Genomic DNA, 56517 nt, shown 5'->3' with positions numbered 1-56517 from the left:
TCGACGGCCTCGGTGAGCACCTGGTGCACGGCCGCGGCGTCGTTGCCGTCGACCAGCCGGCCGGGCATGCCGTAGCCGACCGCCTTGTGGGCGAGGGTCGGCGCGGCGGACTGCCGGGTCAGCGGGACGGAGATCGCGTAGCCGTTGTTCTGCACCAGGAACACCACGGGTGCGTGCAGCACGGCCGCGAAGTTCAGGCCCTCGTGGAAGTCGCCCTCGCTGGTGCCGCCGTCGCCGAGCAGCGCCAGGGCGACGGTGTCGTCCCCGGCCAGCCGGGCGGCGTGGGCGAGGCCGACCGCGTGCGGGACCTGGGTGGCCAGCGGGGTGCACAGCGGGGCGGTGCGGGTGGCGCGCGGGTCGTAGCCGGTGTGGGCGCTGCCGCGCAGCAGGGTCAGCGCCTGCAACGGGTCGACGCCGCGGGCGACCACGGCGAGGGTGTCGCGGTAGGAGGGGAACATCCAGTCGTCGGTGCGCAGCGCGAGTGCCGCTGCGACCTGGCAGGCCTCCTGGCCGGTGGACGCCGGGTAGACGGCGAGCCGGCCCTGCTTGGTGAGGGTGGTGGCCTGCTGGTTGTACCGGCGGCCGGCGACCAGCCGGCGGTACAGCTCCCGCAGCAGGCCGGGGTCGGCCTTGTCCGCGGCGGGTGTGCCCAGGACGCGGAACGGTTCGGCGTCCGGCAGCAGCGGGGCGGGGTCGGTGCGGGGCGCGGTGGCGCCGGGCAGCCAGCCGGGCACGACGGCCGGGTCGGACTGGTCCCTGTGGTCCATGACGGTCATGTCGGGGCACCTCCGGGGTGGTGGGGGCTCCCTACCGATTGTTCGGTCGTCTGTTCATCTTGACCATATCCCCGTCAAGACGGTGGACAGTCGGCCGAAAGGGCGGTCTGCTGGGGCCAGCACGTCCAATTGCGAGGGATGGGGGGCCATGTCGGCTGAACAGGTGTCCAGACTCGACCGTGTCGACCGGTCGATCCTGCGGCTGCTGCGGCAGGACGGTCGCGCCTCGATCCGCTCGGTCGCCGAGCGGGTGCACGTGTCCCGGGCGAACGCCTACGCCCGGATCTCCAGGATGGTCGAGGACGGGGTGATCCGCGGCTTCACGGCCCGCATCGACCACGAGAAGGCCGGGCAGGCCGCGACCGCGTACGTCACGCTGCGGATCGTCCAGAACTCCTGGCGCACCGTCCGCGAGCAACTGCTGCAACTGCCCGGCGTCGCGCACATCGCGCTGGTCGGCGGCGACTACGACGTGTTGATGCTGGTCCACACCGCCGACAACCGGGAGCTGCGCGAACTCGTCCTGGGCAGCATCCAGTCGATCCCCCAGGTGCTCAGCACCCGCACCATGCTGGTGTTCGAGGAGACCGACCACATTCCGTCGGACGCCCCGTGAACCGCCGCTAGCGGGCCCGCAGGCCGTCGAACGCCAGCTGGACGACGGCCTCCGGCAGGCCCTCCGCCCCGCCCTGGCCCGGCCGGTACCACTCCACCACCGAGTTGATCATGCCGAACAGCAGCCGGGTGGCCAGCCGGGGCTCCACGTCGGCCCGCAGCTCGCCCGCGCCGACGGCCTCCTGGACGAGTTCGGCGACCCGGTGGTCGAAGTCCCGCCGCCGCTCCAGCGCCCACTGCTCGGTCGCGGTGTTCCCGCGGACCCTCAGCAGCAGCGTCACGTACGGCAGTTCGGCGAGCAGCACCTCGGCGGTGCGCCGCACCACGTGCTCCAGCCGGTCCACCGGCCGGCCCTCGACCGCCTTCGGCTCCTCCAGCGTCGCGAACAGCGCGTCCAGCGCCCGCCCGACGGCCAGCCGCAGCAGCTCCTCCTTGCCGCGCACGTGGTGGTAGATCGAGGACTTGGAGATCCCGGCGGCCCGGGACAGGTCCTCCATCGAGGTGCCGTCGTAACCGCGCTCGTTGAAGACCCGCACCGTGACGGCGAGCAGCGACTCGACCGTGTAGGAGGCGCGCGTGAGGTTTTCGGCCATGGCAACGAGTATCTCCCCGCCGCATCCGTCCCGTCAGCCGGGGTGCCGTTTCCCGGCCGTTCCCGGTGAAACGCGCGGCCCGGGTGTTCCGGCCGCCCGACATCGGCGCAGAAGACCGGAAATTCCCGGCCGAGTCCCACGAATTCGGCAAAGCGCTCGCACCTTTTCCGGCGGGCCACCGGCCGGAAATCCGGTTCCGCCCCCGATTCCGCCTCGTAGCTCCGGTCCGTCGGCCGGCGGACACCGGCCGGCCCGGCAGGCGCGAATTCGTCCGCCCGCCGGACGCCCGATCACGAGGGGGGAATTCCATGGCGAGAACGCTCGCCCGTTTCGCCACCGCCGGCCCGGCGCTCGCCGTCGGCACCGGCCCGGTCGCCGCGCCGAGCGCGTCCGCGACCACCACCGCCGGCGGCCCGGTCCACGACTACCGCAGCGGCCTGCGCCCGGGCGGCCGGCAGGGCAGTTCGACGCCGGGCCCGGAGGTCGTCCAGTGGTGATTCGCGTACACCGGCAACGGCTACTACGAGATCCGCACCGGGAACCGGCAGTGCGCCGGCGCCGCCGACGGCCAGGACGCCGTGCGGTGGACCTGCAACGGCAACGCGGACCGGCAGTGGGGCTGCAACGGCAACGCCGATCAGCTCTGGTACGACCGAGACCAGGAGTGGTTCCGTCGCGGCGGCGCGCCCGCCGCGACGGGCCCCGCCCACCGCCCTCGTGCCCCCTGTGAACAGGCCAGGAGCAGCCTTACACTGTCGGCACCGCCGCGCCCGGCGGCCCGAAATGGCACAGGATGGAGGCGGCCCGTGGGTGTCGTCCGGCAAGGGATGGCGGGTCGTCCACCGACCACCGCCGCGAGCGCGACCACGACCGACGACGAGGTCCCCGTCGAGGCGGACCTTCCGGAACCGGAGGGCGCGGCCGAGCGGGAGCCCGGCTCCGCGGCGGCCGCCGGAATCCGCCGGCTCGCGGAGCGATTCGGCCCGGCGCTCGCCCTGTACGGCGCGGTGAAACTCGCCGGATTCGCCGCATTCATGTGGCTGCTGGAAACGAACGGGCACTATCTGACGAACGACCCGCGTTTCGGCGGCGGCGCCCACCCGTGGGACGTGCTCGGAAGCTGGGACGGCCTCTGGTACCAGCGGGTCGCGCACGAGGGTTACGACCCCCAGCTGATTCCGGAGCAGGGTTTCTTCAGCATCAAGCAGAATTCCGCGGCGTTCTTCCCGCTGTATCCGGGACTGATCCGCCTGGTGTCGAACCTGGGCCTCGGCCTGTACGGCTCCGGCATGCTGGTGTCGATCGTCGCGTCGTTCATCGCCGCGGCGGGCATCTTCGCCGTGGTGTCCAAGCTCTACGGCCGCCGGGCCGGCGTGATCGCGGCCGGCCTGTGGGCGGCGTTCCCGGGCTCGGGCGTGGAGTGGGCGGTCTACTCGGAGTCGGTGTTCGTCGCGCTGGCCGCCTGGGCCTGCTACTTCGTCGTCGACCGGAACTGGCTGAGCGCCGCCGTGGTGACGTTCATGGCGGGCCTGGCCCGGCCGAGTTCGGTGCCGCTGATCGCGGGCGTGGCGCTGGCCGCCGCGATCGCCCTGTGGAAGCGCTCCGACGGCGTGGCGGGGCCGCTCACCGCGATCCTGCTGCCGCCGGTCGGCTGCCTGGGCTACCTGGCCTGGGTCGGCTACCGGATGGGGCACCTGGACGGCTACATCACCTTGCAGCGCGGCGGCTGGCTGCACTTCTTCGACTGGGGCCGCTACACCCTGCGGGCGGCCACCAACGTGCTGCGCGGCGAGTCCGACTACCTGTTCACCTACCCCACCGAGGACCTGATCGCCGTCCTGGTGCTGCTCGCCCTGCCGATCCTGCTGGTGGCGCTGCTGTCCGAGCGCCCGCCGCTGGTGCTGACGGTGTACACGGTGGGCACGCTGGTGATGGTGCTCGGCAGCCAGCAGATGTTCGGCACGCTGTCCCGCTTCGTGCTGCCGATCTTCCCGCTGCTGATCCCGCTCGCGGTGGCGCTGGCCCGGGTCCGGCTGCGGAACCTGGCCACCGTGCTCGGCGTCGCCGCGCTGTCCTCCGGCTGGTACGCCGGCTACGTCATCTTCCAGCTCGGCATCCCGTAACCGGCGCCGCCCTGTCCGCTCGTCCGGCCTGCCCGGGAACGCCCGCCCGGGGCCGTTCCCGGGCAGGCCTGCTTCCGCCTCCGGAGCGCAGCGGCGAGGATGCTCCCACAGCGCGCCGACGGCCGGCTTCCGGGTAACCCTTGCACCGACCGATCGTTCGGTTACGCTGAGCCGTGTCCCGCCTGCCCCCGTGAGGAGCGCACCATGGCCGCTGCGACCCCCCTGCCGGTCGCCGAACTGATCGCCCGCCACCAGGACACCCTCGACCGCGCCGTGGCCGCGGCCGAGTCCCGCGACTACTGGTCGCCGTACCCGGAGTTCCCCAAGGCGTACGGCGAGAACGCCGCCGCCGACGGCAAGGCCGCCTTCGAGGCCCTGCTGGGCCGGGTCTTCGAGCTGCCGGGCCACCCCGACGGCGGCGAGCCGGTGACCGGCGAGGCCTCCCCGTACGGCATCGAACTGGGCATCGGCTACCCGCACGCCGAGCCGGACGCGCTGCTGGCCGCGCTGGAGGCCGCCCGCCCCGGCTGGGCGAAGGCCGGTCCGGCCGCCCGCGCCGCGGTCTGCCTGGAGATCCTGGCCCGGATCAACGCCCGCTCGCACGAGTTCGCGCAGGCGGTGATGCACACCACCGGCCAGGCGTACGGCATGGCCTTCCAGGCCGGCGGCCCGCACGCCCAGGACCGCGGCGTCGAGGCGGTGGCCTACGCGTACGCCGAGCAGACCCGGCTGCCGCGCTCCGCGCAGTGGACCAAGCCGCAGGGCAAGCGCGACCCGCTGGTGCTCACCAAGGAGTTCACCGCGGTGCCGCGCGGCACCGCGCTGCTGATCGGCTGCAACACCTTCCCGACCTGGAACGGCTTCCCGGGCCTGTTCGCCTCGCTGGCCACCGGCAACGGCGTGCTGGTCAAGCCGCACCCGCGGGCGGTGCTGCCGCTGGCGCTGACCGTGCGGATCGCCCGCGAGGTGCTCGCCGAGGCCGGCTTCGACCCGAACCTGGTCTGCCTGGCCGCCGAGCGCGAGGGCTCCTCGATCGCCCAGGTGCTGGCCGTCCGCCCCGAGGTCAAGCTGATCGACTACACCGGTTCCACCGGCTTCGGCGACTGGCTGGAGGACAACGCCCGCCAGGCGCAGGTGTACACCGAGAAGGCCGGCGTCAACACCGTCGTGCTGGACTCCACCGACAACTACCGCGGCATGCTGGACAACCTGGCGTTCTCGCTCAGCCTGTACAGCGGCCAGATGTGCACCACCCCGCAGAACCTGCTGATCCCGCGCACCGGCATCCGCACCGAGGACGGCGAGCGTTCCTACGAGCAGGTGGTCGCCGACCTGGCCGCCGCCGTCGAGGGCCTGCTCGGCGACGACGCCCGGGCCGCCGCCATCCTCGGCGCCGTGGTCAACCCCGGGGTGCTGCAGCGCAGCGCCGCCGCGGCCGGCGGGGAGTTCGGCGAACTCGCCCTGGCCCCGCGGGTGGTGGCCTCGCCGGAGTTCCCCGGCGCGACCATCCGCACGCCCGCCCTGGTGAAGGCCGACGCCGACAAGCCGGACGACCGCTCGCGCTTCCTGACCGAGTGCTTCGGCCCGGTCGCGTTCGCCGTCGCGGTGGAGTCCACCGCCGCCGCCGTCGAACTGCTGCGCCGCACCACCGTCGACCACGGCGCGATGACCGCCGGCGCGTACACCACCGACGCCGAGGTCGAGGCCGCCCTGATCGACGCCTGCCTGGACGCCGGCGTCTCGCTGTCGCTGAACCTCACCGGCGGCGTGTACGTCAACCAGACCGCGGCCTTCTCCGACCTGCACGGCACCGGCGCAAACCCGGCCGCCAACTCGGCGTACTGCGACGCCGCGTTCGTCGCCAACCGGTTCCGCACCGTCGAGATCCGCAAGTAGCCCGGCGGGCACGACAGCGGGCCCGGACGGGTGTCCGGGCCCGCTTCCCTGTCCCGGGGGGGGAGAGGACAGGGAGTCAGGAGGTCCTGCCCCGGCGCGGGTTGAACACCCACACCCGCAGCAGCACGAACCGCACCAGGGTGGCCGCGGCGTTCGCCGCCACCAGCACGGCCAGCTCCAGGCCGCGCCCCGCGCGCGGCGAGGCCGCGTGCAGCGCCGCCACCGCGCCACTGGTCAGCGCCAGCCCGACCAGGAAGGCCAGCCCGCCCTCCAGCTGGTGCCTGAGGGCGTCCCGCCGGCCCGTTATCCCGAAGGTGAAGCGCCGGTTCGCGGCGGTGTTGAACACGGCGGTGACGCCGAGCGCCAGCGCGTTGGCGGCCAGCGCGGGCACCAGCCGGCGCAGCGCCAGGAACAGCAGCAGGTAGGCGGCGGTGCACAGCACCCCGACCACGGCGAAGCTGACGGCCTGCCAGCCCAGCCCGGCCGGCACCCGGGCCTGCCGGACCCGGCTCGGCAGCTCCACCGCGCCCCTGCCCGCCAGCGTGCGCCGGGCCACCCGCAGCATGCCCCTCAGGTCGTCCAGCGCGGTGCGGACGATGTCCACCCGGCTGTCCGGGTCGTCCACCCAGTCCACCGGCACCTCGTGGATCCGCAGCCCCGACGCCTCGGCCAGCAGCAGCAGTTCGGTGTCGAAGAACCAGGCGTTGTCCTCCACCCGGTCCAGCAGCCGCTTGACCACCTCGGTGCGGCCCGCCTTGAACCCGCACTGGGCGTCCGAGAACTTCGCCGCCATGGTGGCCCGCAGCAGGAAGTTGTAGGTGCGCGAGATGAACTCCCGCTTGGGGCCGCGCACCACGGCCGACCCCCGGTGCAGCCGGCTGCCGATCGCCAGGTCGCTGTGCCCGGACAGCAGCGGCGCGACCAGCGGCAGGAACGCCTCCAGGCCGGTGGACAGGTCGACGTCCATGTACGCCACCACGTCGGCCTCGCTGTCGCCCCACACCTGCCGCAGGGCCCGGCCGCGCCCCTTCAGGTCCAGGTGCACCGCCCGCACCTGCGGGATCCGCCCGGCGAGCGCACTGGCGATCTCCCAGGTGCCGTCCACCGAGGCGTTGTCGGCCACCGTGATCAGGTAGTCGTACGGAAAGGTCTCCGACAGGTAGGCGTGCAGCTCCTCGACGCAGCGCTCCAGCGAGTGCTGCTCGTTGTACACCGGGACGACGATCTCCACGAGCCGCGTCCGGACCGCGCCCCCGGCCGGGGACCGGCCGTCGGCCGCCGGGACGGGACTCGTGGTCCCACGCATCGCTGGCTGAGTCATGGAAAGGAGGTTCACAGCCCCGGATGGGGCCGCGATGATGGCAGTCTGAGAGCGCGCTGAGAACCCGAAAGCCGTGGGACTCCGGTCCGTTGACCACCGGCCGACGAGGGATGACGACGGGAGATGACGGCATGTCCGAGACCGAGTTCACCGCCGACGTACTGGTGGTCGGGGCCGGCCCGACCGGCCTGCTGCTGGCCGGCGACCTGGCCGCTGCCGGGCTGCGGGTCACCGTGGTCGACAGGCGCGCCGAGGAGTCCAACCTGACCAGGGCGTTCGCGGTGCACGCCCGCACCCTGGAACTCCTGGACGCCCGCGGCCTCGCCGACGACCTGATCGCCACCGGCCGGACCATGCCCTCCCTGCAGGCCTTCGGCCGGCTCCGGATCGACCTCGCCGCCCTGCCCACCCGCTTCCCCTTCGTGCTGGTCACCCCGCAGTCCAACACCGAGCGGGTGCTGCGCGAACGCGCCGTCAAGGCGGGCGCCGACCTGCGCCGCGGCGCCGAACTGACCGGCCTCCGACAGGACGCCGACGGCGTCACCCTGACCGTCCGCACCGCCGACGGCGAGCAGCGGCTGCGCTCCCGCTACGCGGTCGGCGCGGACGGCGTGCACTCGGCGGTGCGCGACCTGCTCGGCATCCCGTTCCCCGGCGAGTCCGTGGTGCGCTCGGTGATGCTCGCCGACGTCCGGCTGGAGCACCGGCCCGAGCAGCCGCTGACCGCCGGCGCCGGCGAACGCGGCTTCGCCTTCCTGGCCTCGTACGGCGACGGCTGGCACCGGGTGATCGGCTGGGACCGCGACCGCCAGGTGCCCGACTCCGACCCGGTGGTGCTGTCCGAACTCGCCGATCTGGTGCGCGAGGTGATGGGCCGTGACCTCGGCCTGGCCGAGGCCCGCTGGACGTCCCGCTTCCACAGCGACGAACGCCAGGCCACCAGCTACCGCTCCGGCCGGGTGTTCCTGGCCGGCGACGCCGCGCACTGCCACTCCCCGGCCGGCGGCCAGGGCATGAACACCGGCCTGCAGGACGCCGCCAACCTGAGCTGGAAGCTGGTCGCCGCAGTCCGCGGCTGGGGCCCCGACGCCCTGCTGGACACCTACCAGACCGAGCGGCACCCGGTCGGCCGGGCGGTGCTGCGCAGCTCCGGCGCCCTGGTCCGGCTCGCCCTGGGCCGGCACGCCTCCACCCGGGCGCTGCGTTCGGCGATCGGCGCCGCCGCCGGCCACCTGGGCCCGCTGGCCGAGCTGGGCGCCAAGCAGATCTCCGGCATCGGCTACGGCTACCCCGCCGAGAAGGGCGCCCACCCGCTGGCCGGCCGCCGCGTCCCGGACCTGCGCCTCGCGGTGGACGTGCCCGGCGGCCCGTCCCGGCTGCACGAGGCGCTGCGCGCCGGGAAGGCCGTGCTGATCAGCAACGACGAGCTCTCGGTGGCGGACTCCTGGGCGGATCGGGTGGTCACCGCCGCCCCGGCCGACCCGCACGGCAAGCTGCGCGACACCGTGCTGCTGGTCCGCCCCGACGGCTACGCGGCCTGGGCCTGCGCCGACCCGACCAGGGGCGAGCTGCGGGCGGCGCTGAGCCAGTGGCTGGGCCGCCCCTGATATTCACTGAATTCACCGGCGGCAATTCAGTTCATTCACTGAAATGCCGCCGGTTCCACAGTTGACTGTTTTTTAGTAAGCAATTGCTTGGGCATGGGCCAATTCGCGGGCCCGCTCTGAAAGATTTCTGGCGAGCGTTTTCGAAAACCGGGAACGCCCCCAGATTTCCGGAGGAGCCCGTGCGACCCCGCTCGCTCGCCCTTGCCGCAGCCCTGGCTGTCGTTCCCCTCACCGCCGTCTCGTTGGGCGTCGGCACCGCCCAGGCGGCGCCGACCCCCAACGCCAGCGCCCGGGTGGCGCTCCCGCAGACCGTCACGCCGGCGGTGGCCCGCTCCCACAAGCAGGGCGACGTGCCGGCCGACCGCCAGATATCCGTCGCGGTCAGCCTGAAACTGCGCAACACCGCCGAGCTGGACCGCTTCCTTTCCGCGGTCTCCACGCCCGGCACCACGGAATTCGGGCACTACCTGACTCCGGCGCAGTTCAACGAGCGGTTCGGCCCGACCCAGGCCGACGTGGACCAGGTCCGCGCCTTCCTGACCGCGCAGGGCCTGAAGGTCGCCTCGGTGAGCGAGAACCGCCAGGTGGTGAACGCCACCGGCTCCGCCTCGGCGGTCGCCGCCGCGTTCGGCACCCACGAGTCGACGTACAGCGACCCGCAGCAGGGCAACCGGACCTTCTTCGCCAACGACGCCGCCGCCTCGGTGCCGGCCTCGCTGGCCGGCGTGGTCGAGGGCGTCAGCGGCCTCAACGACCACACCGTCCGCACCACCCGGATCGCCAAGCCCGGCGCGGCCACCCCGCAGGCCACCCCGAGCGGCTTCGGCCCGGCCACCTACGACGGCGCCTACCGCCTCAACCAGCTGGGCGCGGACGGCACCGGCTCCACCGTGGCGCTCTGGGAGTTCGACGGCTACAAGTCCACCAACCTGACCACCTACGACAGCCAGTTCGGCCTGTCCGGCCCGGCGGTCAGCACCGTTTCGGTGGACGGCGCCAACTACGACTCGAAGCCCGGCCAGGGCCAGGGCGAGGTCGAGCTGGACTCGGAGATCGTGCGCGGCGTCGCCCCCAAGGCCACCCAGCTGGTCTACGAGGCGCCCAACAGCGACCAGGGCGAGATCGACATGGCCGCCAAGATCGTCTCGGACAACCGGGTCTCGGTCATCTCCATCTCCTGGGGCTCCTGCGAGCCGGACACCACCGCCGCCTCGATGACCGCGGTGAACAACTCCTTCAAGCAGGCCGCCGCCCAGGGCATCTCGATCTTCTCGGCGTCCGGCGACGACGGCTCCCGGGACTGCACCCGCTCCACCTCGGGCTCCACCGTGAAGGCCGTGGACTTCCCCGCCTCCAGCCCGTACAACACCGGCGTCGGCGGCACCAACCTCAAGGTGTCCGGCACCACCTACAGCTCGGAGAGCGCCTGGAGCACCGCCGGCGGCGGCGTCTCCACCCAGTTCGCCAAGCCGACCTGGCAGACCGGCACCAACGTCACCGGCACCATGCGCACCGTGCCCGACGTGTCCTCCAACGCCGACCCGAACTCCGGCTTCGCGATCTACACCCAGGGCACCAGCAGCGCCGGCTGGCAGGTCTACGGCGGCACCTCCGCGGCCGCCCCGCTGTGGTCCGGCTACGCCGCGCTGTACAACCAGAAGGCCAAGGCCTCCGCCAAGCCCAACCTGGGCGAGGCCAACCCGAAGCTGTACGCGGTCGCCAACAGCAGCTCCTACGGCACGTCCTTCCACGACGTGACCAGCGGCTCGAACCAGGACTTCGCCACCAAGACCGGCTACGACCAGGTCACCGGCTGGGGCACCCCGATCGCTGACGGCCTCACCAACGCCCTGCTCGGCACCGGCGGCACCACCCCGCCGCCCACCGGCGGCTGCACCGCCGCCCAGCTGCTCGGCAACCCGGGCTTCGAGACCGGCACCGCCGCCCCGTGGACCACCTCCTCCGGCGTGGTCGACAACTCCACCTCCGAGGCCGCCCACGGCGGTTCCTGGAAGGCCTGGCTGGACGGCTACGGCTCCGCCCACACCGACTCCCTCTCCCAGTCGGTGGCCGTCCCGGCCGGCTGCAAGGCGACGCTGAGCTTCTGGCTGCACGTCGACACCGCCGAGACCGGCACCACCGCGTACGACAAGCTGACCGTCTCGGTCAACGGCACCTCGGTGGCGACGTACTCCAACCTCGACAAGAGCACCGGGTACGTCCAGAAGACCGTCGACCTGTCCGCCTACGCCGGACAGACCGTCACCGTGAAGTTCAACGGCGTGGAGGACTCCTCGCTGCAGACCAGCTTCGTGATCGACGACACCGCGCTGAACGTCTCCTGACCCCAGCTCAGCAGGGTTGCCGGGGGGGCCTTTCACAGGCCTTCCCGGCACCTGTGTGTCAGGAGTGTTTCCTGTTCGATCCGCCTGCGAAATACTTGTCGTGACCACTGTCATATGTCCTGATTGATGACGTAGCCTCTCAACCCTGCATAGGGTTCCCACACACTCGGCGGCGCACCTCCGACGCACCGCGGAGCCGGGGCGAACCCACTTAATCCGCCGGGTGGGGAAGGTGTCGCATGGGCTCACAGCAACCACAGCACGCCGGCCGGCTCCGCCTGGTCGGCCAGCGCGAACACGGCGGCGACCGGCCACCGGCCGGACCGGCCGCACCCGCGGGCCCGCCGACCGTTCGCGGCTCCGCCGCCCCCGCGCAGGCCGCCGCCGTCCCGGCCGCCGCGCCCGCCGTCGCCGCGCCGGGCGGCTTCGCCGAGGTCCTGAACGCCGCCATCGAGCACAGCGGACTCAGCCTCGACCGGATCCGCGCCGCCCTCGCCAAACAGGGCGTCAGGGTCAGCGTCACCACGCTCAGTTACTGGCGCCGCGGCCGCAGCCAGCCCGAGCGGGCCACCTCGCTGCGCGCCGTCCACCTGCTCGAGGAGCTCCTCGGCCTGCGCCACACCGCCCTCACCTCGCTGCTCGGCCCGCCCCGCCCGCGCGGCCGCTGGGTCGCCCAGGGCCCGGCCCCCGACGGCCTGCGGGTCGAACAGGTGTGGCCCGGACAGACCGAGCTCGGCGAGGTCTTCGCGGAACTCGACGCACCGCCCGCCGGCCAGCTGGAGCGGCAGTCCATCCACGACGCCTACTACGTCGACGCCTCCCGCCGCGGCCACCTGCTGCGGATGCGCCAGGTGGTCCGCGCGACCGTCGACGGCGTCACCCGCCACGTCGTGGTCCACAAGGCCGACGAGAGCACGGACGTCTGCCCCGAGATCACCGACGTCCGGCACGCCCGCCTCGGCCGGGTCCGCCGCCGCCCGCACATCGGCCTGCTGGTCGCCGAACTCCTCCTCGACCGGCCGCTCGCCCTCGGCGACTCCACGGTCCTCGAGTACGAGGTGAAGATCCCCGACTCCGGCCCCACCACCGACTACGGGCGGTTCTTCGCCGGCCCCGTGCGGGAATACGTCCTGCAGGTCCACTTCGACCCCGCAGCCGTCCCCGTCCAGTGCGAGCGCTTCGACCGCACTCCCGGCGCCGAGACCGACCGTCACCGCGAACCCCTGTGGATCGGCGCCTCCGCCAGCGCCCACGTCCTCACCGCCGACCAGCAGCCCGGCCAGGTGGGCATCCGCTGGCAGTGGGAGTAGTCCTCCCTGACGCCCCCTCACCCCCGGCACCGCCCACGACCCACCCCCGTCCTCCGGCCGTGCCCGCTCCCGGGCACCACCCCGACCCACCCCCGTCGACGGCCCGGTGCCCTCCCCTCTCCTCGGCAGCGCAGCCGAATCCGGCCCCGGCCCGGCCGACGACCCGTCACCCCCGGCCCGCGGAGCAGCGGTTCGCGCTCGCCCCTCCCGGCCGGGCCCGGTCGACACGCCCGCCGTTCACCCGGTTGCCCCGCCCGACCGCCCATCAGGTGGTCCGCGCCGGTGCCTCCGTGGAAGGTGGGTCCACTCAACGAGGAAAGGCGGTCCCTCCCGTGCTGATGGAGTTCAGCGATGTCGAGCCGGACGAATCCTGCGTCTGCGGCGGGTGCGGTGCGCGCCGCCGGGCACGGCACCTCGCGGTCCGGTCGGGTCACGGCGCCTCGGCGCAGGCCCGTGGCGCGCGGCGGGCGGCGGTGCTGCTCGCCGCCGTCGGCAGTGTGCTGGGCGGCGGCGGGGCGGCGTCGATAGCCACCGCCGCGCCGCGGACCGACAGCAGCCCGCTGGCGGTGGATTCACCGCAGGGCGAGGTCGCGGGCCTGTTCGGCGGGCCGGTGTCGGCCCGCCGTTCACTGGCCGCGCAGCCGGCCACCTCGCGGGCGGAGATCATGCGGCGGGCGCAGGGCTGGGTGGACCAGAAGGTGCCGTACAGCATGGCGAAGTACTGGTCGGACGGTTACCGCCAGGACTGTTCGGGCTTCGTGTCGATGGCGTGGGGCCTGGGCAGCAGCCAGACCACCTGGACGCTGCCGGACTTCGCCGAGCGGATCTCCAAGGACGACCTGCAGCCCGGCGACGTACTGATCTACAACAACGCGAAGGACCCGCAGGGCGGCTCGCACACGGTGCTGTTCGGCGGCTGGGTCGATGCGGCGCACACCAAGTACACGGCACTGGAGCAGACCCGCCCGGCCACCACCGAGCGCAGCACGCCGTACGCGTACTGGAGCAACTCGGGCAAGTACCTGCCGTACCGGTACAAGGGGCTGAGCCAGCCGATGCCCGCGCCGGACGGCGCGGACGCGTTCCCGGGGGCGGACCGGTTCGGGCCGGGGAAGGTGAACGACTACGTGACCCGGCTGGGGAAGCTGCTGGTGGAGCGGGGCGGCGGCCGGTTCTACCAGGAGGGGCCGAGCCCGGACTGGGGCGAGGCGGACCGGAAGGCCACCGAGGCGTTCCAGCTGGCGCAGGGCTGGCGCGGCGCGGAGGCGGACGGCTACCCGGGCAAGGACACCTGGGACTTCCTGGTGCACCACAAGGGCAAGGACATCCCCCCGGCGGCGGGCGTGCCGTCTCCTCCTCCGCCGCCGCCGCAGTCCGCGCCGCCGTTCCCGGGCGCCGACACGTTCGGGCCGGGGAAGGTGAACGACTACGTGACGCAGCTGGGCCGGCAGCTGGTGAAGAAGGGGTACGGCGGCTTCTACCAGGAGGGCCCGAGCGCGGACTGGGGCGAGGCGGACCGCCGCAACGTGGAGGCGTTCCAGCGCGCCCAGGGCTGGACCGGCTCCGAGGCGGACGGCTACCCGGGCCCGCACACCTGGAGACTGCTCTTCTCCTGACCGGTGGTCAGCCCTGCGGGAGCACGCCGACCGCGGCGTGCTCCCGCACCCATGCGTGCATGGCGATCGCGGCGGCCGCACCGGCGTTGATGGAGCGGGTGGAGCCGAACTGGGCGATGGAGCAGACCGCCGTCGAGTGCTCCCAGGCCTCGTCGGTCAGCCCGGGGCCCTCCTGGCCGAACAGCAGCACGCAGCGTTCGGGCAGCGGGTAGGTCTCCAGCGGCACCGCGCCGGGCAGGTTGTCGATGCCGATGATCGGCAGGCCGCGTTCGGCGGCGTACCCGGCCAGCGACGCCACCGACTCGTGGTGGCGCACGTGCTGGTAGCGGTCGGTGACCATGGCGCCGCGCCGGTTCCAGCGGCGCCGGCCGACGATGTGCACCTCTCCGGCGAGGAAGGCGTTGGCGGTGCGCACCACGGAGCCGATGTTGAAGTCGTGCTGCCAGTTCTCGACGGCGACGTGGAATCCGTGCCGCCGGGTGTCCAGGTCGGCGACGATCGCCTCGTGCCGCCAGTAGCGGTACTGGTCGGTGACGTTGCGTCGGTCGCCGGCGGCGAGCAGCTCGGGGTCGAGGCGGGGGTCGTCGGGCCACGGTTCGGGGTGCGGGCCGACGCCGATCTCGCGGTCGTCGGCGAGGTGCCCGTCGTCGTACTGCTCGCCCAGCTGGGGTACCGAGGTGTCGCTCACGCACTCGAGGGTACGGGCTCCTCGCGGGCGGTCTGCGGGCGCGTCCGGACGGCCTTCTCCAGCTCGGTGAGCGCCTGCATGACGAGTCGGGCGCCGGCGCGGGTGACGTCGATCCGGTCGTCGCGGGGGAGTGCGGCCAGCAGGTAGTCCCAGGTGCGGTGGGCGTCCCGGAGCATGGAGAAGTCGACGTCCTGGCCGAGCAGGATCGCGGCGGCGGCGATCGCGGTGGCGTCCCGGAGCTCCTCGCCGAACGCGGCCGCGCCGGGCAGCAGCAGGGAGTCCTCGCCGGGCAGGTGGGCCTCCAGCAGGACGACCGAGCGGTCCAGCATGCCGACCGCGGCGCGGGCCCGGTCGAACTGCTTGCGGCTCAGTTCCGGCACCTTCGCGAAGTGCCGCACCGGCTCCACCTCGGCCCGGTCCAGCGCGGCCAGCATCTCGCTGCGGGACTCCCGGACGTCCAGCAGCGCGGCCCGCACGTCCTGTTCGGCGCGCCCGCCGGCCGGCTCGCCGTACGCGGTGAACACCGCCGCCGCATACCGCCCGGCGGCGGCCAGCCACTCGGCCAGCCGCTCCGGCAGCCGGGCGGTCTGCCAGGTCGGGAACAGCGCGTAGGCGCCGAGCGCGACCGCGCCGCCGAGCAGGGTCATGGCGACCCGGTCGATCGCCAGCCGCACCGGATCGCCGGGCTGCAGGCCCAGCAGGAACACCACGTAGGAGGAGATCGCGGCCGTCAGCAGCGCGTACCCGGTGCTCAGCATCATGTACGAGAGGCCCATCGAGGCCACGGCGAGTGCGGCCAGCACCCAGTCGTTCGGGTCGAAGGCCTGCACGACGGCGGTGGAGAGCAGCACGCCGACGGCGGTGCCGGCGATCCGGGCGACGCCGCGGCTGAAGGTCTGCGCGAAGTCCGGCCGCATCACCATCGCGGAGGCCATCGGCGCCCAGTAGCCGTGCTCGATGCCCAGCAGGCGGGCCGCCAGGTAGGCGGAGGTGACCACGGCGGACATCCGCACCGCGTGGTGGAAGATCGCCGAGTGCTGGTGCAGTTGCCGGCCGACGGTGGCGAGCGCGCCGGGCACCACCTTGACCAGCGGGGGGCGGCGCAGGCCGGTGCCGGGGCGGGCCGGGACGGTGCCCCGGTCCTGCCGGTCAAGCCGGTCGGCGGCCCGGCCGAGCAGGCCGGACAGCCGGCGGGCCGAGCGCCGGGCGCCGCCCCGCAGCAGGTCCTCGCCGGTGCCGGGGCGGGCCAGCGCGAGGCCGGGGGTGTCCCTGGGGAGGCGGACCGCCTCGCCGGTGCGGATCGCCCGGGCCAGCGCGTCCAGCACGTCGGCGGCGGCGGCCAGCACCTCGCGGGCCCGGTCCCGCTCGGGGCCCTCCGCGGCGGCGCCGACCCGCGGGTCGGCGAGCGCGGCCAGCGCGGGGCGGACCTGTTCCGCGATGGTGCGCAGGCCGCGCAGTTCGGGCGGGCGGCGGCGGGCCTGCCGGGGGGTCAGCCGGGCGGCCTGCCGGGCGACGATGAACGGCTCCGGGTCAACGTGCGCGACCGGGTCCTGGCGCAGGTTGCGGGCGTAGTCGCCGAGCCCCGCGTAGATGTCGGCGAGCGCGTCGCGCTGCGCCCGCCAGCTGTCGATCGGCCACAGGGTGACCACCAGCGCCTGGACGCCGCCGCCGACCGAGCAGAGCAGGGCGTGGCCGAGCGCGGCGGACACCGACACCGGCAGCTGCACCACCACCATCATCACGGCCAGCGTGTTGGCGGCGACCACGCCGGCGGTCGGGCTGACCGCCCAGGCCATGCCCGCCCCGAACGCCCACAGCGCGAGCAGCACCGGGAACGCGCCCGGGATGCCGACCGCGACGTAGCCGAGGAAGGTCGACGCGCCGAGTCCGGCGCCCGCCACCAGGGCCAGCGAGGCGCGCGGCCGGAACGAGCGCTGGAAGGTGGCGACGCCGGCGATGAACGCGCCCATCGCGGCGGAGGCGGCGTGCGCGGGCCCGTAGATCGCCATGGTCGGGAAGATCACCAGGGCGGCGGCGACCGCGGCGCGCAGCGAACGGCGGGGGTTGGTGAGCGAGAAGTCCACGGTCAGCCCGGTCTTCGCGGTGTCGCGCAGGGCCGCAAACCAGGACATGTCGGGAGCTTATCGACTTTTCCGCCATCGGCCCGTCAACGCGCGCTGCACCGCCAGCAGCGCCCCGGTGGGCCAGAACACCGCGTCGGCGGCCAGCATCGCCAGCGAGAAGAACGGCAGCCCGAGCAGCACCGCGATCGCCAGGTGCTCGGCGCCCATCAGCACCAGCAGCACGTTCTTCAGCCGCCGGTTCAGCAGCGCGAACGGGAAGCCGACCTGGGCGATCACCGTGCCGTAGGTCAGCAGGAAGGTCACCAGCAGACTTCCGCCGAGCAGCGCCGACAGGCCCGGCCAGGGGGTGAACCAGCCCAGGTGCAGCGGGTAGTGGACGGCGGTGCCGTCCTGCCAGCGCGAGCCCTGCACCTTGTACCAGCCGGCCGCGGCGTACACCAGCACCACCTGGGCGGCGATCACCAGCATCGCGCAGTTGTGCAGCATCGCGGCCAGCGCGTCGGCCAGCGCCCGGGGTTCGCTCCAGGCCGCCCGGTCGGGGGCCGGGCGGCGGGCGCGGCGGCGGGCGTCCAGCGACCAGACCGTGCCGCAGCGGGTGAACACCAGGTAGATCGCCATCAGGTGGAGCAGGTTGTCGCCGCCGTCGCCGACCAGCACGTTGCGGTTCTGCAGCGACAGCACGGTCAGCGCGAACGCGGCCGCGCTCGCCCGGGTGCGCCAGCCGAGCGCGAGGGCCGCCGCCGAGGCCAGCGCCAGCAGGTACACCGCCTCGAACCACCAGCGGCCGCCGCTCCACGACAGCGCGGTGAAAGCGTGGGTGTCGGCGATCAGCCGGTCGTTGAGCTCGGCCGACCAGGGCGAGCGGTCGCCGTACAGCAGCCGCCGGTTCGGCCACTCGCGCAGCAGGTAGGCGCCCCAGGTGCCGGCCGTGCCGATCCGCACCGCCGCCGCCTGGTACGGGGCGAGGGTGGTCAGCAGGCGCGGCAACGCGGCCCGGAGGGCGCCGGGGGTCACTCCAGGCCCCGCCAGTCCTCGTCCTGCACCGGCCACCAGGGCAGCTCGCGGGAGTGCGCCGAGGTGTCGACCCGCTCGTCGCTCCAGGCCGGCGGGGCGACCGTCGCGGTGTCGACCCGGAGCTGCACCTGCAGCACCCGTTCCCCGGCGCGGCCGATCCGCTGCAGGGCGATCCGCTTCAGGTACTCCTCGGCGAGCCGGGCGCGCGAGCCGGCGGCGGTGGGACCGTCGCCGTCGGGGTGGGTGGCCGCGTAGAAGTCCCAGGCGCGGCGCAGCAGGTTCTGGTCGAGGTGGCTCGGCGCCGGGTCGTGCCGGATCGCCGCCAGGTCCTGGGCGCTCAGCGGGCACCAGTCGCGGGTGGTGACCCGGCCGTCGTCGGCGATCGTCTGCACCCGGGCGGAGACGGTGACCTCGCGCTGCAGCGGGTCCGGCGCGAACAGCTGCCAGTTCTGCTCGAACTCCGGGCGGACCACGGCGTCCAGCTGCGCGCGGTACTCCCGGGACACCGAGTTCTCCGGCGCCACGTGCAGGAACAGCGCGGCGAGGAACGCCAGGGTGCAGGCCGCGAGCCCCACCCCGGCGACCGCCAGCACCGCCCGGGCGGGCTTCGACCAGACACGCACGGCGGCCATCCTGCCGCACCGCGCACGCGTTCGAACAGGGGCGGGAGGAGCCGCTGTTACAGGACGAACGGCTCCTGGCCGCCGCTGCTCACCATCGGACGGCCGGCGGCCTCCCAGGCGAACATGCCGCCGTCCACGTTCACCGCGTCCCGGCCGCCCGCGACCAGGTACTGCACCACCTGCGCGGACCGGCCGCCGACCCGGCACAGCACGTACAGCCGGGCGTCGGGCAGCTCGTCGAGGCGGGCCACCACCTGGCCGATCGGGATGTGCAGCGCGCCGTCCACGTGGCCGGCGTCCCACTCGTCCTGCTCGCGGACGTCGAGCAGCACGGCGTCGGCGGGCACCGAGGCGGCGTCGGTGGTGGGCAGCTGAGCGAACATCTGGGGGGTCTCCTGGGGTCGGGACGGATCGTTCGGGCCATTGTCGGGCAGCAGCGCGGCCAGCTTGGCCTGCCGGTCGGCGGCGGTGGCCAGCAGCTGCTCCGCGAGGTCCTCCAGCAGGCGCTCCGGCTCGTCGGGGCGGAGCAGCAGCAGCTCGCCCATCGGGGTGCGCTCCAGCCGGACGCGTTCGGCGGCCAGCGCGGCGATCCGGCCGGTCAGCCACTCCAGCCGCTGGCGCAGCCAGGCCAGCCGGTCGGGGGAGTCGACGGCGGGCGCGGACTCCGGGTCGGCGGACCACTCCTCGGCGAGCCGTTCCAGCCCTTCGGTGTCCGCCAGCGCGTACGCCTCGTTGACCCGGGCGATGAACGCCGAGCGGCGCTGCTGCTCGGCCGGGTCGGTGGACAGGTCGGGGTGGGCGCGGCGGGCCAGTTCGCGGTAGATCCGCTGGGCGTCCTTGTCGGGCCGCACCCGGCGGGCCTCCGGCTCGCCCTCGCGGGGGCCGCGCTGCTCGGGCGGCTCGACCCGCTCCCGGGCCTCGCGGGCCCGCCGCAGGTCCTCCGGGTCGCCGCTGAGCGCGGCCACCGACTCGGCGATCAGCGCGTCCAGCTCGTCCAGTTCGGCGTACAGCGGGCCGAGCAGCTGGTGGTGGGCGAGCGCGAAGTTGTCGATCTCCACCCTCAAGGTGGCCACGTCCACGTCCAGGGTCAGCCAGGCCAGCTCGGCCGCCGCGACCCGCTCCTCCAGCTCCTGCCGCTCCGGATCCGCCCACACCTCGACGCTCGGTACGCTCACCCGGGCAACCCTACCGGGGCCGCCGCGCCGCCCGACCGGGTGACGCCGGAGCACGCCGGGGGCGCGCCGTCAACGACACGCAACTGATACGGACGAATCTGCCCGATTAACTACCTCCCATTGGCATCTCCATGCTTCATTGGAGGACGCACGCAAGGACGCGCGCACCGGCCAGGAGGAGCAGCAAGAACCACAAAGGGGCAGACCGATATCCATGGTGGACCAGCCCATCTCCGCACCCGACCGGGCGGACCCGCCGGGCGGCCGCCCCGCCGGGGTGGTGGCGCTGCTGCGGGTCGCCGCCGTGCTGGTCGACCCGGACGGCCGGATCGCGGTGTGGAACCGCACCGCCGAGGAACTGTTCGGCCACCGCGCCGCCGTCGCCGCCGGCCGCACCGCGCACGGCCTGCTGCCCGCCGTCTGCCCCCGCCACACCGCGGACTCCCCCGCACACCGCTGCGACGCCTTCGACACCCTCGACGACCTCGCCGCGGACGGCCCGTGGGCCGGCGCGATGACGGTCCACGACCGCGAGGACCGGCAGCGCGACATCCTCTGGTGGGCCTACCCGCTCGCCGAACCGGCCGGCCGCTCGCTGCTCGCCCTGGCCGCCGACGCCCGCCCGCTGCGCGCCTCCGGCCCCCGGATCGCCCTCGGCGAACGCCTCGTCCCGTACGCCGCCGCGCCCGCCGGGGGCCGCCCCGGACAGGTCACCGCCGCCTTCGCACCGCCCGCCGGGCAGGCCGCCGACGCGCTGGCCGCCCTGCTGCCCACCTGCTCCGCGGAGCGCCGCGGCCGACTGCTGTCCGCGCTGGCCGCCGCCGGCCCGCCCGCCCTGCGGGTGGACGACGCCACGCTGCTGCCGGTGCTGCCCTACCAGTCCTCGCCGGGCGGGCCGTCCGGCACCGCCCGGGTCGCCGCCGGGATCGGCCGCCGCTACCCCACCCCGCAGCAGCGGGCCGCCCAGCAGCGCGAGCGCACCGCCCGCCGCCCCGCGGAGCCGCAGCGCGGCGCGGGTGCCCGCGGCCCGCTCGGGGTACGGATACAGGCTGCCGGACCCGCAGCCGGCGCCACCGTCCCCGCCCCACGCGAAGCCGCCGCCCACGGCCCGACCCCGGGAGGCCCCGCCATCGACCCCGCCGCCCCGCCCGAACCGGCCCCGTCCCCCGCCGCCGTCCTGCCCGGCCCCGCCAGGGCCGCCGGCGGCGTCGAGGTGGTCCGCGGCCTGCCCGACGACGGCGACCTCGCCCTGCTGGCCTCGGTCGGCAGCCAGGTCGGCACCACCCTCGACCTCGACACCACCGCCCACGAACTGTGCCGGGTGCTGGTCCCCCGGGTCGCCGACTTCGCCTGCGTGGACCTGCTCGACGGCCTGCTCTCGGACGGCGAACTGCCCGCCGACCCGCCGGACGACCGCACTGTCCTGCGCCGCGTCGCCCGTACCTTCAACGCCTCCTCGCCGCGCTGGAGCCACGTCCTGGACGAGGGCTCGCTGCTGGCCATGCCGCGCTCCACCCCGCCCGGCCTGGCCCTGCAGGAGAACCAGCCGGTGCTGGTGCCGCTGATCTCCGCGGACGTCGCGGTCGACTACGCGGCCTCGCTGGGCGGCCCCGAGCTGGAGCCCGCCGTGGTGGGCCGCTCCATGCTGGTGCTGCCGCTGTCCGCGCGCGGCGCGGTGCTCGGCATCCTCAAGCTGCTGCGGCTGTCCGACCGGGCGCCGTTCACCCGCGCCGACGCCGACACCCTCAAGGAGATCGCCGCCCGCGCCGCGCTCTCCCTGGACAACGCCCGGCTGCACCGCGCCGAGTCCAAGGTCGCCACCACCCTGCAGCGCTCGATGATCCCGTCCCGCCCGCCGAAGATCCCCGGCGTGCAGATCGCCCACCGCTACATGCCGGGCGACCGGAAGGCCGAGGTCGGCGGCGACTGGTTCGACGCCATCCAGCTGCCCGGCAGCCGGGTCGCCCTGGTGGTCGGCGACGTGATGGGCCACGGCCTGCACTCGGCCGCCGCGATGGGCCGCTTCCGCACCGCCATGCAGACCCTCGCCGCCCTCGACCTGCCACCCGGCCAGCTGCTGCGACACCTGGACAACCTGGCCCACAAGCTCGGCGACGACCACCTCGCCACCTGCCTGTACGCCGTCTACGACCCGATCAACCGCACCTGCGAACTCGCCTCCGCCGGCCACGTCCCGCCGGTCCTGGTCCACCCCGACGGCCGCGGCGAGCTCCTCGACCTGCCCTCGGGCGCGCCGATCGGCGTCGGCGGGGTGCCGTTCGTCGCCAAGCGGATCGAGGTCTCGGACGGCTCGATGCTGGTGATGTGCACCGACGGCCTGGTCGAGGTCCGCGGCGGCGACATAGGAGAGGGCCTGGCCGCCCTGTGCGGCAACCTGATCGACCCCAAGCAGACCCCGGACGAGGCCTGCGACACCGTGCTGAACACCCTGCACTCCGACGACCGGCAGGACGACATCGCGCTGCTGGTGGCCCGCTTCGACGGCGTCCCGCCGACCGAGGTCGCCACCTGGCAGCTGGGCGTCACCGAGCTGGAGGTCGGCCGGGCCCGCCGCCTGGTGCGCGACCAGCTCGCCGCCTGGCAGCTGACCGCACTGTCCGAGACGGTCGAGCTGCTGGTCTCCGAACTGGTCACCAACGCCGTCCGGGTGGCCCGCTCCGAGGTGCAGCTGCAGCTGATCCGGGTCGACAAACTGCTGGTCGAGGTCAGCGACGACAACCACAACCTGCCGTCCCTGGAGCCCGCCGACTCGCTGTCCGAACAGGGCCGCGGCCTCAACCTGGTCAGCAAGCTCGCCGAGAAGTGGGGCACCGCCCGCAAGGCGGTCGGCAAGGTCGTCTACTTCGAGATGCCGCTGCCGAGGGAGCGGGCCTAGGCCCCGGCAGGACCCGGCGGGGAGGGCTCAGACCCCGACCGCCCGGGTCCGGCCCTGGGCGGCCACCGAGGCGGCCGCGCCGACCCCGGACAGCACCCGCGGCCAGTAGTCGCCGAACACCTCGATCCACACGGCGATCAGCACGGCCGTGCTGATCGCCACCAGGTGCTCCAGGCCCGCCAGGTTCGGCAGCACCGCCGCCTCCACCACCATCGCGCCGATCACGGCGCCGCCCGTCCACCAGGCCCGGCAGCGGAACGCCACCACCACGGCCAGCGCCACCACAGCCGCGGACGGGCCGGTGTCGCGCACGTGCGCCACCCAGCGCGGGAAGCCCAGCAGGTGGTGCGGGCCCAGCGCGACGGCGATCCGGGCGAACAGCGTGCCCGCCAGGGTGCAGACGTACGCGACGACCAGGGTCAGCCGCCGGCCCAGCACGATCTCCGCCACGCCGAACACCAGGAACACCTGGGCCAGCGCCCCCCACACCGGCAGGTCCAGGGCCGGCACGTACAGCGACAGCGGGGTGCGCAGCAGCGACACGTCCAGCGGCAGTGCCGCCTTGACCACCCCGATGTCGGCGACCAACCGGTCCCCGCCCGGCAGGTGCTGGACGATCGAGAACAGCAGCACCAGCGCGGTCGCCGCCGTCGCCAGCGGAACCGCGGCGAATTTCCGGCGCAGCACCCGTTCCTTCACGGTGCCGAACAGCGCCCCCCACTCGGCGGTCGCGGCCCGGCGGATTACCGCCCCGGGCCCCGACCGCACGCCCCCCGCGTGGGTGATCCGTTTCACGACCCGGTGCTCCCGTCCCGACGACGTTCGGACCTTTCCGACGTCCGTCCTGTTCTTCCGTGCCTCTTCTTCGACACTACGCATCGGATTGCCCGGAGGCATCAGCTTCCAAGACGGGTCGTGTCATACCGGGGTCTGATCTCCGGGCCCGCTCCGCCCCCCGGCGGAGGGACCACCGTCCCGGGCCCACGGGGCCGGGAAGTCGCGCTCAGCCCTGATGCCGCCGACGGAACAGCGCGGGCATGCTCGGCACCGTGATGAAACCCTCCGCGCGGGCCGAGGCGATGCCGATCCGGGGAATTTCGCTGCTCTTCTCGAAGAGCAGATAACGCGGCTCCCAGATCGGCCGGTATTTCGCATTCGCCCGGTACAGCGACTCGATCTGCCACCAGCGCGAGAAGAATCCGAGCACCGAACGCCACAGCCGCAGCACCGGGCCGGCACCCAGCTTCGATCCGCGCTCGAAAACCGAGCGGAACATCGCGAAGTTCAACGACACCCGTTCCAGCTCGACCTCCTTCGCGCGCTGCAGGAGTTCGATCACCATGAACTCCATCAGCCCGTTCTCGCTGTCCCGGTCGCGCCGCATCAGGTCCAGCGACAGGCCGTGCGCGCCCCATGGCACGAAGCTCAGCAGCGCCCGCAGCTCGCCGTCCCCGTCGAAGCACTCCAGCATCACGCAGCGCCCGTCGCCCGGGTCGCCGAGCCGGCCCAGCGCCATCGAGAAGCCGCGCTCGGTCGCGCCGTCCCGCCAGTGGTCGGCCTTCGCCACCAGCTCGGCCATCTCGCACTCGGGGATGTCCTCGTGGCGGCGGATCCGCACCGTGTACCCGGCCCGCTTGACCCGGTTGTAGGCCTGCCGGACCACCCGCATCGCCCGGCCGTCCAGCGAGAACTCGTCCAGCTCGACGATCGCCTCGTCGCCCAGCTCCAGCGCGTCCAGCCCGTGCCGGGCGTAGATCACGCCGGCCTCCTCGGAGGCGCCCATCACGGCCGGCACCCAGGCGTGCTCGCGGGCCTCGGCCAGCCACGCGTCGATCGCGCCCGGCCAGGCCTCCGGGTCGCCGATCGGGTCGCCGGACGCCAGCGTGACACCGCCGACCACCCGGTAGGCGACCGCCGCCTTCCCGCTCGGCGAGAAGACCACCGCCTTGTCCCGGCGCAGCGCGAAGTAGCCCAGCGAGTCCCGCTCGCCCTGCCGGTCCAGCAGCTCGCGCAGCTTCCGCTCGTCCTCGTCGGTCTGCAGCTCCTCGCCGCGCGGCGAGCGGAACGTGACGTAGACGACGACCAGGAACAGCACCGCGCTCATCGCGTTGATCGCCGCGTTCACCCAGGTCGGCACGGCGACCACGTCGGCCACCTTCGCCGACGGGGTCAGCGTGATCATCCGGTGCACGGAGTAGCTGAACCGGGTGCCGAAGCCCGCCCCGGCGACGGTGTTGGTCAGCTGCACCAGCACCGAGCCGATCAGGCCGCCCAGCACCAGGCCGCCGAACGCCGCGGCCACCGCGGTCTTCGGGTTGGAGCGGTCGCCCTTGGAGGTGAACTCGCGGCGCGAGACCAGCAGCGCGACCAGGAACAGGCCGGTCAGCACCACGGAGAAGTAGTTCCACGGGTGGGAGGCGAAGTGCTGGCCCCAGACCAGCAGCGCCAGGTAGCCGACGAAGGTCAGCCCGCCCAGCCCGGTGTTGAAGATCCACGCCGCCCGCTTGCGGCGGCGCATCGCCACCGCAAGGAACAGTGCCAGCGCCACCGAGGTCAGGCCGACCGTCACCAGGTAGGGGGTGAAGAACTCCCCCTCGTTGTGGCGCTCCACCTGGTTCCGGAACGGCACCGACAGCACCGCCACCAGGTTCAGCAGCGCGACCAGCCGCAGGTACCAGACCGTTGACGCGGCGGCCCGCTTGCGCCAGCGCTCCTGCGGGCCGGAGCCCTCTCCCCGGGCGGGGGACACGGCCGAGGCAGCCGTCTTCACTGTGGACACAGCAACCATTCCAGACGATCGAACATCGGGGCGCATCCGCGCGCGGTGTGCGCACTCCACCCCGGATTTCCATGGTTGCCCAGGGAAGATGAGAATTGCGTGAATCCGGTAGCGGATTCCCACCCCCGCCGATCGGCGGGGGTGACGGGCCGCTCCTGGGACCGAACCCGACCCCACGAGGGAGAGACATGCCGCCGACCCGGGTCCTGATCGTGGACGACGAGGTGCTGGTCCGCTCCGGGCTCGGCCTGATCGTCGGCTCGGCGCCCGACCTGGAGGTGGTCGGCGGCTGCTCCGGCGGCCAGGCCGAACAGCAGGCCCGGGCCCTCGACCCGGACGTCGTGCTGCTCGACGTCCGGATGCCCGACCTGGACGGCATCAGCGTGCTTCGCCGGCTGCGCGCCCTGCCCGACCCGCCGGCCGTCGCCATGCTCACCACCTTCGACACCGACGAGTACATCGGCACCGCGCTGCGGGCCGGCGCCGCCGGGTTCCTGCTGAAGGACACCGCCCCCGAGCAGCTCGTGCACGCCGTCCGGGTGCTCGCCGCCGGCGGCAGCGTGCTCTCCCCGACGGTCGCCCGCACCGTGATCTCCGGCTACGTGGACGGCGGCGGCCCCGACCTCACCGCCACCGCCCTCACCCACCGGCTCACCGGCCGCGAACTCGACGTGCTGGCCCTGCTCGGCGAGGGCCTCTCCAACGCCGAGATAGCGGACCGCCTGTTCCTCGGCACCGGCACCGTCAAGGACCACATCAGCGCCATCCTGGGCAAGCTCGGCGCCGCCAACCGGGTCCAGGCCGCCGTCATCGCGCACCGCGCCGGACTGGTCCGCGACCGGCGGGACGAGGGGTGACCGCCGCCCGCCACCGCTGGGCCTGGCTGCGCTCCCCGCGCACCACCCTGCTGCTCCCGGTGGCGGCCGCCGCCCTCGACTCCGCGCTGGTCGCCAAGGGCTCCGAGCCCTGGCAGCTCGCGCTGTCCGCCCTGTCCGTGCTCGCCCTGCTCGGCCGCCGCCGCCACCCGCTGACGGTGGCGCTGCTCACCCTGCCCGGGGCGTTCTTCAACGAGATCTGGCTGGCCCCGCTCACCGCCGTGTACTCGGTCGCCGCCGCCTACCCGAAACCGCGGATCCCGGTCACCTGCGCGGTCTGCTTCGCCCTGGTCGAGTTCTTCCACTGGCCGCTCGCCCCCGACCTGTTCGCCCTCAGCCGGGACAACGCGCTGTACGCCATCCAGTCCGCGATGCTCGGCGCCGGACCGGCCGCGCTCGGCATGCTCGCCCGCACCCGCCGGGAGCTCGGCGAACGCGTCACCGAACTCACCGAGGGCCGCCAGCGCGAGAGCCGGCTGCTCGCCGAGAAGGTGCTGGCCGCCGAGCGCGCCCGGCTGGCCCGCGAGATGCACGACGTGGTCTCCCACCAGGTCAGCCTGATCTCCGTCCAGGCCGGGGCGATCCAGGTCGCCAGCACCGACCCGGCCTCCCGGGACGGTGCCCGCACCATCCGCGAACTCTCCGTCCGCACCCTGGACGAACTGCGGCAGATGGTCGGCGTGCTGCGCGCCGCCGGCGTCGGCGCCGGCACCCCGCTCGCCCCGCAGCCCACCCTCGCCGACCTGCCCCGGCTGATCGACGGCAGCGGCCTGCCGGTCACCCGCCGGCTCGACCCCGGCCGCCGCACCTGGCCGGAGGCGGTCGAACGGGCCGCCTACCGGACCGTGCAGGAAGGCCTCACCAACATCAGCAAGCACGCCCCCGGCGCCGAGGTCACCGTCCGGGTCGCCGCCCGCGGCGGGAAGCTCCACGTCGAGGTCCGCAACGGCCCGCCGACCGGCCGCCCCGCCACCCCGCTGCCCGGCGGCGGCCACGGCCTGATCGGCCTGCGCGAACGCGCCGCCCTGCTCGGCGGCACCTTCACCGCCGGGCCCACCCCGGACGGCGGGTTCAGCGTGCACGCCGTCCTGCCCGCCTGAGAAACGCCGGAAGGCGAACCGGCCGGGAACACAGGGGCGGCACCACAAGGGCGGGAACAACAAAAAGCCCCGCAGATCCTGAGATCTGCGGGGCTTCGCTGTGCGCGAGGGGGGAGTTGAACCCCCACGCCCTTTCGGGCACTGGAACCTGAATCCAGCGCGTCTGCCTATTCCGCCACCCGCGCATGGGTGTTGTCTTCGGGAGCTTGTCGCTCTTTCGACTCTCCGAGAAGCTTAGCGCATCTCTTCGGGCCTTCCGTTCGGCTCCCTTGCGGGCGCCCCTTCCGACATGGAAAACATTAGCACGGCCGGAACCCCACCTGCGAATCCATTCCCCACGGCCCCCGGCACGGGTCCGGCCGGGCCGCAACCCGGGGCCGGTGCGAACGGGTGAGCGGACCGCCCAGTGGGTACCCTCCGGGCGCGACCTGGCCGGGGAACCGTACGGAAGGGCCGGGCGTGGATACGATCAGTACGGAAGTACCGCTTTCCAGCCGACGAGCCGGCCCGACCGACGCCCTGAGAGGGGGTGCCCCGTGGGAGTCCTGAAGAAGTTCGAGCAGCGACTCGAAGGTCTCGTGAACGGCACCTTCGCGAAGGTGTTCAAGTCCGAGGTCCAACCGGTGGAGATCGCCGGCGCCCTGCAGCGCGAGTGCGACAACAACGCCACCATCTGGAACCGGGACCGCACGGTCGTCCCGAACGACTTCATCGTCGAGCTCAGCCCGCACGACCACGAGCGACTCAGCCCCTACGCCACCCAGCTCGGCAACGAGCTGGCCGGCATGGTCCGCGAGTACGCCGAGGCCCAGCGGTACACCTTCATGGGGCCGCTGCAGGTCGCCCTGGAGAAGGCCGACGACCTCGACACGGGGCTGTACCGGGTGCGCAGCCGCACCCTGGCCGCCGAGGAGCCGCCGCGGCCGCCCGCGCCGCCCGCCGCCCCGCCCGGGTACGGCCGCCCGCCGACCCCGCCCGCCCCCGGCGCGCCCTGGCACCAGGCCCCCGCGGCCCCGTACGGCGCCCCGCCGCCGCCCGCCGCCCCGCCCGCGATGCCGCCCGCTCCCCCGGCCGCCGGCAACAACGTGCGGCCGTTCCCCGGCGCGGGCCACGGCGGTGCCGGCACCCGGCGCTGGATCGAGGTGAACGGCGCCCGGCACCAGATCAGCCAGAACGCGGTCGTCCTGGGCCGGTCCACCGAGGCCGACATCCGGATCGACGACCCCGGAGTCTCCCGCAAGCACGCCGAGATCCGCCCCGGGACGCCCGCCATGGTCATGGACCTCGGCTCCACCAACGGCATCGTGGTGGACGGGCAGCACACCCAGCGCGCTACGCTCCGCGACGGCTCCCGGATCGTCCTGGGGTCGACCACCATCGTCTACCGACAGGTCGAAGGGTAGAAGCGGGCCGGTATGTCTGATCTGACCCTCACGGTCATGCGGCTGGGCTTCCTCGCCGTGCTCTGGCTGTTCGTCATCGTCGCCGTGCAGGTGATCCGCAGCGACCTGTTCACCACCAAGGGCGCCGCGCGCTCCTCCGGGCAGCGCGGCGCGTCCGCCGCGCCGGCCGCGTCCGGGGCGGGCCGGCCGCCGCAGGGGCAGCCCGGCGGCGCCCAGCAGCAGGCCCGGCAGCGCCGCGGGCAGCCCACCCACCTGGTGGTCACCCAGGGCTCGCTGGCCGGCACCACCGTGGCGCTGCACGGTCAGACCGTCACGCTGGGCCGGGCGCACGACTCCACGATCGTCCTGGACGACGACTACGCGTCCTCCCGTCACGCCAGGATCTACCCCGATCAGGCTGGGCAGTGGACCGTCGAGGATCTAGGCTCCACCAACGGCACCTATCTGGACCGACAGCGGCTCACCACGCCGACGCCGCTCCAGATCGGCGTGCCGATCCGAATCGGCAGGACCGTCATCGAACTGCGGAAGTAGTCAGCGCATGAGGACCAGCTCCACCCGAAGGAGGGCCCGGACAGCATGAGTCTCGTGCTGCGCTTCGCCGCCGGCTCGCACAAGGGCCTGATCCGCGAGGGGAACGAGGACTCCGGCTACGCCGGGCCCCGCCTGCTCGCGGTGGCCGACGGCATGGGCGGGGCGGCGGCCGGTGAGGTCGCCTCCTCCGAGGTGCTCGGGTCGATCGTCCGCCTCGACGAGGAACAGCCCGGCGCCGACCTGCTGACGCTGCTCAACGACGCGGTGCAGACCGCCAACGACCGGCTCCGGCACATGGTCGAGCAGGACCCGCAGCTCGAAGGCATGGGCTGCACCCTCACCGCGCTGCTGTGGGACGGCCACCGGATGGGCCAGGTGCACATCGGCGACTCCCGCGCCTACCTGCTGCGGGACGGCCGGCTCGACCAGATCACCCAGGACCACACCTGGGTGCAGCGGCTGGTCGACGAGGGCCGGATCACCGCCGAGGAGGCCGAGACCCACCCGCAGCGCTCGCTGCTGATGCGCGCCCTGGACGGCCGCGGCCAGGTCGAGCCCGACCTGTCGATCCGCGAGGTCCGGGCCGGCGACCGCTACCTGATCTGCTCCGACGGCCTGTCCGGCCCGGTCAGCCACCAGACCCTGGAGGAGACGCTCGGCAGCTACTACGCGCCGCAGCAGACCGTCCAGGAGCTGATCCAGCTGGCGCTGCGCGGCGGCGGCCCGGACAACATCACCTGCATCGTCGCGGACGTGATCGACGTCGGTGCCACCGACACCCTGAGCGGCCAGGTCACGCAGGCCCCGGAGGTGGTCGGCGCGGTCGCCGACACCCAGCCGCACCCGATGCACGACCCGCACCTGCTGGACACCCCCGCCGGCCGGGCGGCCGGCCTCGGCCGCGCCCCGCAGCCCCCGCAGGGCGCCTTCGGGCCCGCCGAGGGCTACCAGGGCGGCTACGAGCAGCAGCCCGGCTACGGCGCCCCCGCCGGCGACTTCGGCCCCGCCGAGGGCTACCAGGACGGCTACGACCCGTCGGGCGGCTACGGCGACCCGGCCGCCTTCCCGCCCGGTGAGGGCGGCGAGTACGGCGGCCCCGCCGACCCGTACGAGGGCGAGGCCCCGCCGAGCCGGCGCAAGAAGAAGCGCGGCCTGAAGCTCACCCTGATCGGGGTGCTGGTGCTCGCGGTGCTCGGTGCCGGCGGCTGGTTCGCCTGGCAGTGGAACCAGAACCAGTACTACGTGGGCACCGACAACGGCCACATCGCCGTCTACCGGGGCCTCGACCAGAACCTGGCCGGGCTGAAGCTCAGCTCCGTCTACCAGCAGTTCGGCGACGTCGAACTGAAGTACCTGCCCGCGTTCCAGCGCGACCAGGTCGCCAAGAACATCCAGGCGAGCAGCCTGGACGACGCCCGGAAGCAGGTCGACGCGCTGCGCGCGCAGGCGGCCGTCTGCAAGAAGGTCGCCGATTCCAAGGCCGCCCCGGCCACCGGGGACGCCGCGCCGTCCGCCCCGCCGCTGACCGAGCAGGAGCAGCAGCTCGCCGTGTCCTGCTCGGGGCAGTAGGCCGGGGGCGATCCCGGGGGTTCCACAGGCATGAGCACATTCGACGTGACCAGCGGCAGCACGCCCACCACCGGGCGGCGCCGCGCCGTCGGCCGGTCCGCGGCGGGCGACGCCCCGAACCGGCGCAACACCGAACTCCTGATGCTGGCCTTCGCGCTGCTGATCCCGATCCTGGCGTACGCCAACGTCGGCCTGGCGATGGACGGCAGCCTGCCCTCCGGCATGCTCTCGTACGGCCTGGGCCTGGGCGTGCTGGCGCTCGGCGCGCACCTGGCGGTGCGGCGGTTCGCGCCCTACGCGGACCCGCTGCTGCTGCCGCTGGCGACGCTGCTGAACGGGCTCGGCGTGGTGATGATCTGGCGGCTCGACAAGGCCGGCAAGCTGCTGCGCAACAACTTCCCGGCGGCGAGCAACCAGCTGATGTGGTCCGGGCTGGGCATCGCGATGTTCATCGGCGTGGTGATCCTGCTGAAGGACCACCGGATCCTGCAGCGCTACACGTACATCTCGATGGTGGTGGCGCTGGTCCTGCTGGCCGCGCCCGCCTTCTTCCCGTCCCGGGCCGAGGACTTCGGCGCGAAGATCTGGATCCGCTTCGGCTCGTTCTCGATCCAGCCCGGAGAGTTCGCCAAGATCATCCTGACGGTGTTCTTCGCCGGCTTCCTGATGGTCAAGAAGGACGCCCTGGCGCTGGCCAGCCGCAAGTTCATGGGCCTGTACCTGCCGCGCGGGCGCGACCTGGGCCCGATCGTGGTGGTCTGGCTGCTGTCGATCCTGATCCTGGTGTTCGAGACCGACCTGGGCACCTCGTTCCTGTTCTTCGGCCTGTTCGTGGTGATGCTGTACGTCGCCACCGAGCGGACCAGCTGGATCGTCTTCGGTCTGGCGATGTCGCTCGGCGGTGCGGCCGTGGTGGCCTCCACCGAGCCACACGTCAAGGTCCGCATCAACGCCTGGCTGGACCCGATGGCGGCGTTCGCGCCGAAGCCGCCGCCGCAGTCCTCCGAGCAGATCGGGCAGACTCTGATGTCGCTCGGCTCGGGCGGCACGATCGGCACCGGGCTCGGGCAGGGCCGCAGCTGGCTGATCCAGTTCGCGGCGAAGAGCGACTTCATCCTCGGCTCGTTCGGCGAGGAGCTGGGCCTGACCGGTCTGATGGCGCTGTTCATGATCTACGGCCTGGTGGTGCAGCGCGGCCTGCGCACCGCCCTGTCGGCCCGCGACCCGTTCGGCAAGCTGCTGGCGGTCGGCCTGAGCTCGGCGTTCGCGCTGCAGGTGTTCGTGGTCGCCGGCGGCGTCACCGGCCTGATTCCGCTGACCGGCATGACCATGCCGTTCCTGGCGCAGGGCGGATCGTCGGTGGTGGCGAACTGGGCGCTGATCGCCATCCTGTTGAAGATCAGCGACACCGCCCGCCGGCCGGCCGCCGAACCGGCCGCCGCCATCCCGGAACCGGCCGGGCCGGAGCGGTTCGGACCCGGCACCGGCGCACCGGACCAGAGCAGGGGAGCGTCCTCGTGAACAAGCCGATCCGCCGGGTGTCGATCTTCTGCCTGGTCCTGATCCTCGCCCTGATGCTGCGGGTGAACTGGGTGCAGGGCGTGCAGGCCTCCGACTGGGCCAACAACCCGCACAACGACCGCGCAAAGTACGACCGGTACGCCTACCCGCGCGGCAACATCATCGTCGGCGGCCAGGCCGTCACCAAGTCCGACTTCGTCAACGGCCTGCGCTACAAGTACAAGCGCTCCTGGGTGGACGGCCCGATGTACGCGCCGGTCACCGGGTACTCCTCGCAGACCTACGACGCCAGCCAGCTGGAGAAGCTGGAGGACGGCATCCTCTCCGGCACCGACTCCCGGCTGTTCTTCCGCAACACCCTGGACATGCTGACCGGCAAGCCCAAGCAGGGCGGCGACGTGGTCACCACCATCGACCCCAAGGTGCAGAAGGCCGGCTTCGAGGGCCTCGGGAACAAGAAGGGCGCCGCGGTCGCCATCGACCCGAAGACCGGGGCGATCCTGGGCCTGGTCTCCACCCCGTCCTACGACCCGGGCACCTTCGCGGGCGGCACCGACGAGGACGCCAAGGCCTGGACGGCGCTCAACAACGACCCGAACAAGCCGATGCTGAACCGGGCGTTGCGCGAGACCTACCCGCCCGGCTCGACCTTCAAGCTGGTCACCGCGGCGACCGCGTTCGAGACCGGCAAGTACCAGAAGCCGACGGACACCACCGACACCCCGGACCAGTACATCCTGCCCGGCACCAGCACCCCGCTGCGCAACGCCAGCCCCACCGAGGACTGCGGGGACGCCACCGTCCAGCACGCGATGGACCTGTCCTGCAACACGGTGTTCGGCAAGATGGGCGCCGAGCTGGGCGGCGACAAGCTGCGCGCCCAGGCCGAGAAGTTCGGCTTCAACAACGACCAGGTGGACATCCCGGTCCGGGCCACCGCCAGCTACTTCCCGAAGGACTCCAAGCCCGACGGCACCGCGATGGACGCCATCGGCCAGCACGACACCCGGGCCACCCCGCTGCAGATGGCCATGGTGGCGGCGGCGATCGCGAACAACGGCTCGCTGATGCAGCCGTACCTGGTCGCCCAGGAGGGCTCGGCCGGGAACGTGATCTCCACCCACACCGAGCACCAGATGTCGCAGGCGGTCTCGCCGGCCACCGCGCAGAAGCTCCAGCAGCTGATGGAGTCGGTGGTGCAGAACGGCACCGGCAGCAAGGCGAAGATCCCCGGCGCGACGGTCGGCGGCAAGACCGGCACCGCCCAGCACGGCCAGGACAACGCGGGCCTGCCGTTCGCCTGGTTCGTCTCCTACGCCAAGGGCCAGGACGGCAAGCAGGTCGCCGTCGCGGTGGTGGTCGAGGACGGCGACAGCGAGCGGAACGAGATCTCCGGCGGCTCGCTGGCCGCGCCGATCGCCAAGGCGATGATGCAGGCGGCGCTCGGCAAGTAGATCGGTCGTATCCGTCACATTCCGGCCATCGATCCTCGATCGGTGGCCGGAATTGTCACAATGGGACGGTCCGGGTCGATACCGGTCTGGTCTCAGCTGGCAGGCTGCCACAGGCGGGTCAGGTTCGCCCGGTAGCGTATCCGCCAGCAGCGGGTGTACCCGCAGCCAGTCCGCGGCCGTCACCGCGGACGCCGGCACCGTGAAACCACTGCGGCGGCGGCCGCGTCACAACAGAGCGTGCGGGGACACTACGTCACATCCTCACCGACCGGTGGGGGAGAGGGTCGGAGATATGGAAGAGCCTCGTCGCCTAGGCGGCAGGTACGAGCTCGGCGGCGTCCTCGGACGCGGTGGCATGGCCGAGGTGTACCTCGCCCACGACACCCGGCTCGGCCGCCAGGTCGCCGTGAAGACCCTCCGCACCGACATGGCCCGCGACCCCTCGTTCCAGGCCCGGTTCCGCCGCGAGGCGCAGTCCGCGGCCTCGCTGAACCACCCCGCCATCGTCGCGGTCTACGACACCGGCGAGGACTACATCGACGGGATCTCCATCCCGTACATCGTGATGGAGTACGTCGAGGGCTCCACGCTGCGCGAACTGCTGCACACCGGGCGGCGGCTGCTGCCCGAGCGGGCGCTGGAGATGACCATCGGCATCCTGCAGGCGCTGGAGTACTCGCACCGCGCCGGCATCGTGCACCGTGACATCAAGCCCGCCAACGTCATGCTGACCCGGCAGGGCAACGTCAAGGTGATGGACTTCGGCATCGCCCGCGCGATGGGCGACGCCGGCATGACGATGACCCAGACCTCCGCGGTCATCGGCACCGCCCAGTACCTCTCCCCCGAGCAGGCCAAGGGCGAGACCGTCGACGCCCGCTCCGACCTGTACTCGACCGGCTGCCTGCTGTACGAGCTGCTCACCGTCCGCCCGCCGTTCGTCGGCGACTCCCCCGTGGCGGTGGCCTACCAGCACGTGCGCGAGGAGCCCGCCCCGCCGTCCGCGTACGACCCCGAGGTCCGCCCGGAGATCGACGCGATCGTGCTGAAGGCGCTCGCCAAGGAGCGCGACTACCGCTACCAGTCCGCCGACGAGATGCGCGACGACATCGAGCGCTTCCTCGACGGCCTGCCGGTCGCCGCCGCCCAGCAGGCCGCCTACGGCATGGGCGCGGCCGGCTACGGCTACGACCAGGGCAACGGGCAGTACGACCCGTACGGCCAGACCAACGTGCTGCCCCAGCAGGGCGGCCCGACCACCGTGCTGCCGCCGGTCGGCAACCAGCAGCCCGCGCCGTACGGCGGGTACCAGGACGGCGGCTACGGCAACGGCAACGGCGGCGGCTACGACGACGGCTACGAGGGCCGCGGCAGCCGGCGGCGCGAGGAGCAGCCGAAGAAGAGCAACACCTCCTGGATCGTCCTGGCCGTCGCGGCGGTGCTGGTCCTGGTCGGCGCGTTCTTCGTGGTGCAGGCGATGGTGAAGACCGGCGGAGGCGCCTCCAAGACCAGCGTCCCGAACCTGGTCGGCAAGTCGCTCCCCGACGCGCAGGCGGCGGCGAAGTCGCAGAACCCGAAGCTCACGGTGGCCGCGGGCGACCCGATCGCCTGCCCCGACACCAAGATCCAGAAGGACCAGGTCTGCACCCAGGAGCAGGCCGCGGGCACCGAGGTCGCCGTCGACACCAAGATCATCGTGCACCTGTCCTCCGGCCCGGCCCAGGTCGACGTCCCCGACGTCACCAACCAGACCAAGGACGCCGCCACCGCGGCCCTCTCCGCCAAGGGCTTCCAGGTCACCGTCAACTACAGCAACGACGACAAGGTCGACCAGGACAAGGTCATCTCGCAGTCGGTGTCCGGCAAGGCCGCGACCGGAACCCTGATCACCCTGGTGGTCTCCTCCGGCTCGCAGAAGGTCACCGTGCCGAACCTGGTCGGCCAGTCCCAGGACAACGCCTCCCAGCAGCTCGCCGAGCTCAACCTGACGGCGAACGTGGTCACCAAGACCGTCACCGACCAGACCAAGGTCGGCCAGGTCATCGACCAGTCGGTGCCGAAGAACAGCCAGGTCAAGAAGGGCACGCAGGTCACCCTGACGGTGGGCAAGCTGGCCGACAAGGTCACCATGCCGCCGCTGCAGAACCTGAAGGTCGGCGATGCCATCGCCAAGCTCAACGAGCTCGGCCTGCGCTACCAGCTGGCCGGCCCGCAGGACTCCAACGCCGTGGTGGTCAGCTCCAACGTGCCGGCCGGCACCCAGCTGAACCCGAACGACATGGTGATCCTGGTCGTCAAGTCCGCGGACAAGCCGTCCCTGCCCTGACCGGCAGCGCACCGCACGAAGGGCCGCACCGTCCGGGACGGTGCGGCCCTTCGGCGTTGACGGCCCGTCAGCGCAGCTCGGGCGGCGGCGTGCGGCGGGCGTCCACCGGATCCACCCGGACCAGCTTCGCCCACACCGCCATCCGGTAGCGCGAGGTGTACACCGGCGTGCAGGTGGTCAGCGTCAGGTACCGGCCCGGGCCGGTGAACGGCGAGCCCTCCGGGACGGGCGCCACCACGCCCACGTTGTACTTGGAGGTCTGCGGCAGCGTCCCGGCGACCTGGTACACGTACCAGTCGTCCCGGGTCTCCACCACCACCGCGTCGCCGTCGACCAGCCGGTCCAGGTCGTGGAACTTCGCGCCGTGCCCGTCCCGGTGCGCCGCCAGCGCGAAGTTGCCCTCCGGGTCCCACGGCATCGCCGAACGGTACGGCTCCTCGTACACCCCGGCCACGCCCTCGTTGAGCACCTCGGCGGTGGTGCCCATCCGGATCAGCGTCTGGTCGTCCTTGCCGAACGCCGGCACGTGCAGGAACCCGATGCCGTCACCCGCCGCGTACTCCACGGCAGGTGACGCCTCGTCACCGGGACCGGGCGACAGCGGGGCGCTCCAGGTCTGCCGCAGCCGGTCCCCCTGCCGGTCCGCGTGCCGCTGGGCGACCACGTCCGTCCACCACAGCGAGTACCCGACGAACAGGGCCAGCACCAGGCCGAGGGTGATCAGCAGCTCCCCCGCCAGCCCCAGGGCCGAAGCCACCCGTCCGCGCCGCTGCCCGCTCCGAATGGCTGTGCCCATGGTGCCGTGCCTCGCTGCTCAGTGTTGCCCGGTCAGCGCCTCCGGCTGCCCCTGGCTCCTCGGCCGTTCCTCGACCATCTTGCCAAACACGATCAGCCTTCCCCGGGCACTGAACTCCGGCGTGCATGTCGTCATCGTCAGATAGCGCCCCGGCGCGGTGAACGGCGAGCCCTTGGGCACCGGCTGGATCACCGCCACGTTGCTCGGCGGCGTCTCCGGAATGCCGCCCGCCACCTCGTACGTGTAGTACGCCGTGGCCGTCTCCACCACGATCCGGTCGCCCGGCGCCAGCTGGCCGATCTTCCGGAACGGCTGGCCGTGCGTGGTCCGGTGCGCCGCGACCGCGAAGTTGCCGGCCTGGTCGGACGGCATCGCGGTGCCCGCGTAGTGGCCGACCAGGCCCTTGTCCAGCACCTGCTGCTTGTTGGTGCCCTCGGCGATCGGGTACGTCAGGTCCAGCTTCGGAATGTGGATGATCGCGAAGCCCTTGCCGGGCTCGAACGCGGTCTGCGGCGGCGGCGTGGCACCGCCGGGCTGCGGGGCGGCCGGCTGCGCCCACTGCTGCTCCAGCTTCTTGCCCGCGGCGTCGGCGGCGTTGTCCGCCACCACGTTGGTCCACCACAGCTGGTAGGAGACGAACAGCAGCATCACCACGCCGAGGGTGATGAACACCTCGCCCACCACCCGGGCCAGCACCACCCGCTTGCGCTCCTTGGGCCGCGGCGGGCGCGGGCCCGCGGCCCGCCCGGCGGCCCGGCGCCGTCCGGTGCCCGCGCGCAGGCCCACCGGCCCCTGGGCGCGCCGGCGCCCGGCCCGGCCGTCCGCCCCCGGTATCGCCCCGCGGTCCGGCCCGTCGGCGGGCAGGCGCAGCTGCAGGGTCTGCTCCGGGGCGGGCTCGTACACGCCCCAGCCGTCCGGCTCGTCCTGGTCCTCGGGAACGCCCCGCTCCGGGCGCACGGCGGTCATCCGTCAGCTCCGGCCGATGACCGGCGCGAGTCCCGAGGAGCGGCCCACCGCCTCCGGGAAGCCGCACTCGGCCAGCCAGTTGGCGAGCATCCGGTGCCCGCCCTCGGTGAGCACCGACTCCGGGTGGAACTGCACGCCCTCGACCAGCAGTTCACGGTGCCGCAGGCCCATGATCACGCCGCTCTCGGTGCGCGAGGTGACCACCAGCTCGGCGGGCACGGTGTCCGGCTCGACCGCCAGCGAGTGGTAGCGGGTGGCGGTGAGCGGCGAGGGCAGGCCCTCGAACACCCCGCCGTCCTCGTGCACCACCGACGAGGTCTTGCCGTGCAGCAGCTCCGGTGCCCGGCCGACCACCGCGCCGTAGGCCACGGCGATCGACTGCAGGCCCAGGCACACCCCGAACAGCGGCAGCCCGACCTCCGCGCAGCGGTGCACCATCTCGACGCACACCCCGGCCTCCTCGGGCGTCCCGGGCCCGGGGGACAGCAGCACCCCGTCGTAGCCCTCCTCGCCGTCCCTGGGCCGGGCGTGAGCCACCGTCAGCTCGTCGTTGCGGACCACCTCGCAGACCGCACCCAGCTGGTACAGGTACTGCACGATGTTGAAGACGAAGCTGTCGTAGTTGTCGACCACGAGGATCCGGGGCGGGTGGCCGGCGGAGGTCATCGCTACTCCTGGGGGTGTGCGGGCGTCGAGGGGCGGACGGGACGGGGACGGGGCCCGGTTCAGCCACCGGCGCCCTGGTCCACCGTCACGTTCCCGAAGGGGAGCAGCGGCTCGGCCCACGGGAACACGTACTGGAACAGGACGTAGACCACCCCGAGGACGAGCAGCAGCGCGATCAGCGCACGCACCGGCGCGGGGCCCGGAAGATGCCGCCAGATCCAGCCGTACATGGTGCTCCTCGATGGTCGGGTCGGCACAAGCGTAGACGCCAGTCCGTCCCGCCCAGGCCGGTATCCGCCCAACAGGACCGGCGCGGCGGCCTACTGGGCCGAGGCGGCCCGCAGGTCGATCGATCCGGCGTACCCTGGCAGGCTCAACTCGCCGCTCTCCTGGACCTTCCAGCCCAGCCCGTAGGCGGCCACGTAGCCCAGGTAGTTGCGGATCGTCGGGTCGGCGTCGATCGCGGCGTGCAGCGCCTCGGTCTTCCCGACCGCGCGGATCACGTACGGCGGCGAGTAGACCCGGCCCTGCAGCAGCAGCGTGTTGCCGACGCAGCGCACCGCGCTGGTGGAGATCAGCCGCTGGTCCATCACCTGGATGCCCTCGGCGCCGCCGCGCCACAGGGCGTTCACCACGGCCTGGATGTCCTGCTGGTGGATCACCAGGTCGTTCACGCCGGGCTCGGGGACGCCGGGGATCCGGGCGGTGGCGTTCGGCGGGGCGTCGTCGAGCGTGACGGTCAGCCCGGGCCCGCGCAGCGCGTCCAGCCCGGCGTCCTGCTGCAGCGCGGCCAGCCTGGCGGTGTCGTCCGGGCTCTGCCCCTGCTCCCGGGCCAGCCGGTCGGCGCGCTCCTGGTCGGCCGCGACCTGCTCCTGGAGCTGCTGGTTCTGGGTGGAGCGCTGCTGGATGACGTCGCTGAGCTTGAGCAGCGAGTTGTCGGTGCGCAGGTCGGTGCCGTGCGCGGTCTCCGCGCTGACGTAGAAGAGCAGCCCGGCGAGTGCGAAGACGGTGCAGGTCAGGGCATGTCCGACAATTCGACCTCGGCGCGGGCGCGCGGTCGGGCTCGGCGAAGAAATCGTGGAATCAGGCACCGTACCCTTATCTCCCTCAGACCCGGCGAGCCACTACGCTAACGGACGCCGGTGGCATGTGCGGAGCTCCGGTCGTACCGACCGGTCCCGTGTGCCACCCCGCCCCCACTGACCACCTGCGCGGTCACAGCGCATCGACAGGAGAGCCCCTCGTGCCGAAGTCTCGACTCCGCAAGAAGGCCGACTACACGCCGCCGCCGTCCTCCGCGACCGCCGTGAAGATCAGTTCCGGCCGGAGCTGGGTGGCACCGCTGATGCTGGTGCTGTTCCTGATCGGCCTGGCCTGGATCGTGAGCTACTACGTGACCAGCGGCACCTGGCCGATCCGCAGCTGGGGCAACTGGAACATCCTGGCCGGCTTCGGCTTCATCGCGGCGGGATTCGGCGTCTCCACGCAGTGGAAGTGAGGCCGGCGCCGCCCTCCGGGCGGCGTCCGGTCCGACCGCTCACCACACCGCTCCGGCCCTCGGCAGGGGCGGTCGTCGGTGTGTCCGGACGGCGGTCGACCACGGAGCGTCCGAACGTTTATCCACAGGGTTGTCCACACTGGGGAAAACTCCGCCAGCCCTGTGGATAACTCGCAACGCAGCAGGATAACGCGCGTAGAAACGGGAAATCCAATCGGCCGTCCCGCTCCAGCGTCCACCGCCTGTGGACAGAGCGCGCCGATGCCCGTCAGCCCGGCAGCCGTGCCATCCCGGCCAGCACCAGGCCCAGGCTCGCCGCCAGCACCGCGACCGTCGTCAACCCCTGCACCAGGTTCCGGTGCGCCCGTGGGGCGTACATCATGCCCGCGCCGATGACGACGCCGGCCGCCAGCCCGCCGAGGTGGGCCCGCCAGTCGATCCCGCTCAGCGAGAACGTGATCACCAGGTTCACCACCAGCAGCACGATCACCGGCTGCAGCGGCACCCGGTTCACCCGGAACAGCACGCCGGTCGCACCCAGCAGCCCGAAGATCGCACCGGACGCACCGACCGTGAACAGCTGGTCCGGCCCGGCCGTCAGCAGGAACGACAGCGCGTTGCCCGCGATGCCCGCCGCCAGGTACAGCGCCAGGAACCGCACCCGGCCCAGCACCCGCTCCAACTGGGGGCCGAGCACCCAGAGCGAGAACATGTTGGTCGCGATGTGCAGCAGGCCGCCGTGCACGAACATCGCGGTCACCAGCCGGTACCACTCCTCCGGCCCGGCGGCCATCCCGTACCGCAGGCCCGGCAGCGGCGCCCAGCTGACCAGGCCGAGCTTGACCTGCCACTCCTTGGAGACGTACTCGGTCAGCAGGAAGACCAGCAGGTTCAGGCCGATCAGCACCTTGGTGACCAGGGCCCCGTCCCCGAGCGCCAGCACCCCGCCGAACGTCGTCCGCGGCCGGGGCCGCTCGGCGGCCGCGCCGTGCACGCACTCCGGGCACTGGAAGCCCACCGAGGCGGGCACCATGCACTCCGGGCAGACCGGCCGGCCGCACCGGGCGCAGGACACTCCGGTCTCCCGCTCGGGGTGCCGGTAACACCGGGGCAGCCCGGCACCGTGGCCGTCCACAGGCGTCGGCCGCACGGGCTCGTCCGGAAGCATCGGCGCAGTTCCTCCTCAACGAAACGGTCCCGGCGCCGCCGCCGCGTCGAACGGGGCACCGCCGGGACCGTCCAGGCTACTGCGCGCCGGGGCGCGCGGGGCCGCCCCGCGGGGCGGCAAGGGCCCGAATCAGCCGCGCGAGACGACGACCGACTCGATCACCACGTCCTCGACCGGGCGGTCGTAGGGCTTGGTGGTGGCGGTGGTGGCGATCGCGTCGACGACCTGCCGGCTGGCCGCGTCCACGACCTCGCCGAAGATGCTGTGCTTGCGGTTCAGCCAGCTGGTCGGGGCCACCGTGATGAAGAACTGCGAGCCGTTGGTGCCCGGGCCGGCGTTGGCCATGGCCAGCAGGTACGGGCGGTCGAACGACAGGTCCGGGTGGAACTCGTCGCCGAACTTGTAGCCCGGGCCGCCGGTGCCGTTGCCCAGCGGGTCGCCGCCCTGGATCATGAAGCCGTCGATGACCCGGTGGAACACGGTGCCGTCGTACAGCGGCTTGGCAGCCAGCTCGCCGGTCTCCGGGTTCTTCCACTCGCGGGTGCCCTCGGCCAGCTCGACGAAGTTGGCCACGGTCTTCGGGGCGTGGTTCGGGAAGAGCTTGACCACGATGTCACCGCGGTTGGTCTTCAGAGTGGCGGTGAGTTCCTCGGCCACGGGAGTACCTTCCTGTCTTTCAGCTGACTATCCGAGGAATCATCCCACGGGTGCCGCAGACGGCTCAGCCGAAGGTGCTCGGCAGATAAGCAGCATGCATGATCTCCTATCAGGTGGAAAGGTGCATACCCGGACAACGCCGGACACCCGCCGAGAAGGAGAAGCCCGTGAGCCGTACGGACACCGCGCGCGAGACCGCCGGACGGGCGAGGGACGCCGTCGCGCCCTACGCCGCGTCCGCCAAGGAGGCCGCCCTGCACTACGCCGAGGAGGCCCGGCAGGTGCTCGGCCCCCGGCTGGAGGCGCTCGGCCCGAAGGCCGCGGCCGCCGGGGCACAGGCCCGCAGCGGGGCCGGCCAGGCCGCCCACGCCGCCCGGGTGCAGTACGCCAAGCACCTGGCCCCGCACTTGGAGCACGCCTTCTCCAGCCTTCCCCCGGACACCCAGAAGGGCGCCCTGAAGGCGTTCCACCGGGCCCAGGAGGCCGCCCTCGCCGCCAAGCTGTCGGCCGGTCAGGCCGCCTGCCAGGCCCGGGCGACCGTCGCGCCCAAGGTCGCCGAGACCTTCCAAGCCGCCAAGGAGAGCGTCACCCCGCTCGCCCACGAGGCACAGACCCGCGGCGCCGCCGCGATCACCGCACTGCAGGGCAACGTCACCGCCGCCGAGATCAGCGGCCTGGCCGCCAAGAACGCCAAGAAGAAGCGCTGCAACAGCCGGGCGACCGGCCTCGCCGTCGCGGGCGCGATCGCCATCGGCGCCGGCGTCGCAGCCTGGCAGTGGTACCGCAAGCAGAACAACCCCGAGTGGCTGACCGAGCCCCCGGAGCCCGCCTCCGCCCCCCTCACCCCGGGCATCGCGCCCGAACCGGGCACCGCCGCCGGCGCACCCGTCGGCGGGGCGGTCGTGAACGGCTCCGTCCCGCACGACGACCTGGAGGACGCGGAGGCCGGCCCCGTCGCGAAGCCCACCCCGCCGCCGACCGAGCCCGCCGACGACGACCGGCCCAAGCCGCACGACCCGCGCAAGCCGCACTGAACCCGCACCGCGGTCCGGGCAGGACCGCAGGCACACGGAAACGGCCCCCGACCTGTACCCCAGGTCGGGGGCCGTTCAACGACTGTGGAGCCTAGGGGAGTCGAACCCCTGACATCTGCCATGCAAAGACAGCGCTCTACCAACTGAGCTAAGGCCCCGAGCAACGGGCACTAGCCTACCCGCTCCCGGGCAACGCCCAGCGCGGGTTTCGGACCGGCCCCGGCGCGCGCTCCGCGGGCCGGTCCGAGGAAGACTCGTGCGTCGACTCAGCGGCCGGCCGGGACCGGGTCGGTGGCCTCGGTCCACAGGTCCTGCTCGGCGCGGTCCGCCTGGACCTGACGGTAGACAAAGAAGCCGCCGAGGGCGACCAGGGCGACCAGGAGGAGCTTCTTCACCGCGGGACCTCGTCCTTCTTGCTTGCTTGGATGTAGGGGCACGAACCAGCGGTCAGGCTGAAGACCGCCCTGGGGCCGATGATACACACCGGTAACCGGTTCAGAAGCGGCCCCCGCCATCGCCAACCGGCCGATCTGCAAGCGCCTTTGACGCTCCCCCACCAGTACGGTCATCGGACTGCGGGCCCGCTCCCCACCCTCACCGACGCCCCCGGGTGCGCCGCCGGTTCCGAACCGGTGGCGCACCCTTCGCCCCCTTTGCCCGTCCGGACGACTACTTGTGCCGCCGCCTGCGCAGGTGCGCGACGTCCCGCCGGATCGCCCGGACGTCCTCGCCCAGCGAGTCCAGCCGCGCGCCGTGGGCGTCCAGCCGGGACTCCTGCCGGGAGATCCGCTCGCCGATCGCGGTGATCACCTTTCCCTGCGCGTCCAGCCGCCGGTCCACCGAGCCGAGCGCGTGGGCCAGCTCGGCGACCGCGCCCGGCAGGTCCTCCGCGGTGAAGCCGTGCCCCGGCGCCTCCTCCGACCCCTCGGCCACCGGCGGCGGGGACGGCGGGCAGGGCTCGAACGGCTCCAGCCCGTCGATCCGGCACCGCCAGGCCGCGACGGCCGGATCCCGCCGCTCCGCCTCGTGCTCGTCCCACCGCAGCTCGCTCCAGCGCTTCCACGGCCGGGCCCGGAACGCGTGCACGACCGGCGGCCCGGCCACCGGGCGGGCCGCCGTCCCGACCAGGTCGAGCAGTCGGCTGCGGACCCGGCGGGCGACCTCGCTGTCCCGCAGCAGCATCGCGACGTTCAGCACGGCGCGCCGCGAGTACAGGGCCACGCCGTTGCCGCCGCCCTGGGGGCGCCGGGCGCCGTCGCCGGCGGGTGCCTCGATGCCGCTGACCTGCCAGAGTGACATCATGTAACTCTGGTGCGCCGGGTTATCCACAGGCTTGAGCACCGTGTACCCGTTGCTCTCCAACTCCTGGCGGTGGCGGCGGACCATCTGCCGGAGGACGTTCTCACCGACCCCGAAGTAGTCGGCGACCATCCGCGTGGTGACGTGCAGTCCGTCGGGCAGCAGGACGAGGGCCTTGACCTCGTCGAGGACTTCGGTGCGCCCGCACAGGCCGCTTCGGAGCGTCCTGGATTCGAGCAGCGCGGCTTCCATGGACATGGGGATGCCTCACAGGGTGGAAGAAGACGTGACGTGGGAACCGCCCAGTCGCCCGGGGCGGGCGGGGCCGGTCGTCCGCCGGCCGGAGCAGAGGTCGCGCTACGTCCCACGTCACCCAATGACCGGGTCTGTCGCCCGGCTATCCCCGACTTCACATCAGTTTCGAGTCAGCTCACCCTGTGTTGCCTCTGCGCACCGGGTTCAACGAGCCGGGGCGGGCGGGGTCACGGCCGATCGCGGGGGAGAACGTCGAAGGCCCCGATCACCAGGTGATCGGGGCCTTCGCGCCGGTGGGCCTAACAGGACTTGAACCTGTGGCCTCTTCCTTATCAGGAATAGTGCTTTCCGCAGGTCAGCAGCGCCCAGCGTTCCCGCAGGTCAACAGTTTCTACACCTGTCCGACACTGCCCGACACTGGCCAACACCGCGATCCCGAGCCGTGATTCCGGACGAATTCCGGACTAGGCAACTACCCGCAGCCTGCGGGAATGCGGCTCGCGGCGGGCCCGGGCTTCCTTCCAGTCGGCCATCGCCACGAGCACCTGGCCCGCCGCGTCGGAGGCCGCGTGGGTGTAGAGCCACGTCACCTCGCCGCCCCGCTCGTGGCCCAGCAGCTCCTGGGTGACCGCCTCCGGCACGCCACGGTCGTGCCACCTGGATGCGACGGTGTGGCGCTGGTCGTGGAAGTCCGGCCAGTAGTCCGTTCGACTCTTCTCGACCTCGACCAGGCGGCCCGTCTGCGGGTTCAGCACCTCCTCTTTCCAGGTGCGCACCGTCTGGCGCCCAACGCCGCTATCCATGATCGCCTTGATCCACAGGCGTCGGAACGCGCTCCGCCGAAGCGGCGCCCGACCGGCCTCGCCCTTCCGGTTGCGCCGGTTCCGGCCGTGGAAGACGAGCTCCTCCGGGTGGAGACCGTCCTTCGGGTCGGTCCGCGCGGTGCTCGGCTGCTCCTCGGCCAGATGCTGGCGCAGCACCCGCACCGCCAGCGGCGTCAACGGAACGGTGCGCAGGCCCGCATCGCTCTTGGGGTACGCCTTGCGGCGCAGGTGCCCGCGGGTCTCCGTGAGGACTTCCCGCACCTTGATGCGGGCCCCGGCCAAGTCGACCCAGCAGGCGCGCAGGCCGGCCAGCTCACCCCACCGCAGCCCGGTCTCCTGGGCGACGATCTGAAGTGTGTGGTGGTAAGAGGGGAGACAGGCCCGGACGCGCCAGAGCTGGGCGTACGTCGGCGGCCGGCGGTCGTCCGGGTGCTTGCCCTTCGCCTTGGGCAGCTTCACCCCGTCGCAGGGGTTCGAGAGAATTCGCCGATCCAGGACGGCCGCGGTCATCATGCGGTCCATCACCTGGAACACCTTGCTGATGCTCGATGGGACCAGCGGCCCCTCCAGCCCGGACACCCAGGTCTGGATCTGGAGCCATGATGGTGCGAGCAGCGGCTGGGCGCCCCACCGGGGCCCGATGTAGTTGGTGTAGGCCCAGACGTCTCGGGCTTTGGTGTTCTCCTCGGCGTTCTTCATCGTCTCCTGGAAGAGCTCCCACCAGGCGCTGATCTTGATCTCGCCGCGCCGCGGGTCCAGCCACTTGCGTTCGCGGATCTCGGTGCGTGCCTTCTCCAGGAAGGCGATCGCCTCGTCCTCGTTCTCGAAGTTCCTCGCATACTCACGCTCGCCGGGCGGGTAGACGCGAGCCTGCCAGGCGCCGGTGCAGTCCCGGCGCCGCCGGCGCTTGGGTTCGGGGAACTCGGTGATGCAGCGGGGGCAGCCGCACTGCATCGACGGCATCTGCCTCGGGTTGTTGGTGGCCTTACGCCCCACGGAGGATCACCTGCCGGTGGTCGTCGCGACGCCCGGCGTGCGGGACGGCACGGTACTCGGGCGGCAGGGGGATGGTGTCCCCGCAGAAGCAGAACAGTGCACCTTCGTCGGCGGCCGGCGCGTCGAGGTCGCTCAGGAGGGCGCCGATTTCGGCCACTGCGGTGCGGGGGTTGGCGTCACGCCGAACGAGGATCGAGACGCTCGGCGGGTCGTACAGGACGGGCTGGACCGCCAGGTCGACGTGGCGGATACGGATGCACATGGGCCACCCCCAGAATTCGGCACAACGGCATGGGCGTACGCGTGTGCCGCAGCTGGAGGAGGTTCCGCGGCTCGGGCCGTCGGCGGATGGAGGGGTGCCGGTGGCTCGACCTCGACCGTACCCCGTGTCGTGGCATATGCACCCGGGGTTAGTAGAAAAAGTGAAGAGGATCGTCCGGTTGGCGACTTGTCGACTTCGGATGCCAGTTCAGGAAGCGCGGGCCGTCCGGGCGAGGAGCTCGGCCTGTTCGATCAGAATGCGCTGCTGGGTGGTCGGCAGGCTGCGGTAGAGCCGCAGCAGCTTCTTCTCGCGCTCGGCGTCCAGGTCGCCAGGTGCCCGCCGACCAGCCGATTCGAATACCTCGGCCACCGTGACCCCGGGAAGTGCTCCGGCGATCGCACGGAGCCGGTCCGGGTCGATGCGTCCGTCCGTCCCGCGGGTTCGGTTGACCCAGGCGTTGATCGTCGGGAGGGGGATGCCGGTCTCGCGAGCGAGCCAGGTCTGGTTCAGGCCGGCCTCGGCGAGGGCTCGTCGGATCAGGCTGGACAGGTCCTCACCTGCGCCAACGGCTCCCGCTTCTGCATCCATATGTAGAAGCATCGCGCAAGCCGTGTTGCATGTGCAATACGAACTGCCCAGCGTGGCCTGGATGCACCAGACCTTTAGGGAGCCTTTAGGGAGGCATCCGGGGGACGGTCGGCACTGCACGGCACTGCACGGCACTATTGACGAGGCTCTACATCTACATGTAGAACAGAGACATGAACGAAGCGCCCCACCGGGGGCGCCGGAACCAGCCACACGAGGACGCCATGCGACGACGGAACTGCGGAGCCGAGCTCCGGCGGGCCATGCAAGAGGCCGGCCTCAAGATCCCGAGCCTCACTCTCGCCACCAGGCGGGTCGACCCCACCGGGGCTGGCCTCTCCCAGGCGATGGTGGGATTCATCGTGGGCTCCGGGAAGACTGCGCGGGAGGAGTGCAGCGAACGAGCCGCTCGCCTGCTCGCCGACGCCCTGGGAACGCCCATCACCGACCTCTTCATCCCCGAATTGTCCGTGGTCGCCGACTCTACATCTACACCGAGAGGCGAGATGCAGACCACGCCGAACGCCGGGCCCGAACCGCTCATGACCGAGCGGGAGCTGCTGGCCTACCTGCGCAAGAGCGGGTCCTGGCTCGACGTCGAGATCCGCGAAGGGCGGATCACGCCGATCTACGCGGGCCGTAGCCGCCGGTTCGACCGGCAGCAGGTCCTGGCCGAGCTCCAGGCCGCCTACGCCGCGGCCTGACCGGCCCTCAGAAATGGGTCGGGCCCCCGCCCGGAGATCACCGGTTGCGCCCGGTGCCGTTGCGAGAGCCCAGCGGCCCGCCGATCACACCACCACTCCGAAGAGAAGGAGGCAGGCCGCATGTCGCAGCCTACCGAACTCCAGCTCCAGAGCAGCACGTTCAGCGTGCTGGCCAACCTCGCCGCCCGCGCGGAAACCGCCGGCGTCCCGGGCCCCGCGCCGCAGTGGCGAATCAACGGCGACATGGTCACCGGCTGGATCATCACCGCCGACGGCACCGCGTTCACCGCCCTCGACTTGTGGTTCCGCAGGATCATCGGCGCCGGGCGGTTCGAGACCCGCACGGAGCAGTACCCCGACGGCCCCCGCCGCATCTGGGCGATCGGCACCGTCATCGACGGCATCTCCATCCACCTCGCCGCATCCGTGCCGGCTTCCGCCGCGCCGCGCCAGCAGGCGGTGGCCGCGTGACCGGGCCCATCGCCACCATCGCCGCGCTCCACACCCTGCTCACCGACCACCCCGAGCTGGCGGCGACGCCGCTCCACTGGGACATCCACCCCAACGGCGAGCTCACGGCGAGCGCCCCGCACGGTGCCGCTGGCGGGCACGCCGCCGTCCGGGCGCTGGCCACGGCCCTCGGCTTCGAGACCGTCACGTACGACATCCGCCGCCCCGGCACCCCGAACGCCACCCGCCACGTCGGAGTCGCGTACGACGCGACGTTCGCAGGTGCGGTGCTGCGGGCCTGGGCCTACGAACCGGTCGCTCCCCTGCCGATGCGCGAGGTCCACACCGACGCCGAGCAGCAGCTGTGCGCGTCCTGGATCGACGAGCACGGCGACCCCGCCGACTGGTCGCAGAAGACCCGCCTCACCTACGCCAACACGCTCGCCAACCTGCGCGCCGGGGGTGCCCTCTGATCGCCGTCATCGCCGCCGCCGCCCTGGCCGTCATGGCCGGCCTGCTCGCCCTGCCGGGCCTCCAGCGCCGCATCGCCGCGCGGCGCCTCCACACCCAGGTCCGCACCAACACCCCGATCCACCTGCCCCGCCAGCGCAACGAGGAGAGCTGATGCGCATCGTGACCCGCCGCCAGCAGGAGGCCGCCGACCGTCGTGTCCGGCTGCTCCAGGACCAGCTCGCCGAGGCCCGTGCCGACGTCCTCGTGCAGGCCGGCGCGACCGCCCTGGTCGCCGACCGCGCCGAGACCGCCCAGGCCGGACTCAAGAGCAGCTGCGTCGAACTCGCCGCCAGCGGCCGCGAGATGGCCGAGCAGATCAACCGCCTCCAGGGGCAGGTCCGGATGCTCCAGCGCGACCGCGACGGCCTGCGCCGCCAGCTCGACCACGCCCTCGGCTACAGCCCCGCCCAGCTGGCGCGTATCGACGCCGGCAACACCACGAAGGAAGTCGCATGAGTTTCACCTTCGCCCCCGCCACGCGGGAGAAGGCCATGGCCCGGATCGCACTCGAAGGACCGTCCGGGTCCGGCAAGACGTTCACCGCGCTGACCCTCGCCACGGCCCTGGCCGACCGCGTCGCGCTGGTCGACACGGAGCGTGGTTCCGCGTCGAAGTACGCGGTCGGCACCTCGGGGGGCGGCTTCGCCTTCGACACCGTCCAGCTGAGCAAGTACGACCCGCGGGACCTGCCCGGCATCCTCGCCGCCGCCGCGCGGGGCGGGTACGGCGCCGTCGTCGTGGACTCCCTGTCGCACTTCTGGATGGGCACCGGCGGCATGCTCGAGATGGTCGACTCCCTGGGCAAGCGGTCCGGGGCCGGCGGCTCCTTCGGCGGCTGGAAGGAGGCCCGCCCGGTGGAGCGCGCCATGATCGAGGCGCTGCTGGCCTACCCCGGGCACGTCATCGTCACGATGCGCACGAAGTCCGAGTGGGTCATCGAGGAGGACGAGCGCGGCAAGAAGCAGGTCCGGAAGATCGGCACCAAGGCCGAGCAGCGAGAGGGCCTGGAGTACGAGTTCGACCTCGTCGGCGACCTCGACCAGGAGAACACCCTCGTGGTCACGAAGTCGCGGTGCCCGGAGCTGGCCGGAGCGGTCATCCGCCGCCCGGGCCCGGACATGGCCGCCACGATGCTGGCGTGGCTGCAGGACGGCACCGCGGTGCCGGACGTGTCGGACTTGCTCGACCAGGCCGCCGACGAGTCGCTGACCTACGAGGGTGCGTTGGCCCTGCACGCCTCCGCCGAACAGCACCGGCTCCTCGGCGCGGCGATCCTCCACCCGGTGACGGCCCAGCCGACCACCTTCAGCGCCTACCTCACCGAGCGCGGCAAGGCCCTGCGTGCCGCCCAGCCGCCCGCCGCCCCTGACGGCCCGACCGCCGCCTGACCCGCCTCGTGGGGGCCGCGCTGCCTGCCCGACGCGGCCCCGCCCCTCCCCGAACGGAGACCTCCGTGGTCGACCCCACCCCCGAGCAGCTCGCCGTCGTCGACGCGCACCAGCGCGGCCAGCACCTGGTCGTCCAGGCCGGCGCGGGCTGCGGCAAGTCCTCAACCCTGCGCCTGCTCGGCGCCGCCGACCGCCGCCGCATGCTGTACGTCGCCTACAACAAGGCGATCGCCACCGACGCCGCCGCGTCGTTCCCGCGGACGGTGAGTTGCTCCACCGCGCATTCCCTCGCCTTCCGCGCGGTCGGCACCCAGTACGCGCACCGCCTGCGCGGCCCCCGCCAGACCGCCTTCGACGCCGCCCGCATCCTCGACGTCCCCCGCCTGCTGGACATCTCCGGGCCCGCGGCGATCGTCAACGACCTCGGCGACCAGACCGCCATGCCCACCCCGAAGATCATGCGGATCGCGTTGGAGACCGTCACCCGCTGGTGCTACAGCGCCGACTTCGAGATCGCGGCCCGGCACCTGCCCCGCCGTCCCGGCCTCCAGAAGCCGGAAACCCTCGCCCAGCTCGGCGCCCTGGTCCTGCCCGTCGCCCGAGCAGCGTGGCGCGACCTGCTCCGCACCAACGGCCTGCTGAAGTTCCAGCACGACCACTACCTGAAGATGTGGCAGCTCGGTCGGCCGCGCCTCCGGGCCGACGTCGTCCTCCTCGATGAGGCCCAGGACACCAACGACGTCGTCGCCGACGTCCTGCTCCACCAGGACCACGCGCAGCGGATCGCCGTCGGCGACTCCGCGCAGCAGATCTACGAGTGGCGGGGCGCGAACGACGCCCTCGCCCAGTTCGAACAGCGCCTCGGTGCCGAGCAGCTCACGCTCAGCCGGTCGTTCCGGTTCGGTCCGGCGATCGCCGAGGCCGCCAACGCCTGGCTCTACATCGTCGGCGCGCCGATCCGGCTCACCGGCCACGACCCGATCCCGTCCCGCGTCGGCCGCGTCAAGGACCCGCAGGCCGTGCTGTGCCGCACCAACGCCGGCGCGATGACCGTCGTCATGGACTACCTCGCCGCCGGGCGGCGCGTCGCCCTGGTCGGCGGCGGCGACGAGATGCAGCGCCTCGCCCGCGCCGCCGAGCAGCTGCTCGCCGGCCAGCCCACCGACCACCCCGAGCTCTCCGCGTTCTCCACCTGGCAGCAGGTCCGCGAGTACGCCGAGGACGAGGCCGACGGCGCGGACCTGCGGGTCCTGGTGAAGCTCATCGACGAGCACGGCCCGCGCGCCATCCAGGCCGCGACCGCGAGCCTCACCGGCGAGGACCAGGCCGACATCACCGTGTCGACCGCGCACCGCTCCAAGGGCCGCGAGTGGGACCGCGTGCTGATCCACGACGACTTCCGGCCGCCGTCCCCCGACCCCGTCACCAAGCTGGTCACCGTGCGCCGCGAGGAGGCCCGCCTCGCGTACGTCGCCGTGACCCGCGCCCGGCTCGACCTCGACGCCACCGCGTTGGAGTGGGTGTGCGACGTCCGGGCGGTGGCCGCGTGATGGCCGGCCTCTGCGGCTCCGGCACCGTGCCGTGCGGCGCCCCGGCCCGCCTCTACCCGTGCGGCTGGCGCTGCCCCGCCCACACCCCGGCCGCCGTCGCCGGCGTGCCGGAGGCCCCGCCCGGGCCCGGCTACACCCCGCAGGCCCTGCCCACTCCGGCCTCCGCCTCGGCGCTGGTCGACGCCCGGGCCATCGCGTTCGGCAAGCGCCGCTCCAGCCCCGCCGTCTACCGCCTCGCGCAGGCCGCCACCGGCCGCAGGCCGCACCCCGCCGAGCCCGGAGCCGCCGCGTGACCGTCGCCGCCCTCCGCGCCCTCATCGACGCCGAGACGCCCGCCGTCGTCCGGCCGCCAGCCCCCCGCATCCGCCCCCGCACCCAGCACCCCGAGGAGGTCCGGCCCGTGAACACCCAGCAGGCCGTCGCCGTCTCCATGTACCGGGACGGCGAGACCGTCGCCGCCATCATCGACGCCACCGGCCTGGACCAGGACGAGATCGCCGACGCGGTCCGCAACGCCGGCCACGAGTACTTCGCCGAGCCGCAGAACGACGGCCCCACCGACGCGGTCGCGACCACCGCACAGGGCCTCATCGCCTGGGGCATGCAGCACCCGTCGCCGCGGATGCAGCGCCTCGCCGACCAGGCCCGCACCGCGCTCGCCGACCTCCAGCAGGCCCGCCGCCGCGAGGCCGTCGTCACCGCGGCCGAGGAGCGGGTGCGCGCCGCCGAACAGGCCCTGGCCGCCGCCCGGGACGCCCTGCGCGCCGCCAAGGGAGCCCCGGCCCCGGCCGGGCGCCCGGACCGCGCCGAGGCCGCCGCGATCCGGATCTGGGCCCGCGACCACGGCCACACCGTCGGCGCCGCCGGCATGATCCCGCGCGCCGTCGTCGACGCCTACCGCGACGCGCAGGCCGCGTAGAGCCGCTGGCGGCCCCCGGATGTCTCCCCGGCCAGGGGCCGCCAGCACCAGCCACCAACCGCACCGACCCGAAGGACCACCAAGTGGGCATCCGCCTGATCGTCGAGGTCATGGACCACGCGCCCTCGACGCTGACGCACCGTGAGGCATGGGTCCTCGCCGTGCTGGCGGAAGACGCCAACGACGGGACGCGCATCTGCTGGCCCGGCATCGAGGACGACCCCGAGACCGTTCGCCGGATGCGGATCCCCTCCCGCTCCAGCCGGTACGACGTCCTGCGGGCTCTCAAGGCGAAGGGCGCACTGGAGGCCGTCGAGACAGGCCGTCGGGGCCGCCGCGCCGTCTACCGCATTCCCACGTTCGCGGTGCTCGCCCAGGCCGGACAGGGTCCGGATCCTCAGGACGCTACCGACCCGCAGGGTCCGGATTTCCCGGACGCTAACAGCCCGTCAGGGTCCGGATTCTCAGGACGCTATGAGGCTCCACAGGGTCCGGATTCTCAGGATGCTAACCCTAGTTTGGGTCCGGATTTGACCCCCATAGCGTCCGGGAAACCCGGACCCCTACCCCTCACCCCCCTCAAGAGAGAGAACTCTCCCGCCCCGCGCGCCACACCCGCCCCTGCGGCCGACCTGTTCGAGGCCTTCTGGACGGCGTACCCGCGCAAGGTCGGCAAGGGCGCCGCCCGGAAAGCCTGGGCCGCCGCGCTGAAGCGCGGGGCCGACCCCGCGGCCATCGCCGCAGCCGTCCCCCGCCACGCCGCCTTCTGGGTCGCCGTCGGCACCGAGCCGCGCTTCGTGCCCCACCCCACCACCTGGCTCAACGGCGAGCGCTACGACGACGAACTCGCCCCGCCCACCCCGCAGCAGCCCCAACACCAGAGCTACGCAGACCGAGGGATCTACTGATGACCACCGCCTACGAGCCGCCCGAGGACGAGTTCCTCCGCGCCGAACCGCACGACCTGGAGGCCGAGCAGGCCTTCGTCGGCCAGGTCGCACTCGCCCGCGACCCCCGCCGCATCCTCCGCGACACCGCCATCGCCCCCGCCGACTTCTACCGGCCCGGCCACGCCACCATCCTCACCGCGATGGCCGCCCTCCTCGACGCCGGCCAGCCCATCGACCCCATCACCATCACCAACCGCCTCCAGGCCGACAGCAACCTCACCCGTATCGGCGGCCCCTCCTACCTCCACACCTGCATCCAGGCCGGCGCCGTCGCCGCCAGCGTCGACTGGCTCGCCGACCACCTCCGCGCGCTCTCCCTCCGCCGCCAGCTCATCCGCGCCGGCCGCGAGATCGCCCAGGCAGCCTTCGACCCGGCCGGAGGCGACGACGCCGCCGCGAACCTCGCCGAACAGGCCGTCGCCCGACTCCGCGACGTCCGCGACGCCGGTCGCGCCGCAGAAGACACCCCCGTGCTCGACATGCACGACTTCCTCGCCATCGACCACGGCGACTACGACTGGGTCCTGCCCGGCCTGCTGGAGCGCACCGACCGCATCGTCTGGACCGCGGGCGAGGGCGGCGGCAAGAGCGTCCTCCAGCGGCAGCTCGCCGTCACCGCCGCCGCCGGAGTGATGCCGTTCAACGGCTCCATCAACCAGACCGGCGCCGCCCGAGTCCTCGTCCTCGACTGCGAGAACTCCGCACGCCAGTCCGCCCGCCACTACCGGGCCCTGATGAACACCGCCGAGCGCCAGCGGACCCCCGTCAAGCGCGACCAACTCCACATCGACCTGCGGCCCGAAGGCGTCGACCTCACCCGGGCGGACGGCCGCGCCTGGCTGATGCGCAGGGTGGAGGCGGTGATGCCTGACCTCCTCATCGTCGGCCCGATCTACCGGCTCCACGCCGGCGACCCGAACTCCGAGGAGCTCGCCCGCAAGGTCACCGTCGTCCTCGACGAAGCCCGCGCCACCGCCGGCTGCGCGCTCTCCCTCGAAGCGCACTCCCCCCAGGGCAACGGCCTCGGCCCCCGCGCCCTCCGCCCCGTCGGCTCCAGCCTCTGGCTCCGCTGGCCCGAATTCGGACTCGGCCTCCGCCCCGTCGAGGACGAGCGGACGGCCCAGGACGACCGCGGTCGCCGCATCATCCCCTGGCGCGGCGCCCGCGACGAACGGGACTGGCCCGCCTTCATCTGTCAGGGCCACGAAGGCGGATGGCCCTGGCGCGCCTACACCCCCATCGACACCAACATCACCGGCTACTCGCCCACCGGTGCCCTGTCCTGACCACTGACCACCCATCACCCCACCACCAAGGAGAACTGCCCCATGGCCGGAGACACCGTCATCACCCTCGTCGGCAACCTCGTCGACGACCCCGAGCTCCGCTTCACCCCCTCCGGAGCCGCAGTCGCCAACTTCCGCATCGCCTCGACCCCGCGCACCTTCGACCGCCAGACCAACGAGTGGAAGGACGGCACCACCCTGTTCCTCCGCTGCAACGCCTGGCGCCAGGCCGCGGAGAACATCGCCGAGACCCTCCAGCGCGGCATGCGCGTCATCATCCAGGGCCGCCTCGTCCAGCGCTCCTACGAGACCAAGGAAGGCGAGAAGCGAACCGCCTTCGAAGTCGAGGTCGACGAGATCGGCCCGTCCCTCCGCTCCGCGACCGCCCGCGTCACCAAGACCCAGCGCGACGCCGCTCCGGCCGGACGCCCGCAGGGCCCCGCCGGCGACCCGTGGTCCAGCACCACCGCCCCGGCCCCCACCGAACCGCCGTTCTGACCCAGCCCGGCGGCCGGGGGCTTCGCGTCCCCGGCCGCTTGACGGCCCGCCACCCATCTGACCCGACCACGGAGACCCACATGCCGAAGCGCACCCCACGCGAGCAGATCGAGCGCGCGTTCCACGTCAGCTTCAAGCTTCCCGAGCAGGCCACGGCGCTGCTCGACGCCTACCGCGACCAGGTCCGCGAGGAGCTCGCCGCCGCCGAGAAGCGGGCCGAGCAGTGGGAGCAGGCCCGCGACGCCGAAGTCCTGGCCACCACCCGGGTGTTCGACGAGTACTACCGGCGCTGGCAGTCCACGGTCGTCGAAGCCCGGCGGCAGGCCCGCCGCGCCGACGAACTGGAGCAGCGGGCAGTGGACTCCGCCTGGAACACGATGCGCCTCGGCGAGGAGATCACCCGGCTCCGCGCCGCACTGCGAGAAGCCCGGGACACCCTCACCGCCAGCGCGCCGCCACCCCGCTGTTCCACATGGCCGCCAAGTAGCCCGCCCGCCGGCCGTCCCCGGACGGCCGGCCCCAACCCGAGGAACACCGTGCTCATCAACCTCACCCCCCACCCGATCCGGATCTACCGCCCCGAACGCGCCGACGGATCCGACGACATCGACGACGGCCTCCTCTGCGTCATCCCGCCCGAGAAGCAGCCCGCCCGCATCGCCACCGTCGAACTCGGCACCGAGTACACCGACCTGGTCCCCACCTCGATGGTCGAGTACGGCCACACCCACAACCTGCCGCCGAAGCGGGAAGGGGTCTATCCGATCGTGTCCCTGCCGGTCGCCCTCTCCCGCGTCCCGTACGGGCGCAACGACCTGCGCGTCCCGTACCTGGAGGTCCGCAACTCCACCGGCACCGTCATCGGCTGCCGGATGCTCGCCCAGCCCGTCTGATCCCGCCCCGTGGGCCCCCCCCCGCGCCGCGGCCCCCCCCCCCCCCCCAAACATCACCCCCATAACCCCCCCCCCCACGCCCACCGCCGGCAAACCCCCCCCCCCCCCCCCCCC

The 56517-nt window shown here is 72.9% G+C and carries 53 protein-coding genes and 2 tRNA genes (1 of these 55 running past the window's edge); 31 read left to right on the top strand and 24 right to left on the bottom strand.

The features are described from left to right. Positions 1-776 carry the 5' portion of a pyruvate dehydrogenase (acetyl-transferring) E1 component subunit alpha gene (gene pdhA, locus ACFV1L_RS18770; protein WP_380367152.1) on the bottom strand. Its footprint begins 376 nt before the window's first position, so only the first 776 of its 1152 coding nucleotides appear in the window; the start codon lies at positions 774-776; its stop codon lies beyond the left edge, outside the window. A 148-nt stretch (positions 777-924) separates the two neighbouring features. Between pdhA and ACFV1L_RS18765 the strand changes: the two genes are divergently transcribed. Further along, on the top strand, positions 925-1392 hold the full coding sequence (locus tag ACFV1L_RS18765) for an Lrp/AsnC family transcriptional regulator (protein WP_380367150.1): 468 nt from the start codon (positions 925-927) through the stop codon (positions 1390-1392). 7 nt (positions 1393-1399) lie between these two features. Here the strand turns inward: ACFV1L_RS18765 and ACFV1L_RS18760 are convergent, their stop codons facing one another. Continuing rightward, positions 1400-1984: a TetR/AcrR family transcriptional regulator gene (locus tag ACFV1L_RS18760; protein ID WP_380367148.1), complete on the bottom strand. Its 585-nt coding sequence runs from the start codon at positions 1982-1984 to the stop codon at positions 1400-1402. A gap of 308 nt (positions 1985-2292) precedes the next feature. On the opposite strand from ACFV1L_RS18760, the gene ACFV1L_RS18755 reads away from it, so the two are divergent. From ACFV1L_RS18755 to paaN, 3 genes are all read left to right on the top strand, one after another. Further along, a complete protein-coding gene (locus ACFV1L_RS18755) occupies positions 2293-2481 on the top strand; it encodes a hypothetical protein (RefSeq protein ID WP_380367146.1) in 189 nt (62 codons plus the stop codon). A 330-nt stretch (positions 2482-2811) separates the two neighbouring features. Then, positions 2812-4107, top strand: a complete 1296-nt coding sequence (locus tag ACFV1L_RS18750) for a hypothetical protein (RefSeq protein ID WP_380367145.1) — start codon at positions 2812-2814, stop codon at positions 4105-4107. Positions 4108-4311: 204 nt separating this feature from the next. Continuing rightward, on the top strand, positions 4312-6003 hold the full coding sequence (paaN, locus tag ACFV1L_RS18745) for a phenylacetic acid degradation protein PaaN (protein ID WP_380367143.1): 1692 nt from the start codon (positions 4312-4314) through the stop codon (positions 6001-6003). 76 nt (positions 6004-6079) lie between these two features. Here the strand turns inward: paaN and ACFV1L_RS18740 are convergent, their stop codons facing one another. Continuing rightward, a complete protein-coding gene (locus tag ACFV1L_RS18740; RefSeq protein ID WP_380367141.1) occupies positions 6080-7234 on the bottom strand; it encodes a glycosyltransferase in 1155 nt (384 codons plus the stop codon). A 221-nt stretch (positions 7235-7455) separates the two neighbouring features. On the opposite strand from ACFV1L_RS18740, the gene ACFV1L_RS18735 reads away from it, so the two are divergent. From ACFV1L_RS18735 to ACFV1L_RS18720, 4 genes are all read left to right on the top strand, one after another. Then, complete coding sequence (locus ACFV1L_RS18735; RefSeq protein ID WP_380367139.1) at positions 7456-8931, top strand: FAD-dependent monooxygenase; 1476 nt, start codon at positions 7456-7458, stop codon at positions 8929-8931. A 179-nt stretch (positions 8932-9110) separates the two neighbouring features. Next, positions 9111-11276 (top strand): protease pro-enzyme activation domain-containing protein, encoded by a 2166-nt coding sequence (locus ACFV1L_RS18730; RefSeq protein WP_380367138.1) that lies wholly within the window; start codon positions 9111-9113, stop codon positions 11274-11276. A gap of 239 nt (positions 11277-11515) precedes the next feature. Then, positions 11516-12586 (top strand): XRE family transcriptional regulator, encoded by a 1071-nt coding sequence (locus ACFV1L_RS18725; protein WP_380367136.1) that lies wholly within the window; start codon positions 11516-11518, stop codon positions 12584-12586. 338 nt (positions 12587-12924) lie between these two features. Further along, positions 12925-14202 (top strand): peptidoglycan-binding protein, encoded by a 1278-nt coding sequence (locus ACFV1L_RS18720; protein ID WP_380367134.1) that lies wholly within the window; start codon positions 12925-12927, stop codon positions 14200-14202. A gap of 7 nt (positions 14203-14209) precedes the next feature. Here the strand turns inward: ACFV1L_RS18720 and ACFV1L_RS18715 are convergent, their stop codons facing one another. From ACFV1L_RS18715 to ACFV1L_RS18695, 5 genes are read right to left on the bottom strand one after another with little or no spacing between them, the layout of a single operon-like run. Then, positions 14210-14890: a TrmH family RNA methyltransferase gene (locus tag ACFV1L_RS18715; protein ID WP_380367133.1), complete on the bottom strand. Its 681-nt coding sequence runs from the start codon at positions 14888-14890 to the stop codon at positions 14210-14212. Further along, on the bottom strand, positions 14887-17022 hold the full coding sequence (locus tag ACFV1L_RS18710; protein ID WP_380367131.1) for an FUSC family protein: 2136 nt from the start codon (positions 17020-17022) through the stop codon (positions 14887-14889). Before ACFV1L_RS18710 ends, ACFV1L_RS18715 begins: the two co-directional genes overlap by 4 nt. A gap of 9 nt (positions 17023-17031) precedes the next feature. Then, positions 17032-17988, bottom strand: a complete 957-nt coding sequence (locus ACFV1L_RS18705; protein WP_380367129.1) for an HTTM domain-containing protein — start codon at positions 17986-17988, stop codon at positions 17032-17034. Continuing rightward, on the bottom strand, positions 17985-18611 hold the full coding sequence (locus tag ACFV1L_RS18700) for a DUF5819 family protein (protein ID WP_380367127.1): 627 nt from the start codon (positions 18609-18611) through the stop codon (positions 17985-17987). The genes ACFV1L_RS18705 and ACFV1L_RS18700 overlap by 4 nt, the downstream gene beginning before the upstream one ends. Before the next feature lie 56 nt (positions 18612-18667). Next, entirely contained in the window at positions 18668-19786 is a 1119-nt protein-coding gene (locus tag ACFV1L_RS18695; protein ID WP_380367126.1) for a rhodanese-like domain-containing protein, read from the bottom strand. A gap of 214 nt (positions 19787-20000) precedes the next feature. On the opposite strand from ACFV1L_RS18695, the gene ACFV1L_RS18690 reads away from it, so the two are divergent. Beyond that, positions 20001-22682, top strand: a complete 2682-nt coding sequence (locus ACFV1L_RS18690) for a SpoIIE family protein phosphatase (protein WP_380367124.1) — start codon at positions 20001-20003, stop codon at positions 22680-22682. A 27-nt stretch (positions 22683-22709) separates the two neighbouring features. Here ACFV1L_RS18690 and ACFV1L_RS18685 read toward each other — a convergent pair whose 3' ends face one another. Together ACFV1L_RS18685 and ACFV1L_RS18680 are read right to left on the bottom strand one after the other, a co-directional pair. Beyond that, the gene (locus ACFV1L_RS18685) at positions 22710-23477 is read right to left on the bottom strand and encodes a hypothetical protein (protein ID WP_380367123.1); all 768 of its coding nucleotides are present in this window, start codon (positions 23475-23477) and stop codon (positions 22710-22712) included. 208 nt (positions 23478-23685) lie between these two features. After that, a complete protein-coding gene (locus ACFV1L_RS18680) occupies positions 23686-25431 on the bottom strand; it encodes a phosphatidylglycerol lysyltransferase domain-containing protein (protein WP_380367156.1) in 1746 nt (581 codons plus the stop codon). Between the two features lie 218 nt (positions 25432-25649). On the opposite strand from ACFV1L_RS18680, the gene ACFV1L_RS18675 reads away from it, so the two are divergent. Together ACFV1L_RS18675 and ACFV1L_RS18670 are read left to right on the top strand one after the other, a co-directional pair. Next, the gene (locus tag ACFV1L_RS18675) at positions 25650-26318 is read left to right on the top strand and encodes a response regulator (protein ID WP_380367121.1); all 669 of its coding nucleotides are present in this window, start codon (positions 25650-25652) and stop codon (positions 26316-26318) included. Then, positions 26315-27436 carry a sensor histidine kinase gene (locus tag ACFV1L_RS18670; RefSeq protein WP_380367119.1) on the top strand — a complete coding sequence of 374 codons (1122 nt, stop codon included), beginning with the start codon at positions 26315-26317 and terminating at the stop codon, positions 27434-27436. Before ACFV1L_RS18675 ends, ACFV1L_RS18670 begins: the two co-directional genes overlap by 4 nt. 101 nt (positions 27437-27537) lie before the next feature. On the opposite strand, the gene ACFV1L_RS18665 is transcribed toward ACFV1L_RS18670, so the two are convergent. Then, a tRNA-Leu gene (locus ACFV1L_RS18665) sits at positions 27538-27621 on the bottom strand. 351 nt (positions 27622-27972) lie between these two features. Here ACFV1L_RS18665 and ACFV1L_RS18660 point away from each other — a divergent pair. The 6 genes from ACFV1L_RS18660 to pknB all read left to right on the top strand — a co-directional run bounded on the left by ACFV1L_RS18660 (position 27973) and on the right by pknB (position 36243). Continuing rightward, positions 27973-28839, top strand: coding sequence for an FhaA domain-containing protein (locus ACFV1L_RS18660; protein ID WP_380367117.1), 867 nt, complete (start codon positions 27973-27975; stop codon positions 28837-28839). Between the two features lie 12 nt (positions 28840-28851). Continuing rightward, positions 28852-29373, top strand: a complete 522-nt coding sequence (locus tag ACFV1L_RS18655; RefSeq protein WP_380367115.1) for an FHA domain-containing protein — start codon at positions 28852-28854, stop codon at positions 29371-29373. A gap of 45 nt (positions 29374-29418) precedes the next feature. After that, on the top strand, positions 29419-30942 hold the full coding sequence (locus ACFV1L_RS18650) for a PP2C family protein-serine/threonine phosphatase (protein ID WP_380367114.1): 1524 nt from the start codon (positions 29419-29421) through the stop codon (positions 30940-30942). Between the two features lie 30 nt (positions 30943-30972). After that, positions 30973-32463: an FtsW/RodA/SpoVE family cell cycle protein gene (locus ACFV1L_RS18645; RefSeq protein WP_380367112.1), complete on the top strand. Its 1491-nt coding sequence runs from the start codon at positions 30973-30975 to the stop codon at positions 32461-32463. Beyond that, on the top strand, positions 32460-33917 hold the full coding sequence (locus tag ACFV1L_RS18640) for a peptidoglycan D,D-transpeptidase FtsI family protein (RefSeq protein WP_380367110.1): 1458 nt from the start codon (positions 32460-32462) through the stop codon (positions 33915-33917). Before ACFV1L_RS18645 ends, ACFV1L_RS18640 begins: the two co-directional genes overlap by 4 nt. Before the next feature lie 292 nt (positions 33918-34209). Then, complete coding sequence (gene pknB / locus ACFV1L_RS18635) at positions 34210-36243, top strand: Stk1 family PASTA domain-containing Ser/Thr kinase (RefSeq protein WP_380367108.1); 2034 nt, start codon at positions 34210-34212, stop codon at positions 36241-36243. Positions 36244-36310: 67 nt separating this feature from the next. Here the strand turns inward: pknB and ACFV1L_RS18630 are convergent, their stop codons facing one another. The 5 genes from ACFV1L_RS18630 to ACFV1L_RS18610 all read right to left on the bottom strand — a co-directional run bounded on the left by ACFV1L_RS18630 (position 36311) and on the right by ACFV1L_RS18610 (position 39762). Next, a complete protein-coding gene (locus ACFV1L_RS18630; RefSeq protein WP_380367107.1) occupies positions 36311-37039 on the bottom strand; it encodes a class E sortase in 729 nt (242 codons plus the stop codon). A gap of 18 nt (positions 37040-37057) precedes the next feature. After that, positions 37058-38005 (bottom strand): class E sortase, encoded by a 948-nt coding sequence (locus ACFV1L_RS18625; protein WP_380367105.1) that lies wholly within the window; start codon positions 38003-38005, stop codon positions 37058-37060. Positions 38006-38008: 3 nt separating this feature from the next. After that, complete coding sequence (locus ACFV1L_RS18620; protein WP_380367103.1) at positions 38009-38671, bottom strand: aminodeoxychorismate/anthranilate synthase component II; 663 nt, start codon at positions 38669-38671, stop codon at positions 38009-38011. Positions 38672-38730: 59 nt separating this feature from the next. After that, complete coding sequence (locus ACFV1L_RS18615) at positions 38731-38901, bottom strand: hypothetical protein (RefSeq protein ID WP_014137037.1); 171 nt, start codon at positions 38899-38901, stop codon at positions 38731-38733. Positions 38902-38991: 90 nt separating this feature from the next. Next, positions 38992-39762 (bottom strand): DUF881 domain-containing protein, encoded by a 771-nt coding sequence (locus ACFV1L_RS18610; protein ID WP_380367101.1) that lies wholly within the window; start codon positions 39760-39762, stop codon positions 38992-38994. 152 nt (positions 39763-39914) lie between these two features. Between ACFV1L_RS18610 and crgA the strand changes: the two genes are divergently transcribed. Further along, entirely contained in the window at positions 39915-40169 is a 255-nt protein-coding gene (gene crgA, locus ACFV1L_RS18605) for a cell division protein CrgA (RefSeq protein ID WP_035864452.1), read from the top strand. A gap of 268 nt (positions 40170-40437) precedes the next feature. On the opposite strand, the gene ACFV1L_RS18600 is transcribed toward crgA, so the two are convergent. Further along, entirely contained in the window at positions 40438-41337 is a 900-nt protein-coding gene (locus tag ACFV1L_RS18600; protein ID WP_380367100.1) for a rhomboid family intramembrane serine protease, read from the bottom strand. Between the two features lie 129 nt (positions 41338-41466). Beyond that, positions 41467-41994, bottom strand: coding sequence for a peptidylprolyl isomerase (locus ACFV1L_RS18595; protein ID WP_380367098.1), 528 nt, complete (start codon positions 41992-41994; stop codon positions 41467-41469). Positions 41995-42161: 167 nt separating this feature from the next. Here ACFV1L_RS18595 and ACFV1L_RS18590 point away from each other — a divergent pair, with 167 nt between their 5' ends. Beyond that, a complete protein-coding gene (locus ACFV1L_RS18590) occupies positions 42162-43028 on the top strand; it encodes a DUF5324 family protein (RefSeq protein ID WP_380367096.1) in 867 nt (288 codons plus the stop codon). An 85-nt stretch (positions 43029-43113) separates the two neighbouring features. On the opposite strand, the gene ACFV1L_RS18585 is transcribed toward ACFV1L_RS18590, so the two are convergent. The 6 genes from ACFV1L_RS18585 to ACFV1L_RS18560 all read right to left on the bottom strand — a co-directional run bounded on the left by ACFV1L_RS18585 (position 43114) and on the right by ACFV1L_RS18560 (position 47252). Then, positions 43114-43186, bottom strand: a tRNA-Ala gene (locus ACFV1L_RS18585). Positions 43187-43294: 108 nt separating this feature from the next. After that, positions 43295-43423 (bottom strand): DLW-39 family protein, encoded by a 129-nt coding sequence (locus ACFV1L_RS18580; RefSeq protein WP_014137031.1) that lies wholly within the window; start codon positions 43421-43423, stop codon positions 43295-43297. Positions 43424-43697: 274 nt separating this feature from the next. Beyond that, entirely contained in the window at positions 43698-44585 is an 888-nt protein-coding gene (locus ACFV1L_RS18575) for a hypothetical protein (protein ID WP_380367094.1), read from the bottom strand. A gap of 461 nt (positions 44586-45046) precedes the next feature. Beyond that, positions 45047-46402 carry a tyrosine-type recombinase/integrase gene (locus tag ACFV1L_RS18570; RefSeq protein WP_380367093.1) on the bottom strand — a complete coding sequence of 452 codons (1356 nt, stop codon included), beginning with the start codon at positions 46400-46402 and terminating at the stop codon, positions 45047-45049. Beyond that, on the bottom strand, positions 46392-46664 hold the full coding sequence (locus ACFV1L_RS18565; RefSeq protein ID WP_380367091.1) for a hypothetical protein: 273 nt from the start codon (positions 46662-46664) through the stop codon (positions 46392-46394). The genes ACFV1L_RS18570 and ACFV1L_RS18565 overlap by 11 nt, the downstream gene beginning before the upstream one ends. A 207-nt stretch (positions 46665-46871) precedes the next feature. Beyond that, positions 46872-47252: a helix-turn-helix domain-containing protein gene (locus ACFV1L_RS18560; RefSeq protein ID WP_380367089.1), complete on the bottom strand. Its 381-nt coding sequence runs from the start codon at positions 47250-47252 to the stop codon at positions 46872-46874. A gap of 224 nt (positions 47253-47476) precedes the next feature. Between ACFV1L_RS18560 and ACFV1L_RS18555 the strand changes: the two genes are divergently transcribed. The 12 genes from ACFV1L_RS18555 to ACFV1L_RS18500 all read left to right on the top strand — a co-directional run bounded on the left by ACFV1L_RS18555 (position 47477) and on the right by ACFV1L_RS18500 (position 56403). Continuing rightward, on the top strand, positions 47477-47956 hold the full coding sequence (locus ACFV1L_RS18555; RefSeq protein ID WP_380367087.1) for a hypothetical protein: 480 nt from the start codon (positions 47477-47479) through the stop codon (positions 47954-47956). A gap of 120 nt (positions 47957-48076) precedes the next feature. Further along, positions 48077-48427 carry a hypothetical protein gene (locus ACFV1L_RS18550; protein WP_380367086.1) on the top strand — a complete coding sequence of 117 codons (351 nt, stop codon included), beginning with the start codon at positions 48077-48079 and terminating at the stop codon, positions 48425-48427. After that, on the top strand, positions 48424-48879 hold the full coding sequence (locus tag ACFV1L_RS18545; RefSeq protein ID WP_380367084.1) for a hypothetical protein: 456 nt from the start codon (positions 48424-48426) through the stop codon (positions 48877-48879). The genes ACFV1L_RS18550 and ACFV1L_RS18545 overlap by 4 nt, the downstream gene beginning before the upstream one ends. A gap of 151 nt (positions 48880-49030) precedes the next feature. Further along, complete coding sequence (locus ACFV1L_RS18540) at positions 49031-49375, top strand: hypothetical protein (protein ID WP_380367083.1); 345 nt, start codon at positions 49031-49033, stop codon at positions 49373-49375. Then, positions 49372-50307, top strand: coding sequence for an ATP-binding protein (locus tag ACFV1L_RS18535; RefSeq protein WP_380367081.1), 936 nt, complete (start codon positions 49372-49374; stop codon positions 50305-50307). Before ACFV1L_RS18540 ends, ACFV1L_RS18535 begins: the two co-directional genes overlap by 4 nt. A 65-nt stretch (positions 50308-50372) precedes the next feature. Further along, positions 50373-51857: a UvrD-helicase domain-containing protein gene (locus ACFV1L_RS18530; protein WP_380367080.1), complete on the top strand. Its 1485-nt coding sequence runs from the start codon at positions 50373-50375 to the stop codon at positions 51855-51857. Then, entirely contained in the window at positions 51857-52150 is a 294-nt protein-coding gene (locus ACFV1L_RS18525) for a hypothetical protein (protein WP_380367078.1), read from the top strand. The genes ACFV1L_RS18530 and ACFV1L_RS18525 overlap by 1 nt, the downstream gene beginning before the upstream one ends. Further along, positions 52147-52776: a histone-like nucleoid-structuring protein Lsr2 gene (locus ACFV1L_RS18520; RefSeq protein ID WP_380367077.1), complete on the top strand. Its 630-nt coding sequence runs from the start codon at positions 52147-52149 to the stop codon at positions 52774-52776. The genes ACFV1L_RS18525 and ACFV1L_RS18520 overlap by 4 nt, the downstream gene beginning before the upstream one ends. Positions 52777-52859: 83 nt before the next feature. Next, positions 52860-53684 carry a hypothetical protein gene (locus ACFV1L_RS18515; protein ID WP_380367075.1) on the top strand — a complete coding sequence of 275 codons (825 nt, stop codon included), beginning with the start codon at positions 52860-52862 and terminating at the stop codon, positions 53682-53684. Continuing rightward, positions 53684-55012, top strand: coding sequence for an AAA family ATPase (locus ACFV1L_RS18510; protein ID WP_380367073.1), 1329 nt, complete (start codon positions 53684-53686; stop codon positions 55010-55012). Before ACFV1L_RS18515 ends, ACFV1L_RS18510 begins: the two co-directional genes overlap by 1 nt. 42 nt (positions 55013-55054) lie before the next feature. Next, positions 55055-55510 (top strand): single-stranded DNA-binding protein, encoded by a 456-nt coding sequence (locus ACFV1L_RS18505; RefSeq protein ID WP_380367071.1) that lies wholly within the window; start codon positions 55055-55057, stop codon positions 55508-55510. 80 nt (positions 55511-55590) lie between these two features. Then, on the top strand, positions 55591-56403 hold the full coding sequence (locus ACFV1L_RS18500) for a hypothetical protein (RefSeq protein WP_380367069.1): 813 nt from the start codon (positions 55591-55593) through the stop codon (positions 56401-56403). Positions 56404-56517 lie beyond the last annotated feature (114 nt).

It is taken from the genome of Kitasatospora sp. NPDC059646 (genome assembly GCF_042734615.1).
In the GTDB taxonomy this organism is placed as follows: Bacteria; Actinomycetota; Actinomycetes; order Streptomycetales; family Streptomycetaceae; genus Kitasatospora.
Note: the sequence above shows the minus strand (reverse complement) of the source record. Positions and strands in the feature narration are given on the sequence as shown.

What these genes read in the sequence shown, in the direction of transcription:
- ACFV1L_RS18505 (WP_380367071.1), top strand. Translation starts at nt 55,055, where the DNA reads ATGGCCGGAGACACCGTCATCACCCTCGTCGGCAACCTCGTCGACGAC.
- ACFV1L_RS18625 (WP_380367105.1), bottom strand. Translation starts at nt 38,005, where the DNA reads ATGACCGCCGTGCGCCCGGAGCGGGGCGTTCCCGAGGACCAGGACGAG.
- ACFV1L_RS18690 (WP_380367124.1), top strand. Translation starts at nt 20,001, where the DNA reads ATGGTGGACCAGCCCATCTCCGCACCCGACCGGGCGGACCCGCCGGGC.
- ACFV1L_RS18720 (WP_380367134.1), top strand. Translation starts at nt 12,925, where the DNA reads ATGGAGTTCAGCGATGTCGAGCCGGACGAATCCTGCGTCTGCGGCGGG.
- ACFV1L_RS18735 (WP_380367139.1), top strand. Translation starts at nt 7,456, where the DNA reads ATGTCCGAGACCGAGTTCACCGCCGACGTACTGGTGGTCGGGGCCGGC.
- ACFV1L_RS18755 (WP_380367146.1), top strand. Translation starts at nt 2,293, where the DNA reads ATGGCGAGAACGCTCGCCCGTTTCGCCACCGCCGGCCCGGCGCTCGCC.
- ACFV1L_RS18630 (WP_380367107.1), bottom strand. Translation starts at nt 37,039, where the DNA reads ATGGGCACAGCCATTCGGAGCGGGCAGCGGCGCGGACGGGTGGCTTCG.
- ACFV1L_RS18645 (WP_380367112.1), top strand. Translation starts at nt 30,973, where the DNA reads ATGAGCACATTCGACGTGACCAGCGGCAGCACGCCCACCACCGGGCGG.
- ACFV1L_RS18655 (WP_380367115.1), top strand. Translation starts at nt 28,852, where the DNA reads ATGTCTGATCTGACCCTCACGGTCATGCGGCTGGGCTTCCTCGCCGTG.
- ACFV1L_RS18765 (WP_380367150.1), top strand. Translation starts at nt 925, where the DNA reads ATGTCGGCTGAACAGGTGTCCAGACTCGACCGTGTCGACCGGTCGATC.
- paaN (WP_380367143.1), top strand. Translation starts at nt 4,312, where the DNA reads ATGGCCGCTGCGACCCCCCTGCCGGTCGCCGAACTGATCGCCCGCCAC.
- ACFV1L_RS18710 (WP_380367131.1), bottom strand. Translation starts at nt 17,022, where the DNA reads ATGTCCTGGTTTGCGGCCCTGCGCGACACCGCGAAGACCGGGCTGACC.
- ACFV1L_RS18560 (WP_380367089.1), bottom strand. Translation starts at nt 47,252, where the DNA reads ATGGATGCAGAAGCGGGAGCCGTTGGCGCAGGTGAGGACCTGTCCAGC.
- ACFV1L_RS18750 (WP_380367145.1), top strand. Translation starts at nt 2,812, where the DNA reads ATGGCGGGTCGTCCACCGACCACCGCCGCGAGCGCGACCACGACCGAC.
- ACFV1L_RS18535 (WP_380367081.1), top strand. Translation starts at nt 49,372, where the DNA reads ATGAGTTTCACCTTCGCCCCCGCCACGCGGGAGAAGGCCATGGCCCGG.
- ACFV1L_RS18525 (WP_380367078.1), top strand. Translation starts at nt 51,857, where the DNA reads ATGGCCGGCCTCTGCGGCTCCGGCACCGTGCCGTGCGGCGCCCCGGCC.
- ACFV1L_RS18550 (WP_380367086.1), top strand. Translation starts at nt 48,077, where the DNA reads ATGTCGCAGCCTACCGAACTCCAGCTCCAGAGCAGCACGTTCAGCGTG.
- ACFV1L_RS18615 (WP_014137037.1), bottom strand. Translation starts at nt 38,901, where the DNA reads ATGTACGGCTGGATCTGGCGGCATCTTCCGGGCCCCGCGCCGGTGCGT.
- ACFV1L_RS18575 (WP_380367094.1), bottom strand. Translation starts at nt 44,585, where the DNA reads ATGTCCATGGAAGCCGCGCTGCTCGAATCCAGGACGCTCCGAAGCGGC.
- ACFV1L_RS18555 (WP_380367087.1), top strand. Translation starts at nt 47,477, where the DNA reads ATGCGACGACGGAACTGCGGAGCCGAGCTCCGGCGGGCCATGCAAGAG.
- ACFV1L_RS18620 (WP_380367103.1), bottom strand. Translation starts at nt 38,671, where the DNA reads ATGACCTCCGCCGGCCACCCGCCCCGGATCCTCGTGGTCGACAACTAC.
- ACFV1L_RS18510 (WP_380367073.1), top strand. Translation starts at nt 53,684, where the DNA reads ATGACCACCGCCTACGAGCCGCCCGAGGACGAGTTCCTCCGCGCCGAA.
- ACFV1L_RS18760 (WP_380367148.1), bottom strand. Translation starts at nt 1,984, where the DNA reads ATGGCCGAAAACCTCACGCGCGCCTCCTACACGGTCGAGTCGCTGCTC.
- pknB (WP_380367108.1), top strand. Translation starts at nt 34,210, where the DNA reads ATGGAAGAGCCTCGTCGCCTAGGCGGCAGGTACGAGCTCGGCGGCGTC.
- ACFV1L_RS18675 (WP_380367121.1), top strand. Translation starts at nt 25,650, where the DNA reads ATGCCGCCGACCCGGGTCCTGATCGTGGACGACGAGGTGCTGGTCCGC.
- ACFV1L_RS18500 (WP_380367069.1), top strand. Translation starts at nt 55,591, where the DNA reads ATGCCGAAGCGCACCCCACGCGAGCAGATCGAGCGCGCGTTCCACGTC.
- ACFV1L_RS18540 (WP_380367083.1), top strand. Translation starts at nt 49,031, where the DNA reads ATGCGCATCGTGACCCGCCGCCAGCAGGAGGCCGCCGACCGTCGTGTC.
- ACFV1L_RS18565 (WP_380367091.1), bottom strand. Translation starts at nt 46,664, where the DNA reads ATGTGCATCCGTATCCGCCACGTCGACCTGGCGGTCCAGCCCGTCCTG.
- ACFV1L_RS18725 (WP_380367136.1), top strand. Translation starts at nt 11,516, where the DNA reads ATGGGCTCACAGCAACCACAGCACGCCGGCCGGCTCCGCCTGGTCGGC.
- ACFV1L_RS18650 (WP_380367114.1), top strand. Translation starts at nt 29,419, where the DNA reads ATGAGTCTCGTGCTGCGCTTCGCCGCCGGCTCGCACAAGGGCCTGATC.
- ACFV1L_RS18600 (WP_380367100.1), bottom strand. Translation starts at nt 41,337, where the DNA reads ATGCTTCCGGACGAGCCCGTGCGGCCGACGCCTGTGGACGGCCACGGT.